At 68.2% G+C, this 57,671-nt stretch carries 45 protein-coding genes (1 of these 45 running past the window's edge); 23 read left to right on the plus strand and 22 right to left on the minus strand.

What is annotated here, in order from left to right; all coding sequences use genetic code 11:
• Positions 1 to 69: 69 nt before the first annotated feature.
• From HTA01S_RS11485 to HTA01S_RS11525, 9 genes are all read left to right on the plus strand, one after another.
• Complete coding sequence (locus tag HTA01S_RS11485) at positions 70 to 1,689, plus strand: xylulokinase (RefSeq protein WP_068171189.1); 1,620 nt, start codon at positions 70 to 72, stop codon at positions 1,687 to 1,689.
• Positions 1,686 to 2,327, plus strand: coding sequence for a class II aldolase/adducin family protein (locus tag HTA01S_RS11490; protein WP_068171193.1), 642 nt, complete (start codon positions 1,686 to 1,688; stop codon positions 2,325 to 2,327). The genes HTA01S_RS11485 and HTA01S_RS11490 overlap by 4 nt, the downstream gene beginning before the upstream one ends.
• 25 nt (positions 2,328 to 2,352) lie before the next feature.
• The gene (locus tag HTA01S_RS11495) at positions 2,353 to 3,840 is read left to right on the plus strand and encodes an aspartate aminotransferase family protein (RefSeq protein WP_068171195.1); all 1,488 of its coding nucleotides are present in this window, start codon (positions 2,353 to 2,355) and stop codon (positions 3,838 to 3,840) included.
• Positions 3,841 to 3,860: 20 nt separating this feature from the next.
• Positions 3,861 to 4,493, plus strand: a complete 633-nt coding sequence (locus HTA01S_RS11500; RefSeq protein WP_068171197.1) for a hypothetical protein — start codon at positions 3,861 to 3,863, stop codon at positions 4,491 to 4,493.
• 21 nt (positions 4,494 to 4,514) lie between these two features.
• On the plus strand, positions 4,515 to 5,687 hold the full coding sequence (locus HTA01S_RS11505; RefSeq protein ID WP_068171200.1) for an MFS transporter: 1,173 nt from the start codon (positions 4,515 to 4,517) through the stop codon (positions 5,685 to 5,687).
• Positions 5,684 to 6,484: an SDR family NAD(P)-dependent oxidoreductase gene (locus HTA01S_RS11510; RefSeq protein WP_068171203.1), complete on the plus strand. Its 801-nt coding sequence runs from the start codon at positions 5,684 to 5,686 to the stop codon at positions 6,482 to 6,484. Before HTA01S_RS11505 ends, HTA01S_RS11510 begins: the two co-directional genes overlap by 4 nt.
• 11 nt (positions 6,485 to 6,495) lie before the next feature.
• The gene (locus HTA01S_RS11515; protein WP_068171817.1) at positions 6,496 to 7,932 is read left to right on the plus strand and encodes an aldehyde dehydrogenase family protein; all 1,437 of its coding nucleotides are present in this window, start codon (positions 6,496 to 6,498) and stop codon (positions 7,930 to 7,932) included.
• Between the two features lie 16 nt (positions 7,933 to 7,948).
• A complete protein-coding gene (locus tag HTA01S_RS11520) occupies positions 7,949 to 8,431 on the plus strand; it encodes a DUF2147 domain-containing protein (RefSeq protein WP_068171205.1) in 483 nt (160 codons plus the stop codon).
• 106 nt (positions 8,432 to 8,537) lie between these two features.
• Entirely contained in the window at positions 8,538 to 8,828 is a 291-nt protein-coding gene (locus HTA01S_RS11525; RefSeq protein WP_068171207.1) for a DUF6916 family protein, read from the plus strand.
• On the opposite strand, the gene HTA01S_RS11530 is transcribed toward HTA01S_RS11525, so the two are convergent.
• Genes HTA01S_RS11530 through HTA01S_RS11545 form a run of 4 tightly spaced genes read right to left on the minus strand, consistent with a single transcriptional unit; the run spans position 8,821 to position 11,088 of the window.
• Complete coding sequence (locus tag HTA01S_RS11530; RefSeq protein WP_218017342.1) at positions 8,821 to 9,393, minus strand: GNAT family N-acetyltransferase; 573 nt, start codon at positions 9,391 to 9,393, stop codon at positions 8,821 to 8,823. The genes HTA01S_RS11525 and HTA01S_RS11530 overlap by 8 nt on opposite strands.
• A gap of 1 nt (position 9,394) precedes the next feature.
• Complete coding sequence (locus HTA01S_RS11535; protein ID WP_068171210.1) at positions 9,395 to 9,934, minus strand: phage tail protein; 540 nt, start codon at positions 9,932 to 9,934, stop codon at positions 9,395 to 9,397.
• Positions 9,935 to 9,965: 31 nt separating this feature from the next.
• Positions 9,966 to 10,496: a phage tail protein gene (locus HTA01S_RS11540; RefSeq protein WP_068171213.1), complete on the minus strand. Its 531-nt coding sequence runs from the start codon at positions 10,494 to 10,496 to the stop codon at positions 9,966 to 9,968.
• A gap of 46 nt (positions 10,497 to 10,542) precedes the next feature.
• Positions 10,543 to 11,088 (minus strand): phage tail protein, encoded by a 546-nt coding sequence (locus HTA01S_RS11545; RefSeq protein WP_068171217.1) that lies wholly within the window; start codon positions 11,086 to 11,088, stop codon positions 10,543 to 10,545.
• A 492-nt stretch (positions 11,089 to 11,580) separates the two neighbouring features.
• Here HTA01S_RS11545 and HTA01S_RS11550 point away from each other — a divergent pair, with 492 nt between their 5' ends.
• On the plus strand, positions 11,581 to 18,345 hold the full coding sequence (locus HTA01S_RS11550; protein WP_157572069.1) for a beta strand repeat-containing protein: 6,765 nt from the start codon (positions 11,581 to 11,583) through the stop codon (positions 18,343 to 18,345).
• Positions 18,346 to 18,386: 41 nt separating this feature from the next.
• Positions 18,387 to 22,067: a TonB-dependent receptor gene (locus tag HTA01S_RS11555; RefSeq protein WP_068171222.1), complete on the plus strand. Its 3,681-nt coding sequence runs from the start codon at positions 18,387 to 18,389 to the stop codon at positions 22,065 to 22,067.
• 122 nt (positions 22,068 to 22,189) lie between these two features.
• On the opposite strand, the gene HTA01S_RS11560 is transcribed toward HTA01S_RS11555, so the two are convergent.
• The 7 genes from HTA01S_RS11560 to HTA01S_RS11590 form a co-directional block, all read right to left on the minus strand.
• Positions 22,190 to 26,869 (minus strand): Ig-like domain-containing protein, encoded by a 4,680-nt coding sequence (locus HTA01S_RS11560; protein ID WP_068171225.1) that lies wholly within the window; start codon positions 26,867 to 26,869, stop codon positions 22,190 to 22,192.
• Between the two features lie 229 nt (positions 26,870 to 27,098).
• Positions 27,099 to 28,280, minus strand: coding sequence for an ABC transporter substrate-binding protein (locus tag HTA01S_RS11565; protein WP_068171228.1), 1,182 nt, complete (start codon positions 28,278 to 28,280; stop codon positions 27,099 to 27,101).
• 6 nt (positions 28,281 to 28,286) lie between these two features.
• Positions 28,287 to 29,135 (minus strand): class I fructose-bisphosphate aldolase, encoded by an 849-nt coding sequence (locus HTA01S_RS11570; RefSeq protein WP_068171231.1) that lies wholly within the window; start codon positions 29,133 to 29,135, stop codon positions 28,287 to 28,289.
• A 43-nt stretch (positions 29,136 to 29,178) separates the two neighbouring features.
• Positions 29,179 to 30,183, minus strand: coding sequence for an aldo/keto reductase (locus tag HTA01S_RS11575; RefSeq protein WP_084236044.1), 1,005 nt, complete (start codon positions 30,181 to 30,183; stop codon positions 29,179 to 29,181).
• Positions 30,180 to 31,217, minus strand: a complete 1,038-nt coding sequence (locus HTA01S_RS11580) for an ABC transporter permease (RefSeq protein ID WP_068171234.1) — start codon at positions 31,215 to 31,217, stop codon at positions 30,180 to 30,182. Before HTA01S_RS11580 ends, HTA01S_RS11575 begins: the two co-directional genes overlap by 4 nt.
• A complete protein-coding gene (locus tag HTA01S_RS11585) occupies positions 31,214 to 32,728 on the minus strand; it encodes a sugar ABC transporter ATP-binding protein (RefSeq protein WP_068171237.1) in 1,515 nt (504 codons plus the stop codon). The genes HTA01S_RS11580 and HTA01S_RS11585 overlap by 4 nt, the downstream gene beginning before the upstream one ends.
• Before the next feature lie 8 nt (positions 32,729 to 32,736).
• Positions 32,737 to 33,774 carry a substrate-binding domain-containing protein gene (locus HTA01S_RS11590; protein ID WP_068171240.1) on the minus strand — a complete coding sequence of 346 codons (1,038 nt, stop codon included), beginning with the start codon at positions 33,772 to 33,774 and terminating at the stop codon, positions 32,737 to 32,739.
• 180 nt (positions 33,775 to 33,954) lie between these two features.
• Between HTA01S_RS11590 and HTA01S_RS11595 the strand changes: the two genes are divergently transcribed.
• The 3 genes from HTA01S_RS11595 (at position 33,955) to HTA01S_RS11605 (ending at position 38,085) form a co-directional block, all read left to right on the plus strand.
• A complete protein-coding gene (locus tag HTA01S_RS11595; protein WP_068171242.1) occupies positions 33,955 to 35,493 on the plus strand; it encodes an FGGY family carbohydrate kinase in 1,539 nt (512 codons plus the stop codon).
• A gap of 71 nt (positions 35,494 to 35,564) precedes the next feature.
• Positions 35,565 to 37,328 (plus strand): glycerol-3-phosphate dehydrogenase/oxidase, encoded by a 1,764-nt coding sequence (locus tag HTA01S_RS11600; protein WP_068171246.1) that lies wholly within the window; start codon positions 35,565 to 35,567, stop codon positions 37,326 to 37,328.
• Between the two features lies 1 nt (position 37,329).
• The gene (locus HTA01S_RS11605) at positions 37,330 to 38,085 is read left to right on the plus strand and encodes a GntR family transcriptional regulator (protein ID WP_068171249.1); all 756 of its coding nucleotides are present in this window, start codon (positions 37,330 to 37,332) and stop codon (positions 38,083 to 38,085) included.
• A 17-nt stretch (positions 38,086 to 38,102) separates the two neighbouring features.
• On the opposite strand, the gene HTA01S_RS11610 is transcribed toward HTA01S_RS11605, so the two are convergent.
• Together HTA01S_RS11610 and HTA01S_RS11615 are read right to left on the minus strand one after the other, a co-directional pair.
• Complete coding sequence (locus HTA01S_RS11610; protein WP_068171254.1) at positions 38,103 to 38,486, minus strand: dihydroneopterin aldolase; 384 nt, start codon at positions 38,484 to 38,486, stop codon at positions 38,103 to 38,105.
• A gap of 27 nt (positions 38,487 to 38,513) precedes the next feature.
• A complete protein-coding gene (locus tag HTA01S_RS11615; protein WP_068171257.1) occupies positions 38,514 to 39,311 on the minus strand; it encodes an SDR family oxidoreductase in 798 nt (265 codons plus the stop codon).
• A gap of 26 nt (positions 39,312 to 39,337) precedes the next feature.
• Between HTA01S_RS11615 and HTA01S_RS11620 the strand changes: the two genes are divergently transcribed.
• The 9 genes from HTA01S_RS11620 (at position 39,338) to HTA01S_RS11660 (ending at position 48,367) form a co-directional block, all read left to right on the plus strand.
• On the plus strand, positions 39,338 to 40,489 hold the full coding sequence (locus HTA01S_RS11620) for a class I SAM-dependent methyltransferase (protein WP_068171261.1): 1,152 nt from the start codon (positions 39,338 to 39,340) through the stop codon (positions 40,487 to 40,489).
• Between the two features lie 13 nt (positions 40,490 to 40,502).
• Positions 40,503 to 40,697, plus strand: coding sequence for a DUF2905 domain-containing protein (locus HTA01S_RS11625; RefSeq protein WP_068171266.1), 195 nt, complete (start codon positions 40,503 to 40,505; stop codon positions 40,695 to 40,697).
• A 153-nt stretch (positions 40,698 to 40,850) separates the two neighbouring features.
• Positions 40,851 to 42,287, plus strand: coding sequence for a serine/threonine protein kinase (locus HTA01S_RS11630; RefSeq protein WP_068171270.1), 1,437 nt, complete (start codon positions 40,851 to 40,853; stop codon positions 42,285 to 42,287).
• 81 nt (positions 42,288 to 42,368) lie between these two features.
• A complete protein-coding gene (trxC, locus tag HTA01S_RS11635; RefSeq protein WP_068171275.1) occupies positions 42,369 to 42,812 on the plus strand; it encodes a thioredoxin TrxC in 444 nt (147 codons plus the stop codon).
• A gap of 146 nt (positions 42,813 to 42,958) precedes the next feature.
• On the plus strand, positions 42,959 to 43,945 hold the full coding sequence (glk, locus tag HTA01S_RS11640) for a glucokinase (protein ID WP_068171277.1): 987 nt from the start codon (positions 42,959 to 42,961) through the stop codon (positions 43,943 to 43,945).
• 149 nt (positions 43,946 to 44,094) lie between these two features.
• A complete protein-coding gene (locus HTA01S_RS11645) occupies positions 44,095 to 45,345 on the plus strand; it encodes an ABC transporter substrate-binding protein (RefSeq protein ID WP_068171826.1) in 1,251 nt (416 codons plus the stop codon).
• A gap of 63 nt (positions 45,346 to 45,408) precedes the next feature.
• Entirely contained in the window at positions 45,409 to 46,287 is an 879-nt protein-coding gene (locus HTA01S_RS11650) for a carbohydrate ABC transporter permease (RefSeq protein WP_068171282.1), read from the plus strand.
• A gap of 117 nt (positions 46,288 to 46,404) precedes the next feature.
• Positions 46,405 to 47,265 carry a carbohydrate ABC transporter permease gene (locus HTA01S_RS11655; RefSeq protein WP_068171284.1) on the plus strand — a complete coding sequence of 287 codons (861 nt, stop codon included), beginning with the start codon at positions 46,405 to 46,407 and terminating at the stop codon, positions 47,263 to 47,265.
• Between the two features lie 7 nt (positions 47,266 to 47,272).
• Entirely contained in the window at positions 47,273 to 48,367 is a 1,095-nt protein-coding gene (locus HTA01S_RS11660) for an ABC transporter ATP-binding protein (RefSeq protein WP_068171287.1), read from the plus strand.
• A 70-nt stretch (positions 48,368 to 48,437) separates the two neighbouring features.
• On the opposite strand, the gene HTA01S_RS11665 is transcribed toward HTA01S_RS11660, so the two are convergent.
• From HTA01S_RS11665 to HTA01S_RS11705, 9 genes are all read right to left on the minus strand, one after another.
• Positions 48,438 to 49,802 (minus strand): sensor histidine kinase, encoded by a 1,365-nt coding sequence (locus HTA01S_RS11665; RefSeq protein ID WP_068171292.1) that lies wholly within the window; start codon positions 49,800 to 49,802, stop codon positions 48,438 to 48,440.
• A gap of 14 nt (positions 49,803 to 49,816) precedes the next feature.
• Positions 49,817 to 50,524, minus strand: coding sequence for a response regulator transcription factor (locus tag HTA01S_RS11670; protein WP_068171293.1), 708 nt, complete (start codon positions 50,522 to 50,524; stop codon positions 49,817 to 49,819).
• Positions 50,525 to 50,621: 97 nt separating this feature from the next.
• Complete coding sequence (locus tag HTA01S_RS11675) at positions 50,622 to 51,032, minus strand: hypothetical protein (RefSeq protein WP_157572070.1); 411 nt, start codon at positions 51,030 to 51,032, stop codon at positions 50,622 to 50,624.
• A gap of 60 nt (positions 51,033 to 51,092) precedes the next feature.
• Positions 51,093 to 52,475, minus strand: a complete 1,383-nt coding sequence (otsA, locus tag HTA01S_RS11680) for an alpha,alpha-trehalose-phosphate synthase (UDP-forming) (RefSeq protein ID WP_068171299.1) — start codon at positions 52,473 to 52,475, stop codon at positions 51,093 to 51,095.
• A 118-nt stretch (positions 52,476 to 52,593) separates the two neighbouring features.
• A complete protein-coding gene (locus HTA01S_RS11685) occupies positions 52,594 to 54,429 on the minus strand; it encodes a glycoside hydrolase family 15 protein (protein WP_084236045.1) in 1,836 nt (611 codons plus the stop codon).
• On the minus strand, positions 54,426 to 55,151 hold the full coding sequence (gene otsB, locus HTA01S_RS11690; RefSeq protein WP_068171302.1) for a trehalose-phosphatase: 726 nt from the start codon (positions 55,149 to 55,151) through the stop codon (positions 54,426 to 54,428). Before otsB ends, HTA01S_RS11685 begins: the two co-directional genes overlap by 4 nt.
• A gap of 125 nt (positions 55,152 to 55,276) precedes the next feature.
• Entirely contained in the window at positions 55,277 to 56,566 is a 1,290-nt protein-coding gene (locus HTA01S_RS11695) for a multifunctional CCA addition/repair protein (protein ID WP_068171305.1), read from the minus strand.
• A gap of 31 nt (positions 56,567 to 56,597) precedes the next feature.
• On the minus strand, positions 56,598 to 56,903 hold the full coding sequence (locus tag HTA01S_RS11700) for an NIPSNAP family protein (protein ID WP_068171308.1): 306 nt from the start codon (positions 56,901 to 56,903) through the stop codon (positions 56,598 to 56,600).
• A 15-nt stretch (positions 56,904 to 56,918) separates the two neighbouring features.
• Positions 56,919 to 57,671 carry the 3' portion of a PhzF family phenazine biosynthesis protein gene (locus HTA01S_RS11705; RefSeq protein ID WP_068171832.1) on the minus strand. Its footprint extends 141 nt past the window's final position, so 753 of the gene's 894 nt are visible here — the last part of the coding sequence; its start codon lies beyond the right edge, outside the window — the gene reads right to left on this strand; its stop codon occupies positions 56,919 to 56,921.

Raw genomic sequence — 57,671 nt, forward strand, 5'->3', positions numbered from 1 at the left:
CCCGGCGGTGCCCTGGGCTGGGCCGCTTCATGCGTCGCGGGTTGCGCGCCATGCGGTGGAGCCACTGAGATGCACCCATCGCTCGACAAACCCATCGGCCAGGCCGACGCGCGCCTCGTGCTCGCGGTGGACCTGGGCACCTCCGGCTGCAAATGCGCCCTGGTGTCGCTGGATGGCACGGTGCAGGCCTGGGCGTTCCGGGCGGTCCAGCTGCATGTGCAGGGCGCGCTGGCCGAGCAGGAGCCGCAGGACTGGTGGAAGGCCTTTCTGGACAGCGCCGACGAAATCCTCGGTGCCGATGCCGGCCTGCGCAGCCGCGTGGTCGCGGTGTGCTGCTCCACCCAGACCGAAGGCACGGTGTGCGTGGATCGCAATGGCCAGGCGATCGGGCGCGCGCTGACCTGGCTGGACGCGCGCGGCGCGGCGGCGATGGCGCGCCGTGTGCGCGGGCGTGGCCTGAGCATCGAGGGCTACGGACCGCTCAAGCTGTGGCGCTGGCTTCGGTTGACCGGCGGCGCGCCCTCGCTCTCGGGGCGCGACTCGGCCGGTCACATGGTCTACCTCCGCGATGAAGAGCCTGAGCGCTACGAGCGCACCCACAAGTTCCTCAACGTGCTGGACTACATGAACCTGCGGCTGTCCGGGCGCTTCTGCGCCACGCAGGATTCGGCCGTCACCGCGTGGGTCACCGACAACCGCAATCCGCACCAGATCCACTACGACGCGGGCCTGATCCGCCTGCTGGGCATCGACGCCGCCAAGCTGCCCGAACTCGTGCACTCGACCGACGTGTTGGGACCGTTGTTGCCCGAGGTGGTGCAGGCCCTGGGCCTGGACCCGCAAACGGTGGTGGTCGCGGGCGCGGTGGACAACTCCGCAGTTGCGGTGGGTGCGGCCGTGAACGACTTCGAGACCCACCTGTACCTGGGCACCTCTTCCTGGTTGGGCGCACACATTCCGTTCATGAAAACCGACGTGCGCCACAAGATCGCCGCCATCCCCTGCGCCATCGACGGGCGCTACCTGGCGATGGCCTTGCAGTCCACGGCCGGGGCCAACCTCTCGTTCCTGCGCGACCGCATCTTGTACCACCCAGACGAACTCGCCAGCGACGAGGAGCACCCCGCCGTCTACGAGATGCTCAGCAAGATCGCCGCCCGCGTGCCACCGGGCGCCAGGGGCCTGATCTACACCCCATGGCTGCTCGGGGAACGCACGCCGGTGGACGACCCGCTCCTGCGCGCGGGCCTGTTCAACATGTCGCTGGAGCACACCCGCGAAGACATCTTCCGCGCCTTTCTCGAAGGCGTGGCGCTGAACACGCGCTGGATGCTGGAGCCGTTTGCGCGCTTGCTCGGGCGCAACGCCGGGACCATCACCGCCGTGGGCGGCGGCGCCCAGTCCGACGTGTGGTGCCAGATCCTGGCCGACGTCACCGGACAGCCGATCCGCCAGGTCGACAACCCGATCCAGACCAACGTCATCGGCACGACCTTCATCGCTGCCGTCGGCATCGGTGCCCTGACCATCACCGACCTGGGTCATCTGCGGCGGGCGCATGCCATCTACGAGCCCTCCAGCGCGCTGCGCCGCCAGTACAGCGACCAGTTCGAAACCTTCAAGGAAGTGCGCGCCCGCCTGGCGCCGCTCTACCACCGACTCAACGCACCGCAGGGAGCCGCCGCATGACCACGCTGAACATCCGCCAGACCGTCGTCGAGCTCTGCGTCGAACTCTCGCACCGCGGCCACTTCTCGGGCACCGGCGGCAACATCGCGCTGCGCATCGACGCGACGCACATTGCCGTCACGCCATCGGCCACCGACTACCTGACGATGACCCCGGCCGATGTGTGTGTGCTGCGCCTGGCCGACCTGAAACAGGTCGAGGGCGAGCGCTCGCCGTCGGTCGAAAGTGGCCTGCATGCGCGGGTGCTGCGTGCGCGGCCCGATGTGCAGGCCAGCATCCACACCCACCAGCCGGTGGCCAGCGCCTGCGCGCTGCTGGGCCGTGCGCTGGAGGTGCCGCCCAGCCCGTTGCAGCAGTTGCTTGGCCGCCGCATCCCGGTCGTGGGTTATGCCCCGTCGGGCAGCGGCTGGCTGTCGTCCAGGCTGGCGCGCGCGCTGCGCCCCGACACCAACGCCTACCTCATGTTCAACCACGGCGTGCTGTGCTGCGGCGCGAGCACGGAAACGGCCCTGCAGGCCGTGGAAGACCTCGAAGCCCTGTCCAAGACGCTGCTGCTGCAAGCGATCGCTGCCCGTTGCGAGCGGGAGCCCTTCATGCAGCCGGCCCTGCGGCGCGTCGCCGACGCGCTGGCCGCCTGATCCAACCTCAACCCGAGCCCAGCCCATGAGCAATCTCGCCTCCGTTCACTCCGCCGCGACGGCCAAAGCGCCGCGCCCCGCCATCTCGGCCTGGCCCGATGTCGACAGCCTCTACCGTCGCTTCGACAAGCTGGTCAAGCAGCCGATGCGGCCCATCCGCGCCGACAAGATGCCGCAGGTGATGCGCTACTTCGACGAGCGCTGCCAGGGCTCGAAGCGCCTGGCCGAACGGGCCAAGGCCGTGATCCCCGGCGGCGTGCAGCACAACCTGGCCTTCAACCACCCGTTCCCGCTGGCCATCACGCAGGCCGACGGCGCACACATGACCGACGTGGACGGCAACCGCTACATCGATTTCTTGCAGGCCGGTGGCCCCACGCTGCTGGGCTCCAACCACCCGGCGGTGCGCGAGAAGGTCAACGAGGTGCTGGACACCTGTGGCCCGGTCACCGGCCTGCTGCACGAGTACGAGGTCAAGCTGGCCGAGCTGGTGGTGCAGTCCATGCCCGCGGTCGACATGGTGCGACTGCTGGGCTCGGGCACCGAGGCCGTGATGGGCGCCGTGCGCCTGGCGCGTGCCTACACCGGCAAGAAGTGGATCATCAAGGTGGGTGGCGCCTACCATGGCTGGAGCGACCAGGTCGTCTATGGCATGCGCCTGCCCAAGACCGGCCGCATGGAGGCCGTGGGCATCCCGCGCGGCGCCACCGGCAACACCCAGGAATGCAACCCGAACGACCTGGATGCGCTGCGCCGCAAGCTGCAGATCAACCGTCTGCGCGGTGGCACGGCCGCCGTGCTGCTGGAGCCGCTGGGCCCCGAGAGCGGCACCCGGCCCGTGCACCCCGACTACAACCGCCAGGTGCGCAAACTGTGCGACGAGTTCGGCGCGTTGATGGTCTTCGACGAGGTGGTCACGGGTTTCCGCGTCGGCATGGGCGGCGCGCAGGCCTACTTCGATGTCAAGCCCGACCTCACCGTGCTGGGCAAGTGCCTGACCGGCGGCTACCCCATGGCTGGCGCCATCGGTGGCCGCAAGGACATCATGATGATGCTGGTGGGCGGCATCGGCGCGACCACCAAGCGGGCTTTCGTCGGCGGCACCTTGTCGGCCAACCCGCTGTCGTGTGTAGCCGGCTACTACGCGCTGCTGGAGGCGCAGCGCACCGACGCCGCGGGCGTGGCCGGTCGTGCCGGTGACCGCCTGCGCCAGGGGCTGGAGGAGATCATCAACCGGCTGGGGCTGCCCTACGTGACCTACAACATGGGCTCCATCGTGCACCTGCAGACCTCGGGCGTGCTGCTGCTGGATACGAGCAGCTTGTGGAAGCTCTTCAAGGTCAAGGACGAAGCCAAGCGCCGCAAACACATGATGGAAGAGATGGGCGCGGCCTACACCGCGCACGGTCTCATCACGCTGGCTGGCAGCCGCATCTACACCAGCCTGGCCGACACCGACGCCGTGATCGACGATGCGCTGAACCGCTTCGAAGACGTCTTCAAGCTGGTCTAAGAGGCCAAGGGTCATTCGCCATGAACACCGAAGAAAACCTGCGCGCGCACTGGCCCGAGTTGCGCGATCGGCTGCAGGCCAAGCGCCTGCTGGACGGTGAGGGCGCGAGCCTGTCGCTGCGCATCCCCGGCAGTGAGGCGATGTGGTTCGGTCTCGCATCCGACACCACGCCGCAGCGCATGCCGTGGCGGGCCGCGCCGCACCACGCCGAGGTACATGCCGCAGCCTATGCCGCGCGCGGCGACGCGGGCGCCATTGTGGTGGGCGGCGGGGCCTTCGGTCGCTGCCTTGCGGACTTCGGCGGCGCCATGCCGCAGGTGTTCGACGAGCAGGCGCGCCACCTGGGCCCGATGGGGCCGGCCAGCGCGGACGCCAGCGAGGCGGCCACGGCCTTGCACGGCCGCGGCAACGTGCTGCTGGTGCAGGGTCGCCCGGTCTGCCTGGGCATGACCGCCATGCGCCTAGCGCTCAATGCCGAGCTGTTCGAGAAGTGCGCCAAGGCCTATGTGCTGGCCGTGGCCGGTGGCGGGCGTGTGCGTGCCTTGCCCTGGATCGTGCGCCTGGTCGCCAACCGGCGGCTGGCCAAAGACGAGCAGCGCGCCTTGGCGCGTTTCCTGCAGGGCCAACTGCCCGAGGAAAGCAAGGGCTACTGAATCCACCACGAAGGGCATCCCATGTCACCCCACCACGATCTGAAGATGTTCCCGGCACAGGTGGCTGCCGCATTGGCCATCGGCACCATCGCCGTGCTCATGGTGGGCGTGCAGCCCATCCTGCTCGGGGAGCTCGTCGAAGCCCGGCAGGTCAGCCTGGAGGGCGTGGGCATCGTGGCGATGGCCGAGATCATCATGCTCGGCCTCGGCGTGGTGCTTGGCGACGCGCTCTTGCCCGGTGCGCGGCTGCGGCTGATCACCATCGTGGCCGCGCTGTGCGCCGCCGGCCTGGACGGGCTCACGCTGCTGGCCACGGGTGACGGCGCCATGACCGGCGTGCGCGCGGCCGCCGGCCTCGCCGAGGGCGTGCTGATCTGGGGCACCACCGGCGTGGTCGTGCGCACCGCCAGCCCGGCGCGGGTGGGCGGCATCTTCTTCGTCGCCCAGACCCTTGCCCAGGCCTTGCTGGGCGCGGTGCTGGCCAACGCCATCATCCCGCGCTGGGGCTGGCCAGGCGGCTTCGTGGCGCTGGGCCTGCTGGCGTTGCTGCCCTGCCTGCTCGCCTTCCTGCAGCCGGCGCGGCTGACGCCGCTGGCGCCGCCGGCGGTGTCGGGTTTTCGCTGGTCGGCTGCGACGCTGTTGCCGCTGGCCGTCGTCTTCCTGCAGCTCGCCACGCTGGGTTCGTTCTGGGCCTACCTGGAACCCTTGGGCAAGGCTGCGGGTTTCGACGCCCGCGCCGCGCAGACCTTGATCGCCGCCGTGCTGGCGATGCAGGTGGTGGGCGGCAGCGTGGCCGCGCTGGCGGTGCGCCGCCTGCCCGTGGTGCCCACGCTGGTGGCCTGCTCGGTGCTGCTGGCCGCCCTCACCGCCACCATCCACCAGCTGCCCGCCGGCAGCACACGAGACTTCGCGCTCGCCTGCGCGCTGTTCGGCTTTGTGTGGTTGTTCATGCTGCCGTTCCACATCGGCCTGGCGTTCCGTGCCGACCCCAGCGGCCGCCTGGCCGGGCTGGTGCCGGCGGCGCAGTTGCTGGGCAGCGCCTTCGGGCCGCTCACGGCCTCGTTCATCATCGAAGCCGAGAACGCCAGCGGGGTGCCCTTGCTCAGCACCGGCTTTGCGATGGCGGCCGCTGCGCTGCTGTTGCTCACGCGCCGCCGCGCGGGTGCTGTGACCCGCATGGAGGGCGCACGATGAACTTCGATGGCAAGGTGGCGCTGATCGTCGGCGCCTCGTCGGGCATGGGGCGCGTGCTGGCGCTGCGCCTGGCGGGTGAGGGCGCGCATGTGGTCGTCACCGCGCGCCGCAAGGACAAGCTCGAAGCCCTGGTAGCCGAGATCGTGCAGCAGGGCGGCCGGGGGCTGGCGCTGGCCGCCGATGCCCAGGACCCGACCGCGGCCGAGCAGGTGGTGCAGGAAACCGTGAGGCAACTTGGCCGCATCGACCTGGTGGTGCTCAACGCCGGCGGTGCACCGGCGCTCGACATGCGCGCCATGAACGCCCGCGAGGTCACGGCCTATATGCGCTCGAACTACGACGTGGCGGTGAACGTTCTCTTTCCGGTGCTGCACCAGATGGTGCGCCAGGGCGGTGGCCTGGTGGCGCAGACCAACTCGCTGGCGGGCTGGCTGGGTGTTCCCTTGCAAGGCCCGTACTCGGCGGCCAAGGGCGCGCTGCGGCTGCTGATCGACACCTGCCGCGTCGAGTTCGGCCCCTACGGCATCCGGTTCGTCTCCATTTACCCAGGCTTCGTCGCTACCGAGGCCACCGCTAACGACGGCATGCCGGCGCCGCTGGCGCTGTCGGAGGTGCAGGCCGTCGATCACATCGTGCACGCGCTGCGCCGCGAACCCCTGGACTACCTGTTCCCTTTCACCATGCGCTGGCTGGTGCGGCTGGCACTGCTGCTGCCCAAGCGGCTGACCACGCGCATCCTGCGCCACGAGCTGCCGCCTGTGACCGCGCCAGCGGCGGGCGCTCCGCCCCTCGCGTGAAAGACCTGGCCATGCACCCCATCGACGATGCCGACCCGCAGACCCTCCAGCGCCTCTTCGAGCAACAGGCACCGACCGCGCTGGCTTTGCGCAGCTCCACCGCCCGCGAGCGCGTGGCCAAACTCAAGCGGCTGCGCGATGGCCTGCTGAGACGCCGCGAGGCCTGGTACACCGCCTTCGCGGCCGACCTGCGCAAGCCACCGCTGGAGGTCGACCTGACCGAGCTGCTGCCGGTGCTGGACGAAGCGCGTCATGCGGCTGCGCACCTGGCACGCTGGATGCGACCACAGCGCGTATGGCCCACGCTCACCACGCTGGGCACGCACGCGAAGGTGCTGTACCAGCCGCGCGGGCGCTGCCTGATCATCGGCCCCTGGAACTACCCGGTGAACACCTTGCTCGGCCCGCTGGTGTCGGCCATCGCGGCGGGCAACACGGTGATCCTGAAGCCTTCGGAATTCACGCCCCACGTCAACGCGCTCGTCGCCGAGCTGGTGGCCGAGTTGTTCGACCCGGCCGAAGTCACGGTGGTGCAGGGCGGGGCGGCCACTGCGCAGCAGCTGCTGGTGCTGCCCTTCGACCATGTGTTCTTCACCGGCTCGCCAGCGGTGGGCAAGATCGTGATGGGCGCGGCCGCGCAGCACCTGACTTCGGTGACGCTGGAGCTGGGCGGCAAATCGCCGGTGATCGTGGACGAGACCGCCGACCTGCAGCGCGCGGCCGAGCTGATCCTGTGGGGCAAGTTCACCAACGCCGGCCAGACCTGTGTCGCACCCGACCACGTGTTCGTGCAGCGCAGTGTCAAAGACCGCTTCACTCGCCTATGCCAGGAGCTGATCGCAGCGCGCTACGGTGTGACCGACGCGGCCGTCGAAGCCAGCCCCGACCTGGCGCGCATGATCACGCGCCGCCACACCGAGCGCCTGGGCGCCTTGATCGACGACGCGCTCTCGCGCGGCGCCACGCTGCTGGCTGGCGGCCGCCACGACGCCGCAGCACGCTACGTGGCGCCGACGCTGCTGGCCGACGTGCCGGCCGATGCGCGCATCGGCGCCGAGGAAATCTTCGGCCCGGTGCTGCCGATCGAGGCCTTCGATTCGATCGACGACGTGATCCGCCGCATCAACACCCAGCCCAAACCGTTGGCGCTCTACCTGTTCAGCCACCACCGGCCCACCCAGGCGGCAGTGACCACGCAGACCAGCTCGGGCGGCATCTGCCTCAACCACTGTGTGCAGCAATACGCCCACGGTGGCCTGCCGTTTGGCGGTGTCAACCACTCGGGCATCGGCAGCGCGCACGGCGTGTTCGGCTTCAAGGCGTTTTCGCACGAACGGGCCTGCCTCGCCTCGGGGCGTTTGATGGTGCTGAGCCTGTTCTACCCGCCTTACACCCCGCGCAAGAACCGGCTCAGTGCGGCGCTGGTGCGGGCGCTGCGCTGGGTCTGACGAGAAGGAACACACCATGAAGATGAGCACCGTTTTCGCAGGGATGTTGATCGGCGCCAGCGTGGGCCACGCGCAGGCGCAGGACAACGGGGACGACTTCGTCGGCTACTGGAAGACGGCCCAGGGCGAGGGCATCGTTCAGTTGCAGCGCTGCCCGCTGTACAAGAACGCCCCGCCGACGGCGCTGTGCGGTGTGATCGTGTGGGATGCCGAAGTCAAAAACCCCCGGCGCAGCACTTCGCTGGACTGCAACCGCAAGGTCTTCGAGGCGTCGAAGTTCGACGGCGGTGTCTGGCGCGAGGGCTGGGCCTTCGACACCCGCAAGCGCAAGTTCTACAGCGCCAAACTGCGCTTGAAAGGCGGCAACCTGCATGTGCGCGCCTATGTGGGCAGCGAGATCAATGGCGAGACGGAGATCTTCACCCGCGTGGCGGAGGTTCCCCCTGGCTGCGCGGACCGCAAACCCGAGTCCATATCGGTCAACGGCGCGGGGCGGTGAACCGCGGTTGGAGGTCCGCGCCACGCGCGTCTCGGCGCCCGTGACGGGCGTGCCCTGCGGCGATAATGAACGGCTGCTCTGTGTGTGGGGCAGGGAGCCTCACTTTATGGAACTGCTGACGCTGGAACACTTTTCGGGCTGCGTGAACGAGCCTTTCGCCACCCGGCTGGACGATGTGAGCCTGGAGTTCGTGCTGGTCGAAGCCCGGCCCCTGGGGAACGGTGCGACCCACCCGGTGCGCCAGCCGTTTTCCCTGCTGTTCCGCAACACCGCCGCCGTGGTGTTCCCGCAGAAAATCTACCCGATGCACCACCCGCGGGTGGGCGAGGTGGGCATCTTTCTGGTGCCCATCGCGTACGAGAAGGCCGGCTTCCTGTACCAGGCGGTGTTCAACTGAGCGGCGTCTCTCGGGGCGTCCAGCGCATCAGCAGGTGCGAGCCCTCGCCGTCTTCGGCGACAAACCCCAGGCGTTCGTAGAGCTGGCGGGCCCCGGTGTTGGTCTGCAGCACGTGCAGGCGTACACCACATCCCACGGCCGCCGCATCGGCCTGGCATTGCCGGATCAGCGCCGAACCCAGCCCGCCCTTGCGCAGGTCTGGAAACAGGCTGATGTGGATGATCAGGTGCTCGGGTGGCGTGCGCAGCAGATAGCAGTTGCCCGCCGCACCGCCGTGCCGGTGTTCGATGGCCCAGAAACAGGCCTCGGGGTAGTGCGCCAGATAGTGCCGGTGCTGCAGCGTGAACTGCTGTTCGATGAACTGTCGTTTGACCGGGTCCGGCCACGGCACCAGGGCCATCTCGTCGCTGCGCGTGCTGGCATAGAGATCGCATAGCCAGGGCAGGTCCGCATCGCGCAGTGCGCGCAAAGAAAACCCGCGCTCGGTGAAGAGCGCGGGTTCGGGCAGGTGCCCGGCGCGTTCCGGCGGGAACGGCGCCAGGCCTTGCAGGGTGGCGGTTGCCACGTCAGGGGAAGGCGGGGAAGACACCCTGCAGCGCGATGCAGAAATTCACGCCGAGATACGGTTGCTGGTTTTCATGCGGGAAACCACCGCCCTGGTTCGGCGAGATCATGTTCGGGGCAAAGGTGGTGCTGGGGGACGCATCATTGAACGGTCTCGCGGTATTGCTGCCCAGCGTGGAGAGCGCGCTGTTGTTGCCAGGCGTGCCACTCTTTTTGGCGCGATCGGATTGGGCGAACGCGTTGACGCCGTGGTTGTGCACCGGGATTTCAGTGCTGATGAGGTTGACGCTACTGACGCCGAAGGTCTCGCCCAGCGCCCTGTCGCTGAGCCCCGGACTCTGGCCTTGTTCACAGCCGGCGCGGGCCGCGAAATTGGGCAGCTGGAACGTGGTCGTCCCGTTGCCGCCGTAGATGGTGCCGATGAGGGCGAACAGCGCGGTGTTCTGCGAGATCGGCAGCGTGGCGCCGTTGCAGTACGCCCAGTTGCGCGGGTTGAAGTAGAAGCCGAACATCTGGATTTCGCCGATAAAGGGTTCGCTCATGATCTGATTCCTTCGTGGGGTTGTTCTGCGTTCAGGCCTGCTGCGGGAAGATGCCTTCGGTGGCGATGCAGTACTGCACCGTCAGCGTGGGCATGGTGTTTTCGTGCGGTTGCGAGCCGCCAGCGATGGTGGTGGATTGCGCGGACATCGGGGCGGGAGTGGCACCGGTGACATCGGTGGCGTAGAAGACGTCGCCGCTGACCGAGCCGGGCAGCAGGGCGCTGCCCGGTGTCAGTGCGGTTGCCGCGCCCGTGGTCGCGACCATGGTGTGCGTGTGCGTTGGCATCTGGGTCGTCAGCAGCGTCACGTTTTCGGTACCGGCCATCTGGCCAATGACGTAGTTGCTCAGCCCCGGGCCCTGGCCCTGGTGGATGGGCAGGCGGCCGCGCAGGTCGGGCACGGCGAAGGTGCTCTGGCCATCGCCACCGTAGGTGGTGCCGATGAGGACGAACAGGGTTTCGTAGAGGGAGATCGACAGCAGGCTGCCGTCGCAGGCCTGCCAGCCGATGGGGGTGCGGCCGAAGCCGAACATGCGAATTTCGCCGATATAAGGTGTGGACATGAAACGGTACTCCGAATGATCTGTCAGGGGCCCTGGGGTCAGGCCGTCAGTCGCGCGAGGGGAAGATGCCGCTGAGCGCGATGCAGAAATTGATCGCGGTGTAGGGCTGGAGGTTCGGGTGCGGCTGGTTGCCGCCGGCCGTCGCCACCGACTGGGTGTTCATTGCCACCAGCGCACCGTTCGAGGGCGCGTACAGGTTGGCCGCCGTCGCGGAGTTGGTGCTGGTGGCCAGCAGACCGTTCACGGGGGTGCGGTTGTCGCCCGCCGCGGTCGACGCCGCCATGGTGTGGGTGTGCGCCGGCAGGTTGGTCGACAGCAGCGTGACGTTCTCGGCGCCGCCCGTCTGGCCCATCTGCACCGCGGGGGGTTGCCAACTCGGGTCCACCGAGCTGGCATAACCCACGGGTGAGCGTCCGCGCAGGTCAGGCAGGGCGAAGTTGGTGGTGCCGTTGCCCCCGAACTGCGTTCCCAGCAGTGAGAACAGCGCCTGGTTCTGGCTGATCGGCAGCAACTGGCCGTTGCATTGCGCCCAGAATTTCGGCGCGAAATTGAAGCCGGTCATCATGACCTGGCCAATGAAGAAATCGCTCACTTCAGTCCCCCCTTGTGGTGGTTGGTGGCTGGCGCAGATGCCGCGTCGCCTCGTTACATTCTGTGTGCTTTGAGCGAACGAGGCAAGGCCGTGCCAGGCGTCCATGTCGGCATGGCCGCCGGGTTGTGCCCCAGTTTTCCGGGGACATCGTCCTGCCGGGGTCTTGCCATGGGTGACGCCTTGCCGGGGGGCGGTCAGCCGGCTGTCTGGGCGGGCGGTTCTTCCGTAAAAATCCTCACGGAAGGCGTCCAAAAAAATGGCAAAAACGAGGGCGGCTGTCGCCAATTCACCACTTTTTGTGTAGCCCGCTGTAACTATACTGACCGGACTGACGGGCATTTTCGTGCACCGATCAAATCAACAGCTCAGGTCGAAACGACTGTGAGGGAGGTGCAAATAATGCCGGCAGGATTTCTGAATCTGGATGCGTCGTCGTGGGTGCGCTGCTTGCGCACTTGGTCGCTGTCACTGACGCGATGGATCTGGCTTTCCATGGCGTTGTGCCTGCCGAGTCTGGCGATGGCCCAGGGGGTGTCGCCCTACTGCCCTACGCAAAACCTCTCGGTGAGCAATGGCGGGTCGGTGACCTCGATCGATCTGATCAATTGTGATGGTCCGTTCAATTTCGGGATGGGTGGGCCTTTCGCGCCCGACCTGCCGGTGAATGGCACCGCGATTCTTGGCCCGCAATCCGGGCCTGGCAATCAAACGGTCACCTACACCCACAATGGCAGCGCAACCACCACCGACACCTTCAAGCTGGAAGATGAAAACGGTGACTTGCTGACTTTCAACGTCACCATCAGCCCGCCAGCCTCGGCCATCGTGGTGTCCCCGGCGTCGCTGCCGACCCTGACCGCCGGCACGCCGTTCTCGCAGACCCTCACCTCCAGCGGCGGCACCGCGCCTTACACCTACACCTTGCAATCCGGCACCTTGCCGGTCGGCCTCAGCCTGTCTGGTGCCGGGGTGCTCAGCGGCACGCCGACCGAGCGCGGCAGCTACAGCTTCACCGTCCGCTCTACCGACAGCGTCGCCGATTTCGTGGACAAGGGCTACACCGGCACGGTGGAGAACCCCACACTGTCCATCACGCCGACCAGCGCCACCGCCATCCAGAGTGTGGCGTTCTCCCAGACCCTGACCGCCATCGGTGGCGTCGCACCCCATTCCTACCTGCTCGAAACCGGCAGCTTCCCGGCGGGCATCTCGATCTCCAGCGCTGGTGTGATCAGCGGCACCACGGCCGCCGCGACCGGCGCCTACCCGGTCACGCTGCGCGTCACCGACGCCAGCACCGGCCCGGGCAGCTATTTCGAGCTTGAATCCTTCACGCTCAACGTCAGCCCGCCGCCGTCGGTGTCGATCGCGGTTTCCCCAGCCAGCGTGTCCGAAGACGGCGCGACCAACCTCGTCTACACCGTCACCCGCAGCCTGAACCTGGCCTCGGCGACGGTGGTCAACATCACCACCAGTGGCACCGCCACCTCGGGCGTGGACTACACCGGCGGTGTCGCCACCGTCAGTATCCCCGGCGGTGCGACCACGGCCACCATCACCATCAACCCCACGGTCGACGGCACGGTCGAGACCGATGAAACCGTCACCCTGACCGTCGCCGCCGGCACCGGCTACACCGTGGGGGCGCCCGCCAGCGCCACGGGCACCATCCTCAACGACGATGTGCCCACGGCCTCCATCGCGGTGGCGCCGGCCAGCGTGGCCGAAGACGGTGCGAGCAATCTGGTCTACACCGTCACCCTGAACCAGGCCTCGTTCTCCGCGCTGTCGGTCAACTACACCGTGGGCGGCACTGCCACCTCCGGCACCGACTACGCGGCCGTGACCTCACCGTTGGTCATCCCGGCGGGCAACACCACCGGCACCATCACGGTCGACCCGACCGCTGACACCACCATCGAAACCGACGAAACGGTGAGCCTCACCCTCGCGGCCGGCACGGGCTACACGGTGGGTGTGCCGACCAGCGCCACCGGCACGATCCTCAATGACGACCTGCCGACGCTGACCATCAACGACGTGACGCTGGCCGAAGGCAACGCCGGCACCACCAACGCCACGTTCACGGTGAGCCTCAGCGAGCCGGCCGGCCCGGGTGGTGTGACCTTCGACATCGCCACCGCCAACGGCACCGCCACGGCGGGCGTCGATTACGTCGCCAACAGTCTGACCGGCCAGACCATCCTGGCCGGCAGCAGCACGTACACCTTCACCGTGTTGATCAACGGCGACACGCTCAACGAGCCCAGCGAAACCTTCTTCGTCAACGTCACCAACGTGGTCAACGCCGTCGTCGCGGACGCCCAGGGCCTGGGCACCATCGTCAACGACGATCCGCTGCCGAGCCTGTCCATCAACGATGTCACCGTGGTCGAGGGCAACAGTGGCACCACCAATGCCGTCTTCACCGTCACCCTGAGTGCGGCCAGTGGCCAGACCGTCAGCGTCAACTACGCCACCGCCGACGGTACCGCCACACAGCCGGCCGACTACACCAGCGCCAGCGGCACGCTGACCTTCACCCCGGGCCAGACCACGCAGACCATCACGGTGCAGGTGGCGGGCGAAACCGTGCCCGAGGCCAACGAAACCTTCTTCGTCAACCTCAGTGGCGCGACCAACGCCACCATCGCTGACAACCAGGGCGTCGGCACCATCACCAACGACGACGTGCCGGTGAGCGTCAGCCCGAGCACACTGCCCAACGGCGCGGTCACCGTGGCCTACAGCCAGACCCTCACCGCCAGCGGCGGCGTGTCGCCGTACAGCTTCGGGGTGACGGCAGGCGCCTTGCCCGCGGGCCTGAGCCTGTCCTCGGGGGGCGTGCTCAGCGGCACGCCGACGGCCGGCGGCACTTTCAACTTCACCGCCACCGCCACCGACAGCAGCCCCTTCCCGGGCCCGTTCGCAGGCAGTCGTGCCTACACGCTCGTGGTGACCCCGCCCACCATCGTCCTGCCGGCGACCAGTCTGGCCGGTGGCACGGTCGGCACGGCCTACGCAGACAGCATCACGGCGGCCTCGGGCGGCACGGCGCCATACAGCTACGCGGTCACCGCCGGCGCACTGCCGGGCGGCCTCACCCTCAACGCCGCGAGCGGCGCCATCACCGGCACCCCCAGCGCGCCGGGTACCTTCAATTTCAGCATTACCGCGACCGACAGCAGCACGGGCACCGGCCCGTACACCGCGACCCAGGCGTATGCGATCACCGTGATCGACATTCCGCCGGTGGCCAACGCGGTGTCGCTCACCGTGGCCTACAACGCGGCCGCCACGCCGGTCACGCTCAACATCACCGGTGGCGCGGCGACCTCGGTGGCCGTGGGCACCGCTCCGAGCCATGGCACGGCCATCGCCGGCGGCACCAGCATCACCTACCAGCCGACCACCGGCTACGCCGGCCCCGACAGCTTCACCTACACGGCGACCAACAGCGGCGGCACCTCGGCGCCGGCCACGGTCACCGTCACGGTGAACGATCCGGTCATCACCATCACCCCCAGTGGCGGGTTCGCCGCCACCGTCGGCGCTCCGTACACCCAGACCTTCACCTGGAACGGGGGGGCGCAGCCCTGGAGCGGCTTCCAGGTGACCAACCTGCCGGCGGGTCTGTCGATCACCGGCACCACGGCCAACAGCGTCACCGTCTCCGGCACCCCGACCCAGGCCGGCAGCTTCACGCTCAACGTTTTCGCCACCGACAGCAGCACCGGTAACGGCCCGTACACGGTCGGCCAGGCCTTCGTGCTGAGCGTGGCCGCGCCGGGTCTGGCCCTGACCCCGGCCGCCACCACCTTCAACACGCCCTACGCCTCGCCCTACAGCCAGAGCTTCACGGCCAGCGGCGGCACCGGGCCGTACAGCTACGCCATGACGGCGGGCTCCCTGCCGAGCGGCGTGAGCTTCTCGGGCAACACCGTCTCGGGTACACCCACCGTGCCGGGCAGCACCAACTTCACCATCACAGCCACCGACACCGGCTCCACCGGCACCGGTGCGCCGTTCTCGATCGCGCAGAACTACACGCTGACGGTTGCCGCTGCGGCCATCGTGGTGAGTCCGGCCACCCTGCCGGGCGCCACCGCCGGCACGGCCTACAGCCAGACCCTCAGCGCCAGCGGTGGCGTGGCCGCCTACGGCTTCTCCCTGAGTGCCGGCAGTCTGCCCACCGGCCTGACCCTGACCACGGGGGGCGCGCTGAGCGGCACGCCGACCGAGGCCGGCAGCTTCAACTTCACCGTGACCGCGACCGACGCCAACAGCCAGACCGGCAGCCGCGCCTACACACTGGTGGTGGGTGCGCCCACGCTGACCATGACGCCGCCCCCGGGCACCCTCAATGCGCCCTATGGCGTGCCTTTCAGCCAGACCTTCGTCGTCAGCGGCAGCCCGGGCCCATACAACCGGGTGATGATCGGCTCACTGCCGACGGGCCTGACCATCAGCGGCTACACGATCTCGGGCACGCCGACGCAGTTGGGCAGCTTCAACATCAGCATCATGATGGTCGACTCTGGCCTGACCGGCACCGGCGCGCCGTTCTCGATCACGCAGAACTACACCATCGAGGTGGCCGCGCCGACCGTCGTGGTCAACCCGGCGACGCTGCCGAACCCCACCCCAGGTGTGGCCTACAGCCAGACCCTCACGGCCAGCGGGGGCATCGCGCCCTACAGCTTCGCCCTCTCCAGCGGCAGCCTGCCCGCGGGCCTCACCCTGGGCAGCGGGGGCGCGCTCACGGGCACGGCGACCGAGGTCGGCAGCTTCAACTTCACGGTCACCACGACCGACAGCTTCAGCCAGGTCGGCAGCCGCGCCTACACCCTGGTCGTCGGCGCACCGACGCTGACGGTGTCACCCGCCGCCGGCACGCTGACGGCCCCTTATGGCAGCGCCTACACGCAGAGCTTCACCACCAGCGGCAGCCCGGGCCCGCATACCTACGTGCTGACCGGCGCTCTGCCAACGGGCCTGAACTTCAGCGGCAGCACACTCTCGGGCACGCCGACAGCGCCGGGAAGCTATCCGGTCACGGTCACGTCGACCGACAGTGTGCTGACCGGCGTGGGGTCGCCCTTCGCGGTCGCGCAGAACTACGTGGTGGAAGTGGCCGTGCCGACCATCGTGATGGCGCCGGCCACGCTGCCCGAGCCGGTGGCCGGGGAGGCCTACAGCCAGCTCATCACCGCCACCGGCGGCGTGGCGCCCTACAGCTTCGCGCTGACCGGGGGCGCGCTGCCCGCGGGCCTGAGCCTGAGCGCCGCCGGCTTGCTGTCGGGCACCGCCACGCAGGTGGGTGCCTTCAACTTCACCGTGGCCGCCACCGACGCCAACAGCCAGGTGTCGAGCCGCAGCTTTGCCATGGCGGTCACGGCGAACCCGAGCCAGACCCTGGTGAAAGAGTTGGTGAGCAACGCGGACCAGGACGGCAACGGCCAGGTGTCGATGAACGACACCCTGACCTACCGCATCACCGTGGGCAATTCGGGCTTCGTGGCGCTCACCGACGTGGTGATCAGCGATCCGTTGATCAACCCCGGCAATGTGGTCTGTGCCAGCGTGCTGCCGGGCCAGACCTGTGTGCTCCAGGGCACCTACACGGTCACCGCGGCCGACGTGCGGGCGCGCCGGGTGGTGAACGTGGCCACGGTCACGGACAACATGTGCGCCTCGGGCAGCCAGGAGGCCCAGTGCCGCGTCACGCTGACGACGGAGGTGGTCCCCGCCGTGATACGGGCCAAGGACGATGACTTCGGCGAGGTCATGTGCCCGAAATCGGACGTGGTGGTGGGCAACGCCTACAAGAACGACACCCTGAACGGCCGCCCCATCCGTGCCGCCGACGTGCTGGGCACGGTGACCTCCGCGGCCAAGCCCGCCAAGCCGGGCAAGCCCGTGCCCGTGCTCAACACGGCCACGGGTGAGGTGAAGGTGCCGGCCGGCACGCCAGGGGGCACCTACGTCATCGGATACAGGATCTGCCAGCGCAGCGTGTCGAACAACTGCGACAGCGCCCGGATCGTGGTGACGGTCAAGCAGTGCCAGGTGCAGGTCCGGGTCATCAAGACGGCGCAGACGAAGCAGGTCCGCGTGGGCGACTTCGTGTCCTACACCCTGCAGGTGGACAACCTCACCGAGAACGACGGCGAGGTGGACGGCCTGCGGATCGTGGACACGCCGCCACAGGGCTTCAGTCTGGTGCCGGGCAGCGTGCGCTTCCAGGACGAGGACACGCACGGCTCGGTCGACGGGACCGGCCCGATCACCCTGGGCCAGATCGACCTGGCGGGCAACGGCCGGGCGTACATCAGCTACCTGATGCGGGTGGGCGCTAACGCGCGCCGGGGCGAGGCCGTCAACACGGCCGATCCGTTCCTCGTGGTCGGGAAGGCCGGCAGAACGGCCGATCCCGAGGGCGGGAAGGTCGGCAACACGGCCAAGGCCGTGGTGGTGGTGATCGCTGACGCCGATGCCGATGAGACCTCCATCATCGGCAAGGTGTTCATCGACCAGGACGGCGATGGCTGGCAGGACAGCGCCGACGCGCAGGATGTGCGCATCCAGGGCGGCATCGATCCGGCGGTGTACGTGGCTGGCTCCACCACGGTGGACCGCGGGCAGGGCGCGCAGCCCGAACCGGACGCGAACGCGCCGCTGTTGCACGGCATCCGCATCGGCACGGTCCGTGGGCGCGAGGGCGACGACGAGACGGTGCCACTGCGCCGGGTGGTGATCAGCCAGTGGGTGACGGAACCGGTGTTCAGCGGTGACAGCGTGATCACCAGTGGAGACGGAACCCGAATCGTCGTGAGGCCCAGCGGTGAAGTGCGCTACGAACACTCGGGCGATGTGGCCGCCGGCCTGAACCTCCAGGACCTGCGCGTGCAGCGCACGGTCACGCCGCTGGAGGGCAAACACCGTGTCGACTACGTCATCACCAACCACGGGGTCTCCGAAGTGGGTATTCCCGGTGTGCGTCTGGCCAGCCCCGAAGGCCTGGTGGTGCAGACGGACAGCTACGGGCGATTCCACCTGGAAGACATCGATGTCGGGGAACGTGCCCACGGGCGCAACTTCGTGCTCAAGGTCGATCCGGTCAGCCTGCCGCCGGGCGCCCGGGTGATCACGGCGAATCCCCTGGTGCGCCGCCTCACGGGGGGCCTGATGGTGCGCTTCGACTTTGGCGTCGGGTTCGGCACGCAGACGCCTGCCGTTGCCCCCGCGGCCAAGTGATGGCGCCGAAACCCGCAGCCCCCAGTACGGATGACCGCAAGATGAACACCCAATCCAATCACATCGAACGTCTGTTGTGCGCACGCCGCCAAAGCCAGGGTACGGGCTGGCTCCATGGCCTCGCCCTGGTTCCGCTGGGCGCGCTCTTCGCGTTGACCCCCTTGGCCGCGAGCGCCCAGGCGGTGGAGCGTGCGCCCCTGGCGCAGGCGGCAGGGGCGCCCGGGGCGGGGCAACCGCAGGACGTGGCCGCAACCACCACGGCCAAGCCGGTGGTCAGGCCCGGGCAGGTCCTGTCCCTGCCCGGCGGAGGCCGGGTGTGGGCGACCGAAGACCCGGCCAACCTCAGTCCGCAGATGAACGTCTCGGGCCAGAGCATCGCGGGTCTTCGAGACGACCGGCTGGTCGAAGGGCTTAGCTTCAACGTCAGCAACAACTACGCCAGTTTCATCGAACGCATGGAGCTGCTCATCTACAGCGGGCGCGACACCGATCTGGTCAAGCCGCTGGTGCGGCTGCCCGTGCCGGTGAGCGGGGAAGGGGTGATCCAGTGGGACGGCCAGTTGCCCGCCGGCCACCGGTTGCGGCCGGGCGACACCCTGGTCTATCTGGTGCGGGCCTATGGCCAGGGTGGACAGGCCGACGAAACCCAGGCGCGCACGGTGCGCCTGTACACCGAGGAAGAGTGGCGTGTCGCCCGGGAGCAGCTGATCAGCCAGAGCAATGAGCTGGCCGATGGCTTCACGCTGGACCAGCGCCTGGCGCGCGAGGCGCAACTGGTCAACGGCCTGGTGAAGCAGAACATCCCGCTGTCGGGTTCGATCGTGCGCATCTTTGGCCAGGACATCCCCGACCAGGCCGGCATCCGGATCAATGGCAAGAGCGCGGCCATCGACGTCAACCAGCGCTTCGTCTCCGAGTTCCTGCTCCCGATCGGCGCGCATGCGCTGACGATCGACGTCAACGGCCTGCCGGGCCAGCCGGTCTTCACGCGCCATCTCGACGTGAACATCAGTGGCGAGTACTTCTTCATGGTCGGCATGGCCGACTTCTACCTCTCCAAATCCCAGGTCACGGGCAACATCGTGCCCGCGGCCGCGGAAGATGGCTTCGACCAGGAGCTGCTCAAGGAAGGGCGCCTGGCTTTCTATCTGAAGGGCAAGATCCAGGGCAAGTACCTCTTCACGGCGCAGGCCGACACCGAAGACCAGGAACTCAACAACCTGTTCCACGACTTCTTCAAGGCCACGCCGCAGGACATCTTCCGTCGCCTCGACCCCGATCAGTATTACCCGGTGTATGGCGATGACTCCACCAGCTACCGCGACGCCGACAGCGAGGGCAAGCTCTACCTGCGCCTGGACTGGGACAAGAACCAGGCGGTGTGGGGCAACTTCAACACCGGCATCAGCGGTGGCGAGTTCAACCAGTACAACCGCACCCTCTATGGCGGTGCGCTCAGGTGGCGCAGCAACGAGACCACGCCGTACGACGACCCCAGGTCGCAGCTCAGCGTTTTCGCCTCAGAGTCCCAGACCGCCAAGGGCTACAGCGAGCTGCTGGGCACCGGGGGAAGCCTGTACTACCTCAAGCACACCGACATCCTGCGCGGCTCCGAACAGCTGCGCATCGAGGTGCGTGACACCGTCACCGGCCAGGTCGTGCAGCGCGGTCGCCTGGCCTATGGCACCGACTACGAAATCGACTACATCCAGGGCCGCATCATCCTGAGTCGCCCGCTGGGGCGCAGCGAATTGGACAGCGGCTTCGGCATCGTGCGCCTGAGCGCCGACGGCGATTACGAAAACCACCTGCTGGTGGACTACGAGTACGTGCCCGAGGGCTCGGAAAACCTGGTCGCGGGCGGGCGGGGCCAGGTCTGGGCCGGCGACCACGTGGCCGTGGGCGGCACCTACGTGTCGGAAGAGCGCGCCGGTGACGACTACCAGCTCCATGGAGTGGACCTGACCTTGCGCGCCGGGCGTGGCACCTACCTCAAGGCCGAGGTGGCACAGAGCGAATCGACCCAGGCCAGCGTGCACTATTCCGACAACGGGGGCCTGACCTACACCGACCGGACCGCCGAGGTGGAAACCGGGCCACGCTCCGGCCAGGCCGTGGGGGTCGAGGCCAGGGTCAACCTCAACGAGCTGGGCTGGACGCGGGAGAACGTGAGCGCCGGGGCCTGGTACAAGGACCGCGAGGCCGGTTACTCCACGGCGCGGGCCGAAACCGGGGGGCTGCGCAGCCGCGAGTCCGGGGTCGAGACGATGGCCGAGGTGGGCACCGATCTGGACGTCGGGGCACGCCTGAGCCGCCGCGAAGTCGAGGGGCAGAACCGGCTCGACCAGGTCCAGCTGGTGAGCAACTGGTACCTGGACGAGAAGCAGAGCCTGGGGCTGGAGCTGCGCCAGGTTCGCAGCTCCGAGGCCAGCGAAGAGTTTGCCGACCCCGACGCGCAGGCCGGCGCCGGCGTGGGCACCGCGACCTACGCGGGCCTGCGCTACAAGCGCAAGCTCAGCGGCCGCACCGAGGCGTACGGCTTTGTGCAGAGCACGCTGCAAAGCGACGAAGGGTTGAAGAACGACCGCTACGGCGTAGGGGCGACCCGGCGCTTTGGCGAGCGCTCGTCCGCCACCGGCGAGGTCTCCACCGGCACGCTGGGGCTGGCCGGAAAGCTCGAAGGCAGCTACTACCTCACGCCCGACTACAACCTGTACTCGCGCTACACCTATGCCCACCAGCCCGGCGACATCTTCGGCAGCGAGTTCCTGGAGGACGGGGCCGGTCGCACCTTCTCGGTGGGGCAGCGCTGGAACGCGGGCGGGGGCCTGAGTCTGTTCCAGGAGGCGCAGCTGAGCCACCGGGCCGATGAAGACGGGCGGGGCCAGAACCTGGGTCTGGACTACAACGTCGCGCGGCACTGGCAGCTGGGCTTCCGCTACGCGCAAAGCCGGATCGAGCACGCCGCGGGTGGCGAAACCACGCGCCGCTCTGGCACCGTGCTGGCCAGCTACAACGACAACCGCACCAGCTTCACGCCGCGCTTCGAGGTCCGGCGCGACCGGGGCGCGCAGTCGCGCGACCAGTACCTGCTCAGCGTGGGCCTGAAGCACAAGTTCAGCGAAGACTGGCGCACGGCGGTCCGCCTCAGGACCTCGCTCACCCAGGACAAGCTCTCCAGCGTGGACGAAGCGCGCTTCACCGAAGCCAACTTCGGGCTGGCCTACCGCCCCGCGGGCAACAACCGCTGGGCCTGGCTGGGCAAATACACCTATGTGTACGACCTGGGCGCGCTGACGCAGGTGTCGCCCACCTCGGGCGTGGCCAACAACGAGGTGGACCAGCGCGCGCACATCCTCGCCAACGAGCTGCTCTACCGCATCAACCCGCTGTGGGAGGTGGGCGGCAAATACGCCTACCGCAACGGCGAGTTGCGCGAGGGCCGCAACACCGGCGCCTGGTACAAGAACACCCGGCACTTCGCCGCTGGCCAGGTGCGCATGCACATGCTCCAGTCCTGGGACGCCCTGGTCGAACACCGCTGGCTGAAGACGGTGCAGGACAAGAACACGCGGTCGGGCTGGCTGGTGGGCGTGGACAAGCAGATCACCCCCTATTTCCGTCTGGGGGTGGGCTACAACTTCACCAGCTTCAGCGACGACCTGCGCCACACCGACTACCGCTTCAAGGGCTGGTACCTCAACGCCGTGGGCGTCTATTGAGGGGCGGGGGGATGTGAGCTTCTGAGCTCTTGAGGGTTACCGCAGAGGAGGGTGGCCCCAACGGCACAGGGCCCGCCGTCGCAAACCGCGACGGCGGGCCCTGTGGTTTCAGCGCTACCCCGTCAGCGCACCTGGGTCCAGTTCTGGTTGTTGCCGCTGTGGCAGGTCCAGGTGATCAGCGGGATGTCCTGTGCCGTCGAGTTGTTCGGCACGTCCAGGCAGGCGCCCGACGCCCGGTTGCGGATGGTCGATCCCACCAGGCTCCACTGCGCCGTGTTGCCGCTGTTGCAGGCCAGCTGAACCACCCCGGCGCCGCTGGTCACCGCGCTGTCCTGCGCCAGGCACAGGTTGCTGTGCTGGGCGACCAGTTGCACGTAGCCGTCGGCGACGTTGCGCACCGCGAAGGTCTCGTTGCTGGCGGTGCCGCAAGGCCACTGGATGGCGACTGTGCCGCTGGCCTGCGAGACCCCCCGGATGTTGACGCACAGCCCGCTGTGGTTGGAGCGCAGGCGCGTGCTGACCTCCGACGCGGTGTCCTGCGAGCGCACGTAGTCGGCGATCGCCTGCTGGTCTGCCGCGGGCAGGCCCGAGGCGTTGCCGTGGCCGCCCGCGATCACGTCCAGCACGCTGGCCTTCTGGCCGTTGTGCATGTAGGACTTCGCGGCCCAGCTGCCGATCAGCGTGGGCGTGTCGAAGCCCACACCGGCCAGCGGCTGGTTCATGCCCAGGCCGGACGACGGCTGGATCGTGCCCACGTCGTGCCGCAGACCGTCGCGCAGGGTGCCGCCCGAATGGCAGCTCGCGCAGTTGGCGCTGGCGAACAGGGTCTGCCCGCGCGCCGCTTCCACGGTCAGGCTGCCGTTGGCTGTGCGCACCGGGCTGCGCATGAACTTGTTCAGCGAGCTCAGGTAGGCCGCCAGATCGTCGAGCTGGGTGCTGCGCCCGGCCTTGGGCGTGCCCAGCGGGTCCTGCGTGACGGCAAAGTCCGCGTCGCTCAGGAAGCCCGTGCCGCCGAAGGCGTTGCGCATGTCGTTCTCGAAGTCCTGCACCTCGTCGAAGTTGGCGCTCCAGTGCAGCTTGCCGTGGCCCAGGCCGGCCCGACCCTGCAGGCTGATGGTGCGGCGCAGGCCCTCGCCGCGCTGGGTGAAGTCCCACACCATGCCGTCGTCCCCACCGTCGGCGTGGCAGCTGGCGCAGGACATGTAGTTGTCCTTGCTCATGCGCCGGTCGGCCGCGTTGTAGAACACCAGCTTGCCGCGCAGCGCCGCGGCGGCCATGGGCTCCTGCGCCACCGTGGGGACGTGCTGCAGGAAGACCGCGGCCGCGCTGCGCGAGGCCAGCACGTCGGCCACGTCGTGCGCGGTGACCGAGCGCGCCAGGAAGTTGTTGACGAACAGGCGCTTGCGCGAGGCGTCCAGGTACAGGCCGTGCGGTGCGCTGCTGGCGCTGATCTCGCCGCGCACGGCGTGGCTGTAGGCGTCGACGATGGCGACGTTGTTGCCCTCCATCTGCGCCACGAACAGGTAGTCGCCGGCCGGTGAGAAGAGGGCGGCGCGTGCCGGGGCCCGGTCGTCGAAGTCGATTTGCTCGCCCGCCACGTGCGTGTTTTGCGAGAGGTCGACCTGCGACAGGATGGAGCGCACCGTCTGGTCGTGCTCCAGGTCGCTGCCATCGCGGAAGCGCCCGCGCACGATGTTGTCCTTCTTGCCCGGCAGCACCGCGCGGCCGCCATCGGGCGAGATCACCACCTGGCTCAGGTAGTTGGCCACGCCGCGTGCGCTGTTCTCGGTGTCCACCGTGGTGGTGTCCACCGGCAGCGCGATGGAAGACAGCAGGCCCATGGCATTGAGGTTCACCTTGTGCAGCTGCCCACCCGTCATCTTCGACTTGAAGCGCGTGATGTAAGCCGTCTGCGAGTCGGCCGCCACCGCGATGCCACGCAGCTCGCCCTCCAGGGCCAGCGTGCCCGTGGTGTTGCCGCTGGTCGGGTCGAAGCTGATCAGCGTGGACTTGCTCTCCAGCGTCAGCAGGCCCTTGGCGCCGTTGGGCGTGAAGGCCACGCCGTAGGGGCCGCTGCCGTAGGGCAGTGCCACCGTGGTGGAGAGGCTGCCGTCGGCCGGGTTCAGGGCCACCAGCTTGTCCTCGCCCTGCACCGTGACCCAGATGCGGCCGTCGGGGCCGCGTGCGAGGGTCTTGGGCTCGTCGCCCACGCGGATCTCCCAGCGCTTGGTGAGGGCCTGTGCATCGATGGCGGCGACGGTGCCGCTGTCGGGGTTCACCGCGTAGACGCTGCCCGCGTCGCCCACGATGTTGCTCGAATGCGTGGGCGCGGTGGCCGTCACCGGGAAGGTCACGGTGACGTTGTAGGTGTAGTAGGTCTCACGGCCCGAGGCGTCGCGCACCGTGAGGGTCACGGTGTAGTGGCCGGGGCGGTTGTAGCTGTAGGTGGTGCCCAGCTGGCTGGAGAAGGCCGTCTGCGTGCCGTTGCCGAAGTTCCAGCGGTAGGTGAAGCCGCTGCCGCCGCCCAGCTGGGGCGGGTTGAACGTCAGTTGGCCGTTGACCATTTGCGGGCCGTCGCTCAGGCCCACGTCGCCGACGAGGGCCTGTTGCTGCAGAGCCGTGACGTCGGCATCGCTGAGTACCCGACCGTAGACCCGCACGTCGGCCAGGCTGCCACGGAAGAAGTCCGTATTGCCCTGCATCTGCCCGAGCAGGGTGAACCGGTTGAACAGGCCCTTGGTGCCCGTGAGGCCGGTGGAGCTGGTCTTGATGCCATCGACGTACACGGCCTGCGCGCCCGTGGTGGCGTCGCGCGTCATCACCACGTGGTGCCAGTTGCCGTCGTTCACCGCGGCGTTGGAGCGGGTGCCGGGGTTGTTGGTCGCCGCGTTGCCCACCGACAGGTTCAGGCGGCCGGTGTTGTCGATCCAGCCCCAGAACACGTCGTCCGCGCCGCCCACCTGGTCGCGTCCGAAGATGCCGGGTGCCGTCCAGGCGTTGGCCGAACCGGCCTGCGTGGTCTTCATGTAGAAGGCCAGCGAGGCGGTGCCGCCCAGCGCGCTGGCCACGCTGTCGTTCTTGAGCGTCACGCCGCCGCTGCGCTGCGCGAAGTTCAGGCTGATGCCGTCGAACTGGTCGACCGCCGAGGCCGTGCCGTTGTTGGCGCCGACTTCATCGGACAGCCCGCTTGCCAGGGGCCAGTGGTTCATCAGGCCGATGTCGTTGGCGGTACCGGTGTTGAAAACGGCGCGGTACTCGGCGGCGATGCCGTTGCCCGCGTAGTCCTTCACACCGCCGGCCGTCAGCAGCAGCTCGTAGGCGGTGCCGGCCTCCAGAGGCTGCGCGGGGTGGAAGTTGATGATGCCCAGCTGCACGCTGTAGGTGCCCGCCAGCGCGTTGCCGTTCACCGGGCGCACGATGAAGGTGCTGGCGTTGACGCTCTCGGGCAAGATGCTGTCCGAGAGGCCAACGCCGATGCGCGATGTCATGGCCTGCTGTTTGGCGCCGTTGGCCGGTGAGGTCTGCTTGACCGTCGGCGGCGTGGTGTCGCGCTCCGTCTGGTGCACGATGAAGCCGCTGCCCGAGCCGTGGTCGTTGCCGATGAACACCAGGTTGCCGAAGGGCGCGACCTGGCCGTGGTCGGAGTGCGAGAGTTCGGGGTCGCTGGCCTCGAACAGGCTGCCCTGGCCCACCTCGACGTGGTTGAGCGGGTTGCTCACGTCCACCTTGTGCACCTTGGTCTGCGCGCCCTGGAACACGTAGTGGTCCTGCGTGCCGCAGTACAGCTGCTCGTCGATGACCAGCCGGTTGTCCTCGGCCACGAATTGGGTGCGGTCGCTCAGGTCGTAGCTGTACATCTTGGCGCCGCCGCCGCGCGCCGAGGCGTGCAGGCTCTTGCCGTCGTAGCAGGTGGCGTAATAGAAGGCGTTGGACCCCACGGTGTCCAGCACCTTGGGGTTGAGCGGGTCGGAGATGTCCAGGCTGGCGAATCCGTCGCTGTTGTCCATCGAGGTCAGCACCATCTGGTTGCCCATGGTGAAGATGGGCCCGACGCGGAAGCCCCCGAGCTCGCCGGTGGGCACCGGGTTGGGCCTGCCGGCGCCGCGGTTGGCGATGAAGGCGTTGAGCGGATCGCGCGCGTCCACGATGTAGATGCCGTCGTTGGCCGAGGCCACGTACAGGTACGGTGCCTGCCACCACAGCTGCCAGGCCACGTTGGCGTAGTCGCCACCGTTGACGGTGGGCAGCGCCAGCTTCTTGACCTGCTGGATGTTGTTGATGTCGGTGAAGTCCCAGAACTCGACGCCCTTGATGCTGGGCACCACCACGTACTGGCGGCCACCGATCTTCGCGGTGCCGAAGGAGTGGGCCTCGCGGAACTCCTGGGTGCGGCCCTCGGGCTCGTAGATCTTCTTGACGAGCTGGATGGCGCGCGGGTCGGACACGTCGTACAACAGGAAACCGCCAGGGCCCAGGCCGCTGTCGGGCGCGAAGGAGGTCAGGAAGTAGCCGTTGATCATGATGCCCACGTTCAACCCGTAGGCCTTGCGGCCGGGGTAGGTGGCCGGCACGTCGCCCGATTCACGGGTGATCATGGAGACCGGCTTGAACAGCTCGGTCGAGGAATAACTGAGGTTGCCAAGACCCGGTCCCTGCAGGGGGAGCGGTTCCTCTGCGGCCAGCGTGACCGCGTCCGCCATGGTGGAGAGGGTGGTCATGGGGCTGACCCCCGTGATCGCCGCGTGCGTCAGCAATGTGACGAACGGCAGCAAGATTGCCATCAGGTAATACCGGGTTTTCATCGTCGTCTCCAGGTTGTTAGACGTTCTTCATCAATCCATGTGACAGGCCGCTGACCATGGCGTGCAGGCACGCCTCGCCGGTGGCGTAGGGTCACCACCGGCCGCAGGGCTCTCTCTCTTTCTTCTCTTCTTCTCTTCCTCGGCGCTGGCTGGATCAGGCCTGCGCTCTGCCTGTCAAGGCACCGGTCGCCCAGGCGCCCACGATCACACCATCGAGAGCATTGGGGACTTACTTCTTTCTCTGTACGAATAGGTTGCGACGCGCATCCTCGGGATGTGCGAAGGTGACCGAGGAATTGCGCACCAGTCCCACCACCAGCATGTTCTGGCTGATCGCCTCCTTGTCCTCTGGCGAGAATGGCTTCTCGTACGTGGCGACCACGCCGTAGTAGATGCGGTGGATGTTTTCCAGCGCGTTCTTTACGGTCGGGCCACTCAGGTCACCGTTGCGGATGCCCAGCAATGCATAGGTCAGCAGGTAGGTAGCGTCATAGGCCTGAGCCGCTGCCACTGGCACACGGATGCGAGACATGCTGAACTTGCGGGCATACGTGCTGAGGAATGCGGCACGGCGCTCGTTGCTCGGCTCGGCGATGAAGGTTTGCGCCATGAGCGAGCCTTCCGCGCCGCCATAGGCACCATCGATGTAGTTCGGGAACGAGAGTGGCCAAGCGCCAACCTGAGGCACTTTCCAGCCCATGATCTTGCGGCCGTTGGCGATGGTTGCGGCCTCGGGGCCCACGGCGTAGCTCAGAATGACATTGGCGTTGGCAGCTCTGGCCTCGGCCAACTGCGCCGTGACATCCTTCGCGCTTGATGCGACGCGGGCCACGTACACAGGTTTTACGCCCTGCTGCGCCAGGGCTTGGGTTGTGTCGTGCAAACCGGCATCGCCATAGTCCGTGGTGTCGGCGAACACTGCCACCCGGTTCCAGCCACGTTTGAGAATATCGTCGACGATGAACGACGCTTGGATCGCATCGCGTGCGGAGGTGCGGAAGATGAAGCTCTGCGCCGGCGGGAACTTTGTCGTGAGCGGCGTGCCCGTGGCGCACGGGATCAGGAGTGGCACCTTCGCTTGCTGGAAGACGTCCACCACCTTCATACCCACTCCGTTGTCGCAGACGCCGATCGTGGCCACCACCTTGTCGGCCACCAACTCTTTGGCGGCTGCCAAGCCCTTCTCGGGATCGGCGAAGTCGTCCTTGATGTCGAGTTCCAAGGGGCGGCCCAGGTAGCCGCCAACCGCATTGATCTCGTCCACAGCCATGCGGATGCCATTGAGCATGGTGGTGCCGACGTCGGCTGACCCGCCAGTGAAAGGGCCGATCACGCCGATGCGCACCGGGATACCCTGTGCCAGTGCGCCAGCCGAAAACAGCGCTGCCGCGAGGATCCAGGGCGTTTTCATGGGTGATCAGGCCGGAGTGGATTCGTACAGGCCCCAGGCCTCGGAAGCGCTCGCGCCGCGGTGGATCATGGCCATCAGCGCGCTCACCACCGCCGAGGGGTTGGCGTGCTGGTACACGTTGCGCCCGTAGACCATGCCCGAGGCGCCCTGGTCCATGAGCACGCGGGAGCGGGCGAACACCTGCTGCAGGTCTTCGCGGCCGCCACCGCGCACCAGCACCGGGCAGCGCGCGGCCTGCACCACGCGGTGGAAATCGGTGGGGTCGGTGGTCGGGTCGGCCTTCACGATGTCGGCGCCCATCTCGCGCGCCAGGCGCACCAGGGTGACGATCTTCTCGGCGTCGCCGTCGACCATGTAGCCGCCCTGGGCGCTGTGCGGGCGCATCACCAGCGGCTCGATCATCAGGGGCATGCCGTAGCGGTCGCAGTCGGCGCGCACGCGCGCGATGTTCTGCACGCACTGGCGGAACAGGTCCGGCTCATCGGGCAGCATGAACAGGTTGACCACGACGCAGGCGGCATCGCGCTGCACGGCGGGCAGCACCGGGTCGTGTTCGTTCTGCAGCACGGCCCACATCACGCGGTGCGCGGTGGCGTTGTAGGGGTTGCCCATGTCGATGCGCATCACCAGCGCCGGCTTGTTGCGGCCCGGGCGGTCCTGCAGCAGGTCCGATTGGCCATAGTTCAACTGGATCGCGTCAGGCCCAGCGGCCACCAGCTTGTCCATCACCTGGGGCATGTCTTCCAGCCCGTTGAGGAACGAGGGCTCGTTGCACACGCCATGGTCCAGCGCGATATCCAGGCAGCGCCCGTTGCTCAGCAAGCGGTTCAGGCGCGCGGTCTTGTCCTTCGACATACGAAGAGGTCCTTTGAAAAGAGGGGGGGGGAAGAAGAGGGGGTCAGGCGAGTGCCTGCAGGTGCCGGGCCGCGGCCTCGTCGATGCGTTGCACCGCCTCCTCGGGCAGGTCCAGCGCGCCGGCCGCCGCGTTCTCGATGGCCTGCGGGCGCACGCGCGCGCCGCACAGCGCCACCGACACGCTGCCGCGCGCCAGTGTCCAGGCGATCATCAGCTGGCCGAAGGAGCAGCCGAGCGGCTGGCGCACCGGTTCCAGTTCGTCGAAGAAGGCCTTGAGCCTGGCGCGGTTGGCAGCGCTGAAGCGCGGGTTGCTGGCGCGCTGGTCGTCGCCCGTGAATTCGCGCGCGGGGTCGATGGGGCCCGCGAGCAGGCCCAGCGCCAGCGAGGAATAGCCGAGCACGGCCACGTTGTGCCGCTGGCACAGGGGCAGCAGCGTCTGCTCGATCTCGCGGTCGATCAGGCTGTAGCGCTCCTGGGCCGCGTCCACCGGGCCATAACGCAGGTACTCGGCCAGCGTCTCGGGGTCCACATTGCTCACGCCGATGGCGCGGATCTTTCCCTGCCGCTTGAGCGTGAGCAGGGCGTCCATGGTCTCTTCGACCGGTGTCGTGCTGTCCTGCCAGTGTGTGATGTAGAGGTCGATGTAGTCGGTCTGCAGGCGCTTGAGGCTTTCTTCTGCCTCGTGAAAGATCGACTCGCGGCCGAGGTGGCGGTACACGGGGTGGCCGTCTTCGTCGAAGAAGTGCGTGCCCTTCTGTGTGTGCCACACCAGTCCGCACTTGGTGGCGATCACCGCCTCGTGGCGGCGGCCCTGGAGCGCGGCGCCCACGATGCACTCGGAGGCGCCCAGGCCATAGGCCGGTGCGGTGTCGATCAGCGTCACCCCGGCGTCCAGCGAGGCGTGGATGGCCTCGGTGGCACCGGCGCTGTCCTGGCCGCCCCACATCCAGCCGCCCATGGCCCAGGTGCCCAGGCCGATGGCCGAGCATTCGATGCCCGAGGGGCCGAGGGTGGTGGTCTTCATCGCTGCGTTCATCACGGCGTTCATCGCTTGGTCTTTCGGGTATTCATGAGGTGGTCGATGGTCACGGCCGCGAGCAGGATCAGGCCCTTGATCACGTCCTGCCAGTACGGCGACACGTCCAGCAGGATCAGCGAGCTGGTCACCACCGAGAGCAGGGCCAGGCCCAGCACGGCGCCCAGCACCGTGCCCGAGCCGCCTTTGAGGCTGGCGCCGCCGATCACGGCCGCGGCGATCACGTTGAGCTCCATGCCGATGCCGAAGGTGGGCGTGGCCGCGCCGAAGCGCGCGGTGTAGATCACGCCGGCCAGGCCGGCCGACGCCGCGCACAGCACCGTCACCCAGAACTTCACCCGGCCCACGCGGATACCGGAATACAGCGCCGCCTTTTCGTTGCTGCCGGTGTAGAACACGCGGCGCATCAGGCTGGCGCGGCGCAGCACGAAGTCGCTCACCACCACGATCACCAGGAAGATGATGATCACCGCCGGCATGCCGAATACCGTGCCCTGGCCGATGAACTTGAACGATTCCGGCAGCGAGAACAGCGACTGGGGCGTGCCCTGCGTGAGCGCCAGGCTCAGGCCGCGCACGATCACCATGAAGGCCAGCGAGGCGATGAAGTGGTTGAGACCGATGCGTACCACGCAGCCGCCGATCATGGCGCCGATCATGGCGCTGGCCGCAATGGCGATGAGTCCGGCCGTCCAAGGGTCGAGCCCCATCAGAAACAGCTTGCCCGTGACCACCATCGCGAAGCACACCACCGAGCCCACCGACAGATCGATGCCGCCCACGATCAGCAGGATCGTCATGCCCACCACCACGATGCCCTCGATGGAGAACGAGAGCAGCATGGCCCGGATGTTGTCCCAGGTGAGGAAGTAGGGCGAGGCGAAACTCATGCCCACGCACAGCACCGCGATGATGGCCAGCAGGCCCATCTCGCGCATGCTGGTGAGCTTGTGTCCGCCCGGCTTGCCGGGGCCTCCCTGTTGCGCCGGGCGCGGGGGATGCAATCCAGCCACGGGGCCGGCGTCCAATTGTGCGGGGTGATTCATGCCATCTCCTCTTGTTCCAGACCCGAGGCCAGCCGCAGCAGGGCCTCTTCCGTCATGTCCTTGCCTTGCACCTCGCCCGCGACGCGACCGTCGCGGATGACCAGTGCCCTGTCACACAGCCCGATGATCTCGGGCAGTTCCGAGGAGATGACCACCACGCCCACGCCCTGGCAGGCCAGGTCGCGCAGGATGTGGTGGATCTCCGACTTGGCGCCCACGTCCACGCCGCGCGTGGGCTCGTCCATCAGCAACACGGCGGGGTTCGTGGCCAGCAGCTTGGCGATGGCCACCTTTTGCTGGTTGCCGCCCGAGAGGCTGGCCACCTCGATCTGCACGCCGTCGGACTTGAGCCGCAGGCGCGCGCCCAGCTCCTGCGCCAGCCGGTGTTCGGTCGCGCGCTGCAGCAGACCCCAGCGCGAGCTCACGCGTTGGAGCGCCATCGAGGCGATGTTCTGGGCGATCGGCAGGTCCAGGTACACGCCAGCGGCCTTGCGGTCCTCGCTGAGGTAGGCGATGCCTTCGCGCAGCGCGTCGCTGTACTGGCGGATCGTCACCGCCTTGCCGCGCAGGCGCACGTCGCCGCCGGTGGCGGGCCGCAGGCCGCACAGGGTCTGCGCGAGCTCGCTGCGCCCGGCGCCCATGAGCCCCGCGATGCCCAGGATCTCGCCGCGCCGCAGCGTGAAGGACACACCGTGCACGCGTTCGCCGTCGGCCAGGTTGTTCACCTCCAGCACGTGTTCGCCGCGGTCGACCTCCTGCTGCTTGGGCGGGTAGTAGTTGCCCAGGTCGCGCCCGACCATGCGGCGCACCAGATCGTCCGCGTTCAGTTCGGCCAGCGGGCCCGAATGCACGTTGCGCCCGTCGCGCAGCACCGTCACCCGGCTGCAGTGCGCGAAGATCTCGGCCATGCGGTGGCTGATGTAGATGATGCCGATGCCCTGGTCCTTCAGGTCGTGCAGCACCCGGAACAGGGCGGCCGACTCGTTGTCGGTGAGTGCGGCGGTCGGCTCGTCGAGGATCAGCACCTTGCAGTCCAGCGTGAGCGCCTTGGCGATCTCGATCAACTGCTGGCTGGAGATGGAGAGATCGCACACGCGGGTGGCGGGGTCGATGTCCTGGCCCAGCCGCTGCAGCACCTGGGCTGCGCGTGCGTTGAGGCCGGCGTAGTCCATCCACGCCTGCCGGCCGGCGTTGATCTCCGGCATGAAGATGTTTTCGGCCACGGTGGCGTCGCCGCACAGCGCGATCTCCTGGTGCACCAGGCCGATGCCCAGGCGCATGGCCTGGGCCGGGCCATCGATGACCACCACTTCGCCGTTGAGCACGATCTCGCCCGCGTCCGGCTGGTGGATGCCATCGATGATGTTCATCAGCGTGGACTTTCCCGCGCCGTTCTCGCCGCACAGGGCGTGGATCTCGCCCGCCTGCAGCGAGAAGTCCACGCCCGAGAGCGCATGCGCGGCGCCGAAGCGCTTGCCGATGCCGCGCAACTCGAGCAATGAAGGGCCCATGGCGTGGCTCACTCGTTGATGCCCTTGGTGCCGCGGCGGGTGAGGTACTTGTCCCAGTAGAAGTCGTCGGCGTTGGCCTTGCTGACCACGGCCAGGCCGTTGTCCAGGAAGGGCACGGACATGGGGTTGGTGCCGTTGCGCTTGGCGTCGTTCATCGGGTCGATGAGGCCGGGGTTCTTCGCCAGGAACAGCATCATCATGCCCATGTAGCCCTGCATGCCCTGGTTGGGGTTGATGGCGCCGAACACGTCGCCGGACTTGATCATGTCCAGGATCTTGGCGTTCACGTCGCAGCACATCACCTTGATGTTCTTCTTGGTCTCCACCTTGGCCTGCGCCGCGCCCAGGGCCGAATTGGCCTCGGGCATGAACAGGGCACCCAGGTTGGGGTTGGCCTGTGCCAGGCTCTGCACCGCCTGGTAGGCCTTGTTCGGGTCTTGGTTGCTCGCGGCGCGGCCCACCAGCTTCATGCCGGGGTGCTTGGCCTTCATGCGGTTGATGAAGGCGGCGATGCGGCGGTCGTGGTTGTCCTGGCCGGGGTTTTCCAGCACGGCGTATTCGCCCTTGCCACCCAGGGACGCGGCGATGGCGTCGGCCGCCTGCGCGCCTTCGCGGTCGTTGTCCGAGGTGATGAACGAGGTGCGCTTGGAGTTGGGCGAATCGGCCGCGAATGTGACGACCGGGATGCCCATGGCCGCGGCGCGGTTGATAGGCTCGATGAACGGGTCGGGGTTCATGGGGTGCAGCAGGATGCCGGCGGGCTTGCGGGCCAGCTCCTGCTCGAACGAGGCCAGCTGCTTGTTCACGTCGTACTCGGGCGTGCCGGAGTAGCGCGTCTTCACGCCCAGCGTGCGGCCGAGCTGCTTCATCATTTCGTAGACCGGGAACCAGTACTCCACGCCCGAGACCATCACGTTCATCACGTAGACGTCGCTGGGGTTGCCGCGCAGACCGGCGCCTGCTGCTGCGGGTTGCTGCGCGAAGGCGCTGGTGCCGGCCAGGCCGATACCGGCGGCCGCTGCGGATTTCAGGAAATTACGTCGCATGTGGGTCTCCTCTTTGTTGAGTGGTGCTGCTGGCAATGCCGTTCTTTCGATGGCGGCGGTGGGTTCGGTGGTGTCACACAGTTGTTATGACAGGTGGACTATAATTCAGGCCGAACCAGCCAGGTAGTTAGGGGAAACACTACTGGATGAATCCGCTGGATGAGCGGAAGCTGTTATGACATGAAGACCAAGATACTCATCGGAATCGACCTCGGCTCCAGCAGCCTGAAGGCCCTGGCCCTGGAGGCCGTCAGCGGCCGCACGCTCGCGCTGTCGCGCATGCCCCTGCAGCACCACCGGTTGCCCGGCGGTGGCTGTGAGCTGGGCGCATCCGCCATCCGCGCAGCCCTCTCCACGGTGCTGCGCGACGTGGCACACCAGCTCGGCCCGCGCGTGGGAGAGGTGTGTGCCATCGGCTGCACGGGACACGGCGCTGGGCTCTATGCGCTCGACGCGCGCGACGAACTCGTGGTCGGGCGGGCCGTGGCCTCGACCGACCAGCGCGCCGACGCGCGGGCTTCGTCCCTGGCGCGCCAGCGCGGCCCGCAGCTGTGGGCCGACGTCGGTTGCCAGCCCTGGCCGGGCCAGCCCACCGTGATTGCGTCGGAACTGCTCGGCGCCGACGCGGTGCGCAGCGGCGCCTTGCGGCGCCTGATGTTCGCCAAGGACTATCTGGGCTTCCTGCTCACCGGTGAGATCGCCACCGACGCCAGCGACGCGAGCACGGCGGGGCTCATCTCCGTGGCCACCGGCGTCTGGTCGCCCCTGGCCTTCGAGGCTTCGGGCATCGCGGACCTGTCGCCGCAGGCCTTCGGGCCGCTGGTGCCCAGCGGCGAGGCCTTTGGCACGTTGCAGCCTTCGGCCGCCACGGCGCACGGCCTGCCCGCGGGGATACCCGTGGCCATGGGCGCCATCGACCTGTTGGCCTCCATGACCGCCATCCGCGCGCAGGAGCGCGGCCGCGCCGTGTCGGTGCTGGGCACCTGGTGCGTGAACGCCGTCATCGGCCCGGTGATGGAGCCCCGGCCCGACGTGGCGGCCATCGTGCATTTCGGCCCGCGCGACCAGCGTCTGTACATGGAGAACAGCCCCTCGTCGATGGCCAACATCGCCTGGCTGGCGGGTGTGCTCGGCCTGCCCGATGCGCGCGCGGTGGTGGACCTGGCGATGTCGGTGCCCTTTGGCGCCGGGGGCCTGCGCTTCCTGCCCTTCGTGAACGGCGGCGCGGGCGTGACGGCCGGTTTCGTCGGCCTCCAAAGCCACCACACACGTGGCGACATGGCGCGTGCCGTGGTCGAAGCGGTCGCGGCCTTGCATGCGCGCCACACGGCCCGTCTCGCCACGGCGGGCTTGCCGGTCGCGGCAACCACCGTGCTGGGCGGCGGCGCCAGCGACGCGCGCCTGGTGCGCCTGCTGGCCGGCCTGCTGGGCCGTCCGGTGGAGCGCTGCGCCGATGACGAGACCGGCGCGCGTGGCGCCGCGATCTACGCCGCGATGTCGCAGGGCATCGCCACCGAGCCCCTGCGCGCGCCCTGCGACACGGTTGAACCCGATGCCGCCCAGGCGCGGGCCCACGCGGACTTCAACGCCGCCTTCAACGAACTGATAGCCACCATGTCGCCTGTGTTTGACCATCTGGCGGACCGCCCGCCGAGCACCGCCCCCACGCCGCCCCAGGCCCTGTGCGCGCCTGCGCAGAGCGCGGAGGTGTCGCCATGAGCGCCGCCGGGCCGTTCCCAAGACGCTCAGCCCCCGCAGTGCACAGCACGGAGGGTCGTCCAGTGAGCCGCATGCCGCCATTGCCTTTCGTGCGCCCGGCCGCTGTGGCCGGCCGCCATTTCTCCACCGTGATCGTGGGCGCCGGCATCAACGGCGTGGGCGTGTTCCGCGACCTCGCGCTGCAGGGGGTGGATTGCCTCATCGTCGACAAGGGAGATTTCAGCGCCGGTGCCAGCAGCGCGCCCTCGCGCATGATCCACGGCGGCCTGCGCTACCTGGAAAGCGGCAGCTTCGCGCTGGTGGCCGAGTCCACGCGCGAGCGCAACCTGTTGTTGCGCAACGCGCCGCACCTGGTGCAGCCCTTGAAGACCGTGGTGCCGCTCTCCAGCTTCTTCGGCGGCCTGATGAGCAGCGCGCTCAAGTTCTTCGGCCGCACGCCGCCCCAGCGCACGCGCGGCCTGCTGGCCGTGGCGGCGGGGCTGCGCCTGTACGACCTGTTGGGCCGGCGCCAGCGCGTGATGCCCAATCACCGCATCGGTCGCGTGCAACCGGCCGACCGCCGGTTGTTCCGCTCGGCCGTGCGCTGGACCGCGACCTTCTTCGACGCCTGGATCAGCCACCCCGAATGGCTGGTGCTGGAGCTGATCCGCGATGCCTGCCGCGACGAGCCCCGCTCGGTGGCCACCAACCACTGCCGCGTGATGGGTTGCGCGGGCAAGACCCTCACGCTGCGCGACGAAACCACGGGTGAGACTGTTTGCGTGACGGCCGATGCCGTGGTCAACGCCAGCGGCGCCTGGCTGGACCGCAGCACGGCGCTGCTCGGCGGCGTGGTGCCGCGCGTGATGGGCACCAAGGGCTCGCACCTGGTACTCGACCACCCCGCGCTGCGCGACGCGCTGGAAGGGCGCATGGCGTATTTCGAGGCGCTGGACGGGCGCGTGTGCATCGTCTACCCGTTTCTGGACCGGGTGCTGGTGGGCTCCACCGACATCCCGGTGGACGACCCTGACCAGATCGCCACCGAGCCCGCCGAGGTGGACTACCTGCTGGAGGTGCTGGGTGAGGTGTTCCCCAACCTGGCCTTCGACCACAGCGACGTGGTCTACACCTACGTGGGCGTGCGGCCGCTGGCGCGCTCGGACGCGGACAAGCCCGGTCAGATCTCGCGCGACCATTCGGTCGTTGTCGACCCACCGTCCGCTTCGCGCGACGTGCCGGTCGTGGGCCTGGTGGGCGGCAAATGGACCACTTTCCGGGCCCTGGCGGAAGAGGCCACCGACGAGGTGTTGCGCCTGCTGGGCCGCAGCCGCAGGGCTTCCACGCGGCAACTGCCCATTGGCGGCGGGGCGGACATGCCGCAGGGCGCGCAGGCGGCGCAGCGGTTTGTCGAGCGCATCGCCCAGGATTCGGGCCTTTCACCTGCGCGAGCCCAGGCGCTGCTGGCCCGCTACGGGTCCCACGCCTGGCGCATGGCGCAGGGCTTCAAGGTGGCGGGTGACGTGCCGCTGCAGCATGCGCCCGATTATTCGGCGGCGGAGCTGGCGTACCTGTGCACCGAAACCGGTGTGATCCACCTCGACGACCTGGTGATCCGCCGCACGCTGCTGGCCATCCGCGGGCGGGTCACGGACGCCGTGCTGGCCGAGGTGGCCGGCGTCGCGGCCCTGGCCCTGGGCTGGGATGCCGGGCGTGAACACCGGGAACTGCACAATTGCGCCACCGCCCTGCGTGAGCGCCACGGCGTGCGCCTGGCCCCCGCAGCACCCGACACCGACGCGGCGCCGGTTTCCCCTGCACCATTGACCATCCAACCGGCCCTGAGCCCGTCCTGACGTGAACGCTCCGAACGACACCCCAATCCTGCTCGACCGCAACTCCGAATCGCCTCTGTGGGCGCAGTTCCGCGATGCGCTGCGCCTGCAGATCCTGCAAGGTGTGCTGCCCATCGGCGCCAAGCTGCCGTCCGAGGCCGAGCTGGGCGAGCAGTTCGGCATTTCGCGCATCGTGGTGCGCGAGGCGCTGGCCGACCTGGTGCGCAACAACCTGATCTACAAGATCAAGGGCCGCGGCGCCTTCGTCGCGGCGCGCGAGCGCGACGAAGACTTCGTCTCGACCGTGCTGGGCTTTTCCGACGAGATGGAGCGCAAGGGGCGCTCGGTGCGCACCCAGGTGCTGGCGCAGCAACTGCGTGCGCCGACCCCGCAGGAGATCCAGGCCTTGGGCCTGACGGACGACACCCAGGTGGTGGCCTTGAAGCGGCTGCGCAGCGTGGACGGCGAGCTGCGCTTGCTGGTGGACACCGTGGTGCCGGCCGACCTGGCTCCCGGGTTGCACCGCATGCGCCTGGACGACCGTTCGTTGTACGACGTGCTGCGCCGTCAGTACGGCGTGCGCCTGGTGCGTGCCGAGCGCTGGATCGACGCGGTGCTGCCCGATGCCGAAACCTGCGAACTGCTGCAATTGCAGCAACCCGAGCCGCTGCTGCGCATCGAGTCGATCGCCTACGGCGCCAACGGCCGGCGTCTGGAGTACTACAACGCCTTGCACCGCTGCAAATCCAGCCGGCTGCACGTGCAGACGACCACGTAGCCGAGTCGGCTACCCGTTCACCACTGCCCGCTTTCCATGCGGATCGCGACCTCACAGTCGTCAAAGATTTCCAGCTTCGCGATCTTCACGCGCACGCCGATCACGCCCGGCAACAGCATGAGCCGGCGCGTGAGCTTGCCGATCAGGCTCTCCAGCAGGTTCACGTGTTCGGCGGTGCACTCGTCGATGATGATCTGGCGCACCTTGCGGTAGTCCAGCACGTGGCCGATGTCGTCGTCGTGCGGCAGCAGCGGCTGGGTGCCCTGGTTGAGCTCGGCGTCCACCTGGATCGGCTGCGGCGCCGTCTTCTCGTGGTCCAGGATGCCCAGATTGGCGTCGAAACGCAGGCCGGTGAGGGCCAGGATCTGGGTGCCGGCTTGGGGCGCAAGGGGTGTGTTCATCTTGGATGGGGCCTGTGGCCGGTCACGTCACATCAGCGAAAAATCGCGCTCGAAGCGCATCAGATGCTGGCCACCGTCGACCAGCAGCGTGGTGCCGGTGATGGATCGGTTGTTCAGGGCAAAGGCCACGGTGGTGGCCACGTCCTGCGGGGTGGACGAGCGGCCCAGCGGCGACTGGCGGTGCAGCTCGGCGAACTTCTCCTCGCTCAGCAGGTGGCTGGTGAGCGTGAGTCCGGGCGCCACGCCGACCACCCGCACGCGCGGCGCCAGCGCCAGCGCCAGCATGGTGGTGGCGGCTTCGAGCGCGGCCTTGGAGAGTGTGTAGCTGAAGAAGTCGGGGTTCTGGTTCCAGAGCTTCTGGTCCAGCAGGTTGACCACAGCGCCCTCGCGTGCGTCGCCCGCGGTCAGCAGGTGCGCATGCAGCGCCTGCGCCAGCAGCACGGCCGCCCCGGTGTTGGTGTGCAGGTGTTGGTCCATGGCGGCGAAGCCGAAGGTCTGCGCGCTGTCGTGTTCGAACAGCGAGGCGTTGTTCACTACCGCGTCCACCCGGCCGAAACGCGCCACCACGGTCGGCAGCAGGGCGCGCACGCTGGCCTCGTCTCCGAGGTCGGCATACACGGGCTGGGCGCTGCCGGCGCGGCCGCTGAGCGCGTCGCAGTCGGCGGCGGTCTGCCGCGCTTCGTCCACCGACAGCCGGTGGTGCACCGCCACGTTCCAGCCACCGCGCGCCAACGTGAGCGCGATCTCGCGGCCCAGGCGCCGGCCCGCGCCGGTGATCAGCACAGTGCGGGGGGCGGTGGGTTCGGTGGGGGAGGGGCTGGGCATGTCGGACCGTCTCGGATAATGGGCGGGTGAACACCGAATCTGTGAGCGAGCCGACAAGTTTAACGAGCGCCCTGCGGGAGCGCCTGCGCGAGGCCATCCGCGCGTCGGGCGGCTGGCTGCCGTTTGACCGCTTCATGGCCATGGCGCTGTACGAGCCGGGGCTGGGCTATTACGCCAACCAGAACCCCAAGTTCGGCCAGATGCCGGCGGGCGTGGCGGGGCAGGGCAGCGACTTCGTGACCGCGCCCGAGCTCACGCCGCTGTTTGGCCACACGCTGGCGCGCCAGGTGGCGCAGGCGCTGACGGCGACCGGAACCGACGAGCTGTGGGAGTTCGGCGCCGGCACCGGCGCGCTGGCGCTGCAGGTGCTGGACGCGCTCGCCGCCATGGGCCGGCCGCCTCGGCGCTACACCATCGTCGATCTCTCGGGCAGCCTGCGCGAACGCCAGCGCCAGACCCTGGCCCGGCATGCCGACCGTGTGCATTGGGCCGACCAGTTGCCTGAAGCGTTCGAGGGTGTGGTGCTGGGTAACGAGGTGCTCGACGCCATGCCGGTGCAGCTGTTGCACCGCGTGGGCGGGCAGACCGGCGGTGTCTGGCACGAGCGCGGCGTGGCGCAGGGCGAGGGCGGCGCGCTGGTCTGGGCCGAGCGCCCCACCGATCTGCGCCCGCCGCTGGACATCGAAGGCCCGCACGACTACCTGACCGAGATCCACCCGCAGGCCGAGGCCTTCATCCGCACGCTGGCCGACAGGCTGCAACGCGGCGCGGCGTTTTTCATCGACTACGGCTTCCCCGAAGCCGAGTACTACCACCCGCAGCGCCACATGGGCACGCTGATCTGCCACCGCGCGCACCAGAGCGACGACGACCCGCTGGCCGACGTGGGCGACAAGGACATCACCGCGCACGTGAACTTCACCGGCATCGCGCTGGCCGCGCAGGACGCCGGCATGAGCGTGCTGGGCTACACCAGCCAGGGCCGCTTCCTGATCAACGCCGGCCTGCTGGAGGTGGCGAAAGACGCCGGCGCGCGCGAAAACGCCATGCTGGGCAAACTCGTGAACGAGCACGAGATGGGCGAGCTGTTCAAGGTGATCGCGCTGGCGCCGGCGGCCAGTGCGCAAGGCTGGCAACCACTCGGTTTCAGCGCGGGTGACCGCACACACCGTTTGTGAACAGGACCTTGCCATGATCCGCTGGATGATCGTCATTTTCCTGGCCCTGCTGCTGATCAGCTGGTTCACGCCGCTGCTGCAGAAGCTGGGTTTCGGCAAGCTGCCGGGCGACTTGCGTTTCAAGGCTTTCGGGCGCGAGTGGTTCCTGCCCATCACCACCACCATTCTGCTGAGCTTCGTGGCCAGCCTGGTCAGCCAGATCCTCTGAGAGGCTGGGGCCGGGACCACTTCATGGCCGGCGGCTGTGCGTGACTTTTGTGGCAGTTGAGCGCTCGGCCCGACTCCAGGCACCCGTTTTGCTTCTTCGGGGCCAGCCGGCTTGCGGTGTAATTCACCCCTGCACTTGAGCGTTCTTTCCCCCATGTCGTCCGCACAGATTGGCCGGTACCTTGTTCTTGACACCCTGGGCGAAGGCGCCATGGGTGTGGTGGTGCGGGCCTACGACCCGGACCTGGGGCGGGTGGTTGCCATCAAGACCCTGCGCTCGTCGGGCTTGTCGGTGGAGGCCGTGCAAGCGCAGGAACGGCGTTTCGTGGTCGAGTCGCGCTCGGCCGCCCGCTTGCGCCATCCCGGCATCGTGGCCGTCCACGACGTGGGGCGAAGCGACCAGGGCGCCTACATGGTGATGGAATGCGTCCACGGGCTGAACCTGCGCCAGTGCCTGAACCACGGTGTCCGCTTTTCAGTGCCGGGGGTCTTGCACCTGGTCGACGGGGTCCTGGCGGCGCTGGAACACGCGCACGAGCACCATGTGCTGCACCGGGACATCAAGCCGGAGAACATCCTGGTGGATCACCAGGGAAACGTGAAACTCACCGACTTCGGCATCGCCAAGATGCTCGACCTGGATGGCGCACAGGCCACCTGGGTCGATGGGCAATTGATCGGCACGCCCCGCTACATGGCGCCCGAACAGCTCCGGGGAGAGCCGCTGGACGGGCGTTGTGATGTCTTCGCCTGCGGCGTTCTGCTGTTTGAGCTGCTGACCGGCCGTCCGCCGTTTGGCGGGGCGCAGTTTGTCGAGATCACCCAGAACATCCTGAACCAGGTCACGCCCAGGGCCTCGGACCTGTCGCCAGAGGTGACCGATGGGCTGGACCGGGTTGTGCAGCAGGCTTTGCAAAAAGACCGGTCGCTGCGGTTCCCAACGGTGGCCCATTTGCGCCAGGCATTGGCCGCGGCCGGTGCCGAGGCGACGCAGGGCGCGGAGGGGCCCGCACCCGGCGAACCTTCGGAACTGCGTGACTGGGTCGCCGCAGACAGCCATTCCAGTCTGGCGGAATTGCTGGCCACGGTGGGGCCGGCAGACCTGGCCGGCAAGGTGGGTTCCGGCCCGTTGCCCCGTTCTGTGCCCGTGCCGATCGACGTCGGTCTCACGGACACGGCGCAGGCCTTTTTCTCGGACCCGGCCGGGGCGCCGTCTGGCTTCGAGCGCACGCAGCCGTTGCGCGGCAGAACCCTGCGGTTCTGGGAGCGGGTCCCCATGGGGTGGCGTTCGCGCCGAGTGGGCCTGCTGCTGGTGCTCGCCATCGGTGTGGTCGGGCTGCCCGGGCTTCCGGTGGGACCGACCGACAGGGCCACCGAGCCGGCACCGAAGAAGGTCGTCGCGGTCCGGGACGAGGTGTCTCCCGCCGCGGAGCCCTTGCCTTCCCTGCTGGAGAGCAAGCCGCTGACCAAGCCGGCGCAGCCCAGCGAGCCTTGCACCCATCTGGGCATCTTCCAGCGCGAACGCTGTCTTTGGAAGCAATGCGAAACCGCCCGCTACCGCGGCCACGCGGTGTGTGCCCGGTTTCGCTGAGGCGTGCATATACCCCGTGGAGTGTCTTGAAATCCATGGATGAGGCCTGCATCTGGCGCCCAACGCTCACGAGGTCCATCCATGTCCACCACCGAATCCCTGCACATCGTCTGCCCCCACTGCCACACCACCAACCGCATCGCCAGCGCCAACCTCTCGGCCGCGCCCGACTGCGGCAAATGCCACCGGCCGCTGTTCACCGGCCACCCGGTGGCGCTGGACGAAGCGGCGTTCGAGAAACACATCGCGCGCTCGCAGGTGCCGGTGCTGGTGGATTTCTGGGCGCCCTGGTGCGGCCCCTGCCGCATGATGGCGCCGGCGTTTGAGCAGGCCGCTCAGCAGCTGGAGCCCGGCATGCGCCTGGCGAAAGTGAATACCGAAGAGGCCCAAGCCCTGGCGGCGCGTTTCAACATCCGCAGCATCCCCACGCTGGCGCTGTTCATGAACGGCCGCGAGGTGGCGCGCCAGCCCGGCGCCATGGGCGCGGCCGACATCGTGCGCTGGGCGCGTTCACAGCGCGTCTGACCGCGGGCGCGAGGGGGCGGCGGCGGGCCGGGCCGTTCTCCCCGTATTGGCATCCATGTAACTGAGTTACATGTCCGGCATAATCCGCTTCCTTTGCCGGGCGGTCATGGGGTACTGTTCGGGACGGACTTTGTGGGTCAGATCAGATGCCAAACCAGACTACCGGACTTCACCACGCCCGACTGCTCGCCGACGTGGGCGGCACCAACGCCCGTTTCGCGTGGCAGGCCGGGCCGGGCGAGCCCATCACCGACGTGCGCGTCTTGCCCTGCGCCGAACACGCCCGCCTGCAGGACGCGATCCGCGTCTACCTGGACGACCTGGGGCGCGGCACGCCGTACGCTGTGGCGATCGCCATCGCCAACCCGATCACCGGCGACCACATCCGCATGACCAACCACCATTGGTCGTTTTCGCAGTCGGCGGTGAAGGCCGAGTTCGGCTTTCACACCCTGCGCCTGCTCAACGACTTCACCGCGCTCGCGCTGGCGCTGCCCGACCTGCCCGCGGCCGAGCTGCGCCAGGTGGGCGGGGGCCAGGCGCAGCCGCGGGCCGCCATCGGGCTGGTGGGCGCGGGTACCGGCCTGGGGGTTTCGGGCCTGCTGCCCGTGGGGCGTACGGGCTGGGTGCCGCTGGAAGGCGAGGGCGGTCACGTGACGCTGCCGGCCACCACCGCGCGCGAGCGGCTGGTGATGGACGGTCTGATCCACCGCTACGGCCATGCCTCGGCCGAGCGGGTCACCAGTGGCCAGGGCCTGCTGGACACCTACCTGCTTCTGTGCGAGGCCGACGGGGTGGACATCGGCAGCGTGGTGGGGGCCGCCGACGTGAGCGACGCTGCCCTGAAGAACGGCCAGCCCCAGGCGCTGGAGGCGCTCAACATCTTCTGCGCCATGCTTGGCTCGGTGGCGGGCAACCTGGCCCTCACGCTGGGCGCGCGCGGTGGGGTGTACGTGGGCGGCGGCATCGTGCCGCGTCTGGGCACCTGGTTCGACGGCTCACCGTTTCGCGAGCGTTTTGAGACCAAAGGCCGGTTCAAAAGCTACCTGGCCGAGCTGCCCGTGTGGGTGATCACGTCCGCCCGGTCGCCCGCGCTGATGGGCGCGGCACGGGCACTGGACGCGCTGGGTTGACTTTTTTTCGCTACGTCGGGTTTTCCCCCCCTTGAACAGATACATTTATTAATGAAAAATTAACATATCTGGATTGGCATGGTGTCAATCCAGATTGAATATCGCTTGCGGTCCCCTGTGGCTGCGGCGACCTTTTTTATGGAGTCATGATGTTGAAACTCTCGAAACTTGCTACCGCTGTTGCTTTGGTCATGGTGGGCTCGGCCGCTTACGCGGGTGAGGTGGAAGTCCTGCACTGGTGGACCTCGGGTGGTGAAGCCAAGTCGGTGGGCGAGCTGAAGAAGATCATGCAGAGCAAGGGCCACACCTGGAAAGACTTCGCCGTGGCCGGTGGTGGCGGCGACGCGGCCATGACCGTGCTCAAGAGCCGTGTGGTGGCGGGCAACCCGCCGGCCGCCGCCCAGATCAAGGGCCCTGGCATTCAGGAATGGGCCAACGAAGGCGTGCTGGCCAACCTCGACTCTGTGGCCCAGGCCGAGAAGTGGGACAGCCTGCTGCCCAAGGTCGTGGCCGACGTCATGAAGTACAAGGGCAACTACGTGGCCGCACCGGTGAACGTGCACCGCGTGAACTGGATGTGGGCCAACGCCGCCGTGCTGAAGAAAGCCGGCGTGAGCGGCGCCCCCAAGACCTGGGACGAGTTCTTCGCCGCCGCCGAGAAGGTCAAGAAGGCCGGCCTGATTGCTGTGGCGCACGGCGGCCAGAACTGGCAGGACTTCACCACCTTCGAATCGGTGGTGCTGGGCGTGGGTGGCGCCAAGTTCTACCAGGACGCGCTGGTCAAGCTGGACCAGAAGGCCCTGACTAGCCCGACCATGAGCAAGTCGCTCGAAACCTTCCGCAAGATCAAGGGCTACACCGACGCCGCCGCCCCGGGCCGCGACTGGAACCTGGCCACGGCCATGGTGATCCAGGAAAAGGCGGCTTTCCAGTTCATGGGTGACTGGGCCAAGGGCGAGTTCACCGCCGCCGGCAAGGTGCCGGGCAAGGACTACATCTGCGCCGCCGCTCCCGGCACCGCCAACGCCTACACCTTCAACGTGGACTCCTTCGCCATGTTCAAGCTGAAGGACGCCAGCGCCCAGAAGGCCCAGGGCGACCTGGCCGCCGCCATCATGGGACCAGAGTTCCAGGAAGTGTTCAACCTGAACAAGGGTTCGATCCCGGTTCGCCTGAACATGAAGATGGACAAGTTCGATGACTGCGCCAAGCTCTCCAGCAAGGACTTCGTGGCCACCGCGGCCGGTGGCGGCCTGGTGCCGTCCATCGCGCACGGCATGGCCGTGAGCCCGGCGGCCGAAGGCGCCATCAAGGACGCCGTGAGCCAGTTCTGGAACGACGACAAGATCTCGGTGGCCGATGGCGTGAAGACCATCGCCAAAGCCGCCGCGACCAAGTAAGCATCCGCTGGCAGACCCGATAACCCCATCCCTGGTGGATGGGGTTATTTTTGGATGAACCCCATGAAAACTGTTGAAAATCTGCTGCCCAAGCTGGTGATCGCGCCGGGCTTCGTGCTCGGCTTCGCGTTCATCTACGGCTTCATGATCTGGAACGGCGTGCTCTCGCTGACCGGATCGCGCATGCTGCCCAACTACGACAACTTCGTCGGGCTGGAGCAGTACGTCCAGCTCTGGGACATGGACCGCTGGTACGTGGCGCTCATGAACCTGGGCATCTTCAGCGTGCTCTACGTGGGCGGCTCGATGGCCCTGGGCATGGTGCTGGCCATCTTCCTGGACCAGAAGGTGCGTGCCGAAGGCGTGTTGCGCACCGTGTTCCTGTACCCCATGGCGCTGTCGTTCATCGTGACCGGCACGGCCTGGAAATGGATTCTGAACCCCAGCCTCGGGCTGGAAAAGCTCATGCACGACCTGGGCTGGACCAGCTTCACGTTCGACTGGCTGGTGCAGTCCGACTACGCCATCTACTGCGTGGTGATCGCGGGCATCTGGCAGTCGGCCGGTTTTGCCATGGCCCTGTTCCTCGCCGGCCTGCGCGGCATCGACGACAGCATCATCAAGGCCGCGCAGATCGACGGCGCCGCGCTGCCCCGGATCTACTGGCGCATCATCCTGCCCATCATGCGGCCGGTGGTGTTCTCCACCATCCTGGTGCTCTCGCACCTGTCCATCAAGAGCTTCGACCTCGTGATGGCGCTCACCGGCGGCGGCCCCGGCTACGCCACCGATGTGCCGGCCACCTTCATGTACACGATGAGCTTCACGCGCGGCCAGATCGGCCTGGGCGCGGCCAGCGCCACCATGATGCTGGCGACCGTGGCGGCCATCGTCGTGCCCTATCTCTACAGCGAACTGCGGAGCAAACCCCATGACAGGTAAGAACGCCCCCCCTGCGCCGCTTCGCGTCTTCCCCCCGGTGGGGGGACGCACCCAGTGGCCTGGCAAAGCCAGTTCCACGGGTGCTCTTGATCAAGCCCTTCTCTCCGGGTGCTCCATATGACTGCCAAACCATTCTCTTTCGGGCGGATCATCGTCTACGGTGTGCTGCTGGTGGCCGCGCTGTTCTTCCTGGCGCCGCTCTACGTGATGATCGTCACGTCGTTCAAGGACGCCGACCAGATCCGATCCGGCAACCTGCTGAGCCTGCCCACCGGCCTGAATTTCGAGTCGTGGCAGCTCGCCTGGTCCACCGCCTGCACCGGCGTGGACTGCCGTGGCCTGCAACCCTACTTCTGGAACTCGGTCGCCATGGCCGTGCCGGCCGTGCTGATTTCCACCGCCTGGGGCGCCATCAACGGCTACGTGCTGAGCATGTGGAAGTTCAAGGGCAGCGACGTGCTGTTCGGCTTCATGCTGTTCGGCGTCTTCATGCCGTTCCAGGTGGTGCTGCTGCCCATGAGCCAGGTGCTGGGCTACCTGGGCCTGTCCAGCTCCATCGGCGGGCTGGTGCTGGTGCACTGCCTGGCCGGCGTGGCCGGCACCACGCTGTTCTTCCGCAACTACTACACCGCCATTCCGCGCGAGCTGGTGAACGCCGCGCGCATCGACGGCGCGGGCTTCTGGCGCATCTTCTGGCGCATCGTGGTGCCCATGTCCACGCCGATCATGATGGTCACCCTGATCTGGCAGTTCACCAACATCTGGAACGACTTCCTGTTCGGCGTGGCCTTCAGCGGCGCCGACAGCAAACCCATCACCGTGGGCCTGAACAACATGGCCAACACCACCAGCAGCGTGAAAAGCTACAACGTGGACATGGCCGCCGCCATCATCGCCGGCCTGCCCACCATGCTGGTGTATGTGCTCGCGGGACAGTACTTTCTGAAAGGTCTCACAGCCGGCGCTGTGAAAGGATAAAAAACCCATGGCTTCTTCATTGCACATCGCGGGCATCCGCAAGGTTTTCGGCAAAGGCGACAAGGCGGTCGAGGTGCTCAAGCGCATCGACATCGACGTGGCGCCCGGTGAGTTCCTGATCCTGGTCGGCCCCTCGGGCTGCGGCAAGTCCACCCTGCTCAACATCATTGCCGGCCTGGAAGAACCGTCCGAAGGCGAACTGCTGATCGCGGGCAAGAACGTGATCGGCATGGCGCCGGCCCAGCGCGACATCGCCATGGTGTTCCAGAGCTACGCGCTCTACCCCACCATGACGGTGGCCGACAACATCGGCTTCGCGCTGGAGATGCGCAAGGTGCCGGTGGAGGTGCGCAAGAAACGCATCCAGGAAGTGGCCGTGCTGCTGCAGATCGAGCACCTGCTGGACCGCCGGCCGTCGCAACTCTCCGGTGGCCAGCGCCAGCGCGTGGCCATGGGCCGGGCCCTGGCGCGCGACCCGCAGCTGTTCCTGTTCGACGAGCCGCTGTCCAATCTGGATGCCAAGCTGCGCGTGGAGATGCGCGCCGAGATCAAGCGCCTGCACCACGTGAGCGGCATCACCACCGTGTACGTGACGCACGACCAGATCGAGGCCATGACCCTGGGCAGCCGCATCGCCGTGATGAAAGACGGCATCCTGCAGCAGATCGACACACCCGACGAGATCTACCGCCGCCCGGCCAACACCTACGTGGCGGGCTTCATCGGCTCACCCACCATGAACTTCATTCCCGGCAAAGTGGAGCGCTCGGGCGACAACGGCAAGTTCGTGTTCGAAGGCGGCTCGCTGGACCTGCCGTGCCCGGACGTGCAGCAGGTGACGTTGGGCCAGCGCCCCGAACACATCCACCTGAGCAACGACGCGCCCTGGCGCGGCGAGGTGGTGCTGGTCGAGCCCACTGGGGCCGACACCTACGTGGTGGTGAAAACCGCGGTGGGTCTGATGACGGTGCGCGCACCGGCCAACACCAAGATCCAGCTCGGCGAGACCGCCGGCATGACGGTGAGCGGCCGCCACAACAACTGGTTCGATCAGGCCTCCGGCCTGCGCCTGAAGGAGATGGACGGGCACCACGCGTCCTGATCCTCGGGAATTCATCGCCCTCTCCCTCTGGGAGGGGGCAGGCGAGAGGGCTCTTCCCTCGACGCTCCGCTCAACCCAGCCGCAACTCGATCCGCAGCCCCTGCGGCTGCAACAGCTCAACCCGCGCCTCGCCCCCATGGCGGTGGGCGATCTCCTGCACGATGGCCAGGCCCAGGCCGCAGCCGCCAGGCAGCTCGCTGCCGCGCCAGAAGCGCTGGAACACATGGGCCAGGTCCTCGGGTTTGAGCCCTGGGCCGTTGTCTTCCACCGCCAGCCGCGCTCCGTCTGGCCTGCGGTCCACGCGCAGCGTGATCGTGCTGCCGCGCGGCGTGTAGCGCAGCGCGTTGTCGATCAGGTTGCTCAGGGCCTCGCGCAGTTGCAGATCGTCGCCTTCGATGCGCAGGTGCTCTTCCCCCTCGTAGCCCAGGTCCATGCCGGCGGCCAGGGCGCGCGGGGTCCACTCGCGCGCCACCTCGCGCGTCAGCGCGGCCAGGTCCAGCGGTTCGTGGCGGGCCTGGGTTTCGGTGCGCGCCAGCGTCAGCAGCTGGTGTACCAGGCGCGCGCTGCGTTCGGCGCCGGTGTGTACCTTCCTAAGTCGCTCCAGGAGCACGGGGTCGCTGGTGTCGCGCTGGGCCAGCTCCACCTGGCTGATCAGTCCGGCCAGCGGCGTGCGCAGCTGGTGGGCGGCGTCGTTGATGAAGCGCTTTTCCTGGTGCACGCTGCGCGCCACCTCGTCGAGCAGCCCGTTGATGGCCTGCACCAGCCCATGCACCTCGCTCGGGGCCTGGGTCATGCAGATCGGCGAAAGCGCGTTGACCGAACGGTTTTCCAACTGAGCGGTGAGTTTGGTCAGTGGCGTCAGGCCACGCTGGATGCCCGCGTACACCAGCATGCTCAGCAGCACGCCCAGGGCCAGCAGCGGCGCGAGCATGTCGGCCACCAGCTCGCTGGCGATGCGCTGCTGCAGCGCCGTGCCCTTGGCCACCTGCACGCGCAGGGTCTGGCGGTCGTCCTCGGCGCCGTAGCTCACGTCCAGCGCGACGATGCGCAGGGGTTTGCCTTCGAGCAGGCCGTCGTAGAACAGCGGCTCGTTTTCGCCGCTCGGCGCCGTGGGCGGCGGTGGCAGGTGCTGGTTGCCCAGGAGGAACCGGCCCGGCGGCGACGACACCATGTAGCTGATGCGGTCCTTCGGGTCCTGCTCCAGCACATCCTGCGCGGCGCGCGGGAAGTCGATCAGCAGCCCCGAACCGATGGGCTTGACCTGGCGTGCCAGCGCCCGCACCGACTGGGTGAGCGACTGGTCGATGCCTTTTTCGGCGTAGGTCAGCGCGAAGCGGTACGCCAGCAGACCCCCGCCCGCCCAGAGCACCAGCTGGGGCAGCAGCAGCCACAGCAGCAGCTGGCGGCGCAGCGAGAGGCGGGACGGTTCACCCATGACAGGCCCTGCACTCAGGCGTAGGCCGCCTCCAGCATGTAGCCCAGGCCGCGGATGTTGCGGATGATCAGGGGCGCGTTCGCGAGCTTGCGGCGCAGCCGGTGCACGTACACCTCCAGCGCGTTCGAAGCCACCCCGCCCGCCTCGTTGGGTTCGGACTGCCAGGCGGCCAGCACGTCTTCGCGGCTGACCACCCGCCCGCTGTGGCGCACCAGCAGATCGAGCAGCACCCATTCGCGCTGGGTCAGATCGATCGCCTCGCTGCCCAGCCAGGCGCGCGGCAGTAGGGGGTCGATCCGCAGATTGCCGACGCCGGATTCCGAGACTGGCGCGGGGCTGGGCGGGCCGAACGCGGGCAGGCTGGCGCGGCGCAGCATGGACTGCAGGCGGGCCAGCAGTTCGTCGCGGTTGAAGGGTTTGGTCAGGTAGTCGTCGGCGCCGGCATTGAGGCCCTCGACCCGGTCCTCGATGCCGTCGCGCGCGGTGAGGATCAGCACCGGCAGGGCGGGCAGGCGCTCACGCAGGCGGCGCAGGACCGTCAGGCCGTCGACATGGGGCAGCCCCAGATCGAGCACCACGCCCTCAAAAGCCGTCGACTGCAGCACCTGCAGTGCTGCATTGCCATCTTGCGCGGTGGTGATGCGGTGTCCCGCTTGCATCAGCTGGGCGCTCAACGCATCGCGCAGCAGTTCGTCGTCTTCAACAATCAGTAGGTGTGCCATCCAGCCAGTTTAGCCGGGCTTGCAGGGGCAGCGACCTGCGCAGCGGCGGAGCCCCGGGCCGCGCCCGATGGGCGCGGAACGCAAGGGGGCACTCATCTCATGCCTCCTCAATGCTCCAGCAGAACTCGCAGCGCTTGCAGCACACCGGCACCAGGCGGGCACGGGGTTCCTGAACACTGTCCTGCAGGCGCAACTGGCCATAGGCCTTGCACTGCGGGCAGTTGGCCTGGTTGGCCATTTCTTCGGCGTGCATGAGCAGGTACAGGTAGCGCCGCAGCGCCCACAGGGTGATGCCCGCGCTCACCAGCACGAAGGCGGTGTTGAGCAGTTTTTCGCCCGCGCTGGCGCCGTGGAAGGCCTCGAAGCTGGCGATCAGCGCCACCGCCGCGAACAGGGCCAGCGCCATGTGGGCGTGGCTGCTGAGCAGCTCGCGGGCGTACCACTGGCGAAAACCCACGCGCGCGATGCCCTCGGCGAGGGGTCGGTTGAGCGGGTTGCGGGCGGCCATGGCGAGGGGCGGGCTGAGCGCCACATGGTGGCACAGCCGGCCCCGATCCGCCAGGGGTGCTCAGCCCCCCGGGACGGCGGCGAGCGCGCTCAGGAAGCGGTGGCGCCACCAGTGCACGTCGTGTTCGCGGATGTTCTGCAGCAGCGCCTGGTGGCGGTGCTGGCGCTCTTCCAGCGGCATCTGCAGCGCGCGCTGGATGGTCTCGGCGGTGCGCGTGGTGTCGTAGGGGTTGACGAGCAGGGCATCGCGCATCTGCTCGGCCGCGCCGGCAAAGCGCGAGAGCACGAGCACGCCGGGATCTTCCGGGTCCTGCGCGGCGATGAATTCCTTGGCCACCAGGTTCATGCCGTCGCGCAGCGGCGTGACCAGCGCCACGCTGGCCGCGCGGTACAGGCCGGGCAGGCGCTTGCGCGCCACGCTGCGGTGGATGTAGCGCACCGGCATCCAGTCGAGTTCGCCGAAGTTGCCGTTGATCGCGCCGCACAGGCTTTCCAGCTCCTGGCGCAGCGCGGCGTAGGCGTCGACCGACTCGCGGCTGGGCGCGGCGATCTGGATCAGCGTGGCGCTGCCCAGGTTCTCCGGGTAGTTCTGCAGCAACTGGCGAAACGCCTTGAGCCGCTGCGGCAGGCCCTTGGAATAGTCCATGCGTTCCACCCCGAGCAGCAGGCGGCGGCGCGAGTATTCGTCGCGGATCTGGTTGTACATGTCCTGCGCTTCGCGGGCCTGGCCCAGCGCGATGAACTCGTCCACGTCGATGCCGATCGGGAAGGACTGCACCTGCAGGGTCTTGCCAAAGGCCCGGAACTCGTGTTCGCCCAGGATGTCGGCCGAGGTCTCGGTGCCGACGTAGCGCGAGAAATGCGCCACGTCCGCGTCGCTCTGGAAACCAACCAGGTCGTAGGCGAAGAGCGAGCGCATCAGCCAGTCGTGCTCGGGCACGGCCGCCAGGATCAGGGGCGGCGGTAGGGGAATGTGCAGGAAGAAACCCATGCGCTGCTGGCAGCCCATGTTGCGCAGTTCGGCCGCCAGCGGGATCAGGTGGTAGTCGTGTACCCAGATCACGTCGTCGGGCCGCAGCAGGGCCGCCAGCTTGCGCGCGAACATCTGGTTGACACGCCGGTAGCCGCCGATGAAGCCGGCGTCGAAATCGGCCAGGTCGAGCCGGTAGTGGAACACCGGCCAGAGCACACCGTTGCTGTAGCCCAGGTAGTAGCTGTCGTGGTCTTCGCGGCTCAGGTCCACGGTGACCAGCTGCACATTGCCGGCGGTTTGCCGGTGCAGATCGCCTTCGCCCGGCGTGCCGTTCTCCACCACCTTGCCGCTCCAGCCGAACCACAGACCGCCCGAGGCCTCCAGCGCCTGGCCCAGCGCCACCGCCAGCCCGCCCGACGCGGTCTTGCGCGGATCGGCGACGCGGTTGGAGACGACGACGAGGCGGCCCATCAGTCGCGACCCGCAACGATGGAGGCAACGCCAGCCCAGAACACCGCGGAACCGGCTTTGCCGGGCCGCAGGTGTTGTCCCCCGGGGGGTAAGCGCCGCTGGCGCTGCGGGGGGGGCGTCATATCACCGTGTCCCAGGCCGCCGAAAGGCGCACGGCCGCGTTGATGATGCCCACCATGGAATAGGTCTGCGGGTAGTTGCCCCACATCTCGCCGGTGGTGGCGTGGGTGTCTTCCGAGAGGATGCCCAGCGGGTTGCGTGCCTTGAGCATGGTCTCGAAAATGGCGCGCGCTTCTTCCACGCGGCCGATGCGCGCGAGCGCATCGATGCGCCAGAAGGTGCAGATGTTGAACGCGGTCTCGGGCTTGCCGAAATCGTCGGCCGCTTCGTAGCGCCGCATGTAGGGGCCGTCACACAGGTGTTTTTCCAGCGCGTCGAGGGTGGCGATGAAGCGCGGGTCGCTCGGGTCGATGAAACCCACTTCGGCCATCAGCAGCACGCTGGCGTCGAGGTCGCGCCCGCCGAAGCTCTCGGCAAAGGCCTGTCGCTCTTCGCTCCAGGATTCGCGCAGGATGCGCGCGCGCATGCCTTCGGCGTGTTTCTGCCAGTAGGCGGCGCGCTCGGCCTGCTGCAGGGTGTGCGCGATCTTGGACAGGCGGTCGCAGGCCGCCCAGCACATCAGCGCCGAGGAGGTGTGTACGCGGGCCCGTGTGCGCAGTTCCCACATGCCGGCGTCGGGCTGGTCGAAGATGCGGACCGCCTTTTCACCGACCGTTTCGAGCCGCTCGAACTCGGCCAGACCGGCCGGATTGAGCAGGCGCCGGTCGTGAAACGCCTGGGCCGCGCCGAGCACGATGTTGCCGTACACGTCGTGCTGGAAATGCTCGAACGCCTGGTTGCCCACGCGCACCGGGCCCATGCCCCGGTAGCCCGGTAGCCGTTCGCAGATGCGCTCGGTCAGTTCGCGCTCCAGCCCGATGCCGAACAGCGGCTGCACATGGCCCCCGTTGGCGCCCACCACCACGTTGGACAACCAGCCCAGGTAGTCTTCCATGGTGCCGACCTCGGACAGGCTGTTGAGCGCACGCACCACGAAGAACGCGTCGCGCAGCCAGCAATAGCGGTAGTCCCAGTTGCGCTGCGTGCCCGGTGCTTCCGGGATGCTGGTGGTCATGGCCGCGACGATGGCGCCGGTGTCCTCGAACATCGAGAGCTTGAGCGTGATGGCCGCGCGGATCACCGCGTCCTGCCACTCCAGCGGCAGCGCCAGGCGCTGGCTCCAGCCGCGCCAGTAGGACAGGGTTTCCTGTTCGAAGTGCCGCGCCGTGTCGCCGATGCCGCCCTCCAGGGTTTCGTCGGGGCCGAACAGGAAGTTGAGTTCGCGCGTGAGCAGGAACGGCTGGCGGCTCAGCACGTGGGATACCGAGGCGTCGGTGTGCAGCCGCAGGGTCTGCTGTTCACCCACGTAGCGGATGTGGTTGCTGCCCGAGGTGATGACGGGCTCCTGGGCGCCCCAGTTGAAGCGCGGCGCCAGGCTCACGCGGATGCGGGGCGCGCCCTTGAGCACGCGCACGCGGCGCACCAGCATGGTGGGGCGGAAATAGCGCCCGCGCGAGAGGAAGCGGGGCGCGAAGTCGGTGATGGAGATGCCCTGGCCGTTGCGATCCCAGAGCTCGGTGACCAGCACCGCGGTGTTGGGCTCGTAGCGCTGGCGCGCTTCGGTCAGGTGCTCCAGTTCGATCGCGAACGCCCCGGCCGGCTCCTCGCCGCCGAGCAGCGCGTGGAACACGGGATCGCCGTCGAAGCGGGGCAGGCAGCTCCAGACCACGCGCCCGTGCGGGTCGATCAAGGCGCTGAAGGCGCAGTTGCCCACCACGCCCAGCGAGAGGGATGAGGGGGCGGGCGCGCCGAAGCAGTCGCCGTTGGGAGGGGTTGTTGGGGTGTCGGTGCTCATGAGGTGGCGAGGAGGGTTTCGGCGGTGTCGGACAACCAGCGCTGCAGCGCCTGCGGGTGGGCGATGCGGTGCAGGGCGCAAGTATCACCGCTGCCCACCTTGATGCCCGCGCCACCCAGCCGCTGCACCGTCTCGAAACCGGGTTCATCGGTCACGTCGTCGCCCACGAACAGCGGCAGCCGGCCAGCGAACGGCGGCTCGGCCATGAACGCGGCGATGGCCAGGCCCTTGCCGACGCTGGCGGACTTGACCTCCACCACGGCCTTGCCGCGCAGCAGCTGCAGGCCCGGGTCGTGCCGGATCGCCGCGCTCATGGCGGCGGTGCATTCGGCTTCCAGATGCGGTGCGGCCCGGAAGTGCAGGGCCAGGGCGGTGAGTTTGTGTTCCACCAGCAGGCCCGAATGACGCGCCGCCAGGGCCTGCGCCACGGCCAGCGCGGGGCCGAGTTCGGGGCTGTGCGCCCGCGTGGTGATGCCCGAGGCTGAGCGGCGCACCGCGCCGTGCTCGAAGGCCGCGGGCAGGTGCAGCGGCGCGATCAGGGGCTCGATGTCGGCCTGGGCGCGCCCGGTCACCAGCGCCAGGGCGCCATCGAGCTGCTCGCGCAGCCGTTCCAGCAGGTCCAGCAGCTCGCGGGTGACCACCACCGCGTCGGGGCGGGGGGCCAGTTCGGCAAGCGTGCCGTCGAAATCCAGAAACAGGGCCGACCGGGTGGTCAGCAGCATGGGTAAGGTGTTGATCACCCGCCGACCGTACCAGACCCGGGCGGGGTGTGACAAATGTCGCGCGTTTTGCCCCACCGCCGGGGTGCGGGACTGGCGCAGGACTTGACGCCGCGGGTGCCGCGCTCTCAGGCCGGTGCGGCGGTGGCCGCGTCCCCGTTGGCCGCGGCCACCGCCGCCACCCGCGCCTGGTGGATCAGCGCTCCGACCTGCGGGCCCGAGTGCCCCAGCGACTGGGCGTGGGCGGCGATGGCCGATGTGCTCACCGCGCGGGCCGCGGCCAGGGCCGTGAGCAGCCATTCGCGCTGCGGGTAGGCGTCGTCGAAATGGCCCAGCCGGCCGCGCGCGTCGCATTCGCAGGCCAGCACGATGTCTTCGAACCGGGCCGGTTTGCGAAACGCGTCGCAGCGCTCCAGCAGGCGCACCCGGGCCGCCGGGCCCAGGTCCAGGCTGCGGTGCAGGTGGCCATGTTCGCGGGCCACCACGTCGGCCAGCTCCCGGCATTCCACCGGCACACGCAGGCGCTCGCACACCCCCTTGAGCAACTCCGCGCTGCGCGCTTCGTGGTCGATGTGGCGCGGCAACACGTCGGCCGGTGTCGTGCCCTTGCCCAGGTCGTGGCACAGGCAGGCAAAACGCACGGGCAGCGTGGCGCCCAGGCGCGCGCTCATGTCCAGCACCATCATCAGGTGCACACCGGTGTCGATCTCGGGGTGGTAGTCGGCGCGCTGCGGCACGCCCCAGAGCCGTTCCACCTCGGGCAGCAGGCGCACCAGCGCACCGCATTCGCGCAGCACCTCGAACATGCGGCTGGGCCGCTGCTCCATGAGGCCGCGCGCGAGTTCCTGCCACACGCGTTCGGCCACCAGGTGGTCCACCTCGCCGTGGTCCACCATCTGGCGCATCAGGGCCAGGGTCTCGGGGGCCACCGAGAAGTCGGGAAAACGCGCCGCGAAGCGCGCCAGCCGCAGGATGCGCACCGGGTCCTCGGCGAACGACGCGGTGACGTGGCGCAGCACCCGATCGCGCAGGTCGCGCTGGCCACCATAGGGGTCGATCAGCCGGGCGCGGGGTGGGTCGTCCGCCTCGGCCTGGGCCACCGCCATGGCGTTGATCGTCAGGTCGCGCCGCGCCAGATCGTCTTCGAGCGTGACGCCCGGTTCGGCGTGGAAGGCAAAGCCGCGGTAGCCCGGAGCGGTCTTGCGTTCGGTGCGGGCGAGCGCGTATTCCTCGCGCGTCTGAGGGTGCAGGAACACCGGGAAGTCGCGCCCCACGGGCAGGAAGCCCTGTTGCACCATGGCCTCGGGCGTGGCGCCGACCACGACCCAGTCGCGGTCCACGTGGGACGGCTCGGACGCGGCGCTGTGCGGGCTCATCAGGGCGTCGCGCACCGCCCCGCCCACAAGGTAGATCTCCATGGCGCCAAGTGTAGAGGCGCCGGCCGGGGCCCTACTCGAACACGGGCCTGAAGAAGCTGCGTTCGTAGCTGAGGATGCAGCGCGTTTCCTCGGCGTAGCGGAACGCAGCTTGGCAGTCCGGGTCTTCGAAGGAGCGGGAGCGGTAGCTTTCGTAGAGGGCCAGGCTGGGGAAGCTGAACAGGGCCAGCGCGACGTTGTTCGCGCCCTCCGAGGGCAGGAAATAGCCATGGTGTTGCCCGCCGAATTTTTCGACGAGCGGAATCCAGAGCTTGCCGTAGTGCTCGAATTCCTTGAGCTTGGCGGGGTCGATGACGTAGCGCAGATAGCAGGTGATCATGAGGTATGAGGTTCTTCAGGAGTCGAGGGAAAGCTGCTGTGTCTGGGTCAGGCGCGCGGTACCACCGGCCCACAGGCGCTCAATGCCCGATGAGCCAATGTCCAGAGAAACGTTGATCAGGCTGGGGGATGGGTGGGGCATCAGGCGGCCCTGTTCCAGCACGAAGCGGGATTGGGCCATGCCCAGCCGGTCGTGCAGCCAGCAGGCCAGCGGCCCGGCGGCCATGCCGGTGGCCGCTTCCTCGTTGATGCCGTAGCGCGGCGCGAACATGCGCGCCGCCGCGTGGCGACCCGGCATGTCGGGCTGAAGGCAGAACACGTACAACCCGATCAGGTCATGGGCGTCGCTGAGGTGGTGAATCCGTTCCAGCCGGGGCTGGATGGCGGCCAGGCACTCGCGGCTGCGCACGCCCACCACCAGGAAGGCATTGCCCGTGTGCACCACCGCGGGCGGCGGCCCGGCGATCAGGTCGTCGGCCTGCAGTTGCAGGGCGTCCAGCAGCTGCTGCAACTGGGTGCCCGCGGCCAGCTCGGTGTAGGTGGGCGCGCGTTGTTCCATGGCCACGCGCGTGCCCTCGATCAGGATGGCGCGGTTGCCGTCGACGGTTTCCTTGCTGTGCACCCCGCCGGGCAACTGGCCCAGGTGTTGCATCAGCCAGAAGGCGGCGATGGTGGCGTGGCCGCAGTGGGCGATCTGCTGGGTCGGGGTGAAGAATTCCAGCCGGCGCGAAGCGGTCGCCGATGCGCCGACGAAAACGGTCTCTGACAA

Origin of the sequence: Hydrogenophaga taeniospiralis CCUG 15921 (assembly GCF_001592305.1) — a bacterium.
GTDB lineage: Bacteria > Pseudomonadota > Gammaproteobacteria > Burkholderiales > Burkholderiaceae_C > Hydrogenophaga > Hydrogenophaga taeniospiralis.

Excerpts from the sequence above, each read along its gene's own strand:
- HTA01S_RS11540 (WP_068171213.1), bottom strand. The coding sequence starts at position 10,496 with ATGTCCACACCTTATATCGGCGAAATTCGCATGTTCGGCTTCGGCCGC.
- HTA01S_RS11615 (WP_068171257.1), bottom strand. The coding sequence starts at position 39,311 with ATGCCCAGCCCCTCCCCCACCGAACCCACCGCCCCCCGCACTGTGCTG.
- HTA01S_RS11565 (WP_068171228.1), bottom strand. The coding sequence starts at position 28,280 with ATGAAAACGCCCTGGATCCTCGCGGCAGCGCTGTTTTCGGCTGGCGCA.
- trxC (WP_068171275.1), top strand. The coding sequence starts at position 42,369 with ATGTCCACCACCGAATCCCTGCACATCGTCTGCCCCCACTGCCACACC.
- HTA01S_RS11570 (WP_068171231.1), bottom strand. The coding sequence starts at position 29,135 with ATGTCGAAGGACAAGACCGCGCGCCTGAACCGCTTGCTGAGCAACGGG.
- HTA01S_RS11675 (WP_157572070.1), bottom strand. The coding sequence starts at position 51,032 with ATGGCCGCCCGCAACCCGCTCAACCGACCCCTCGCCGAGGGCATCGCG.
- HTA01S_RS11695 (WP_068171305.1), bottom strand. The coding sequence starts at position 56,566 with ATGGAGATCTACCTTGTGGGCGGGGCGGTGCGCGACGCCCTGATGAGC.
- HTA01S_RS11595 (WP_068171242.1), top strand. The coding sequence starts at position 33,955 with ATGAAGACCAAGATACTCATCGGAATCGACCTCGGCTCCAGCAGCCTG.
- HTA01S_RS11655 (WP_068171284.1), top strand. The coding sequence starts at position 46,405 with ATGACTGCCAAACCATTCTCTTTCGGGCGGATCATCGTCTACGGTGTG.
- HTA01S_RS11520 (WP_068171205.1), top strand. The coding sequence starts at position 7,949 with ATGAAGATGAGCACCGTTTTCGCAGGGATGTTGATCGGCGCCAGCGTG.
- HTA01S_RS11495 (WP_068171195.1), top strand. The coding sequence starts at position 2,353 with ATGAGCAATCTCGCCTCCGTTCACTCCGCCGCGACGGCCAAAGCGCCG.
- HTA01S_RS11700 (WP_068171308.1), bottom strand. The coding sequence starts at position 56,903 with ATGATCACCTGCTATCTGCGCTACGTCATCGACCCCGCCAAGCTCAAG.
- otsB (WP_068171302.1), bottom strand. The coding sequence starts at position 55,151 with ATGCTGCTGACCACCCGGTCGGCCCTGTTTCTGGATTTCGACGGCACG.
- HTA01S_RS11510 (WP_068171203.1), top strand. The coding sequence starts at position 5,684 with ATGAACTTCGATGGCAAGGTGGCGCTGATCGTCGGCGCCTCGTCGGGC.
- HTA01S_RS11515 (WP_068171817.1), top strand. The coding sequence starts at position 6,496 with ATGCACCCCATCGACGATGCCGACCCGCAGACCCTCCAGCGCCTCTTC.
- HTA01S_RS11585 (WP_068171237.1), bottom strand. The coding sequence starts at position 32,728 with ATGGGCCCTTCATTGCTCGAGTTGCGCGGCATCGGCAAGCGCTTCGGC.
- HTA01S_RS11625 (WP_068171266.1), top strand. The coding sequence starts at position 40,503 with ATGATCCGCTGGATGATCGTCATTTTCCTGGCCCTGCTGCTGATCAGC.
- HTA01S_RS11525 (WP_068171207.1), top strand. The coding sequence starts at position 8,538 with ATGGAACTGCTGACGCTGGAACACTTTTCGGGCTGCGTGAACGAGCCT.
- HTA01S_RS11600 (WP_068171246.1), top strand. The coding sequence starts at position 35,565 with ATGCCGCCATTGCCTTTCGTGCGCCCGGCCGCTGTGGCCGGCCGCCAT.
- HTA01S_RS11560 (WP_068171225.1), bottom strand. The coding sequence starts at position 26,869 with ATGAAAACCCGGTATTACCTGATGGCAATCTTGCTGCCGTTCGTCACA.
- HTA01S_RS11550 (WP_157572069.1), top strand. The coding sequence starts at position 11,581 with ATGGCGTTGTGCCTGCCGAGTCTGGCGATGGCCCAGGGGGTGTCGCCC.
- HTA01S_RS11665 (WP_068171292.1), bottom strand. The coding sequence starts at position 49,802 with ATGGGTGAACCGTCCCGCCTCTCGCTGCGCCGCCAGCTGCTGCTGTGG.
- HTA01S_RS11650 (WP_068171282.1), top strand. The coding sequence starts at position 45,409 with ATGAAAACTGTTGAAAATCTGCTGCCCAAGCTGGTGATCGCGCCGGGC.
- otsA (WP_068171299.1), bottom strand. The coding sequence starts at position 52,475 with ATGGGCCGCCTCGTCGTCGTCTCCAACCGCGTCGCCGATCCGCGCAAG.
- HTA01S_RS11500 (WP_068171197.1), top strand. The coding sequence starts at position 3,861 with ATGAACACCGAAGAAAACCTGCGCGCGCACTGGCCCGAGTTGCGCGAT.
- HTA01S_RS11485 (WP_068171189.1), top strand. The coding sequence starts at position 70 with ATGCACCCATCGCTCGACAAACCCATCGGCCAGGCCGACGCGCGCCTC.
- HTA01S_RS11580 (WP_068171234.1), bottom strand. The coding sequence starts at position 31,217 with ATGAATCACCCCGCACAATTGGACGCCGGCCCCGTGGCTGGATTGCAT.
- glk (WP_068171277.1), top strand. The coding sequence starts at position 42,959 with ATGCCAAACCAGACTACCGGACTTCACCACGCCCGACTGCTCGCCGAC.
- HTA01S_RS11505 (WP_068171200.1), top strand. The coding sequence starts at position 4,515 with ATGTCACCCCACCACGATCTGAAGATGTTCCCGGCACAGGTGGCTGCC.
- HTA01S_RS11535 (WP_068171210.1), bottom strand. The coding sequence starts at position 9,934 with ATGAGCGAACCCTTTATCGGCGAAATCCAGATGTTCGGCTTCTACTTC.
- HTA01S_RS11590 (WP_068171240.1), bottom strand. The coding sequence starts at position 33,774 with ATGCGACGTAATTTCCTGAAATCCGCAGCGGCCGCCGGTATCGGCCTG.
- HTA01S_RS11610 (WP_068171254.1), bottom strand. The coding sequence starts at position 38,486 with ATGAACACACCCCTTGCGCCCCAAGCCGGCACCCAGATCCTGGCCCTC.
- HTA01S_RS11575 (WP_084236044.1), bottom strand. The coding sequence starts at position 30,183 with ATGAACGCCGTGATGAACGCAGCGATGAAGACCACCACCCTCGGCCCC.
- HTA01S_RS11555 (WP_068171222.1), top strand. The coding sequence starts at position 18,387 with ATGAACACCCAATCCAATCACATCGAACGTCTGTTGTGCGCACGCCGC.
- HTA01S_RS11670 (WP_068171293.1), bottom strand. The coding sequence starts at position 50,524 with ATGGCACACCTACTGATTGTTGAAGACGACGAACTGCTGCGCGATGCG.
- HTA01S_RS11645 (WP_068171826.1), top strand. The coding sequence starts at position 44,095 with ATGTTGAAACTCTCGAAACTTGCTACCGCTGTTGCTTTGGTCATGGTG.
- HTA01S_RS11660 (WP_068171287.1), top strand. The coding sequence starts at position 47,273 with ATGGCTTCTTCATTGCACATCGCGGGCATCCGCAAGGTTTTCGGCAAA.
- HTA01S_RS11630 (WP_068171270.1), top strand. The coding sequence starts at position 40,851 with ATGTCGTCCGCACAGATTGGCCGGTACCTTGTTCTTGACACCCTGGGC.
- HTA01S_RS11685 (WP_084236045.1), bottom strand. The coding sequence starts at position 54,429 with ATGAGCACCGACACCCCAACAACCCCTCCCAACGGCGACTGCTTCGGC.
- HTA01S_RS11490 (WP_068171193.1), top strand. The coding sequence starts at position 1,686 with ATGACCACGCTGAACATCCGCCAGACCGTCGTCGAGCTCTGCGTCGAA.